General features: G+C 66.6%; 41 protein-coding genes, 2 tRNA genes and 1 pseudogene. 33 read left to right on the top strand and 11 right to left on the bottom strand.

What is annotated here, in order from left to right; genetic code table 11:
* The 7 genes and pseudogenes from L5876_RS14110 to L5876_RS14080 form a co-directional block, all read left to right on the top strand.
* Positions 1–570: pseudogene (locus L5876_RS14110) on the top strand (hypothetical protein); the annotation flags it as partial.
* A gap of 4 nt (positions 571–574) precedes the next feature.
* Positions 575–2,083, top strand: a complete 1,509-nt coding sequence (locus L5876_RS14105; protein ID WP_236956998.1) for a heme biosynthesis protein HemY — start codon at positions 575–577, stop codon at positions 2,081–2,083.
* Positions 2,080–2,733: a uridine kinase gene (gene udk, locus L5876_RS14100; RefSeq protein ID WP_236956997.1), complete on the top strand. Its 654-nt coding sequence runs from the start codon at positions 2,080–2,082 to the stop codon at positions 2,731–2,733. The genes L5876_RS14105 and udk overlap by 4 nt, the downstream gene beginning before the upstream one ends.
* Before the next feature lie 67 nt (positions 2,734–2,800).
* Positions 2,801–2,876, top strand: a tRNA-Thr gene (locus L5876_RS14095).
* Positions 2,877–2,983: 107 nt separating this feature from the next.
* A complete protein-coding gene (locus L5876_RS14090) occupies positions 2,984–7,660 on the top strand; it encodes a S8 family serine peptidase (RefSeq protein WP_236956996.1) in 4,677 nt (1,558 codons plus the stop codon).
* A gap of 118 nt (positions 7,661–7,778) precedes the next feature.
* A complete protein-coding gene (locus L5876_RS14085) occupies positions 7,779–9,368 on the top strand; it encodes an AbgT family transporter (protein ID WP_236956995.1) in 1,590 nt (529 codons plus the stop codon).
* 186 nt (positions 9,369–9,554) lie between these two features.
* The gene (locus L5876_RS14080; RefSeq protein WP_236956994.1) at positions 9,555–10,460 is read left to right on the top strand and encodes a hypothetical protein; all 906 of its coding nucleotides are present in this window, start codon (positions 9,555–9,557) and stop codon (positions 10,458–10,460) included.
* A 50-nt stretch (positions 10,461–10,510) separates the two neighbouring features.
* Here L5876_RS14080 and L5876_RS14075 read toward each other — a convergent pair whose 3' ends face one another.
* Complete coding sequence (locus tag L5876_RS14075) at positions 10,511–11,854, bottom strand: bifunctional 2-polyprenyl-6-hydroxyphenol methylase/3-demethylubiquinol 3-O-methyltransferase UbiG (RefSeq protein WP_236956993.1); 1,344 nt, start codon at positions 11,852–11,854, stop codon at positions 10,511–10,513.
* 341 nt (positions 11,855–12,195) lie between these two features.
* Between L5876_RS14075 and L5876_RS14070 the strand changes: the two genes are divergently transcribed.
* The 14 genes from L5876_RS14070 to L5876_RS14005 all read left to right on the top strand — a co-directional run bounded on the left by L5876_RS14070 (position 12,196) and on the right by L5876_RS14005 (position 24,163).
* Positions 12,196–12,768 (top strand): hypothetical protein, encoded by a 573-nt coding sequence (locus L5876_RS14070; RefSeq protein ID WP_236956992.1) that lies wholly within the window; start codon positions 12,196–12,198, stop codon positions 12,766–12,768.
* A 5-nt stretch (positions 12,769–12,773) separates the two neighbouring features.
* The gene (locus L5876_RS14065) at positions 12,774–13,271 is read left to right on the top strand and encodes a hypothetical protein (RefSeq protein WP_236956991.1); all 498 of its coding nucleotides are present in this window, start codon (positions 12,774–12,776) and stop codon (positions 13,269–13,271) included.
* Between the two features lie 46 nt (positions 13,272–13,317).
* Positions 13,318–13,806, top strand: coding sequence for an N-acetyltransferase (locus L5876_RS14060; protein ID WP_236956990.1), 489 nt, complete (start codon positions 13,318–13,320; stop codon positions 13,804–13,806).
* Positions 13,803–15,302: a RimK family protein gene (locus L5876_RS14055; protein ID WP_236956989.1), complete on the top strand. Its 1,500-nt coding sequence runs from the start codon at positions 13,803–13,805 to the stop codon at positions 15,300–15,302. The genes L5876_RS14060 and L5876_RS14055 overlap by 4 nt, the downstream gene beginning before the upstream one ends.
* 57 nt (positions 15,303–15,359) lie before the next feature.
* The gene (locus L5876_RS14050; RefSeq protein WP_236956988.1) at positions 15,360–16,079 is read left to right on the top strand and encodes a hypothetical protein; all 720 of its coding nucleotides are present in this window, start codon (positions 15,360–15,362) and stop codon (positions 16,077–16,079) included.
* A gap of 52 nt (positions 16,080–16,131) precedes the next feature.
* The gene (locus tag L5876_RS14045) at positions 16,132–17,400 is read left to right on the top strand and encodes a hypothetical protein (protein WP_236956987.1); all 1,269 of its coding nucleotides are present in this window, start codon (positions 16,132–16,134) and stop codon (positions 17,398–17,400) included.
* A 34-nt stretch (positions 17,401–17,434) separates the two neighbouring features.
* Positions 17,435–18,049 carry a ribonuclease D gene (locus L5876_RS14040; protein ID WP_236956986.1) on the top strand — a complete coding sequence of 205 codons (615 nt, stop codon included), beginning with the start codon at positions 17,435–17,437 and terminating at the stop codon, positions 18,047–18,049.
* A 67-nt stretch (positions 18,050–18,116) separates the two neighbouring features.
* Positions 18,117–18,818: an LPS export ABC transporter periplasmic protein LptC gene (gene lptC, locus L5876_RS14035; RefSeq protein ID WP_236956985.1), complete on the top strand. Its 702-nt coding sequence runs from the start codon at positions 18,117–18,119 to the stop codon at positions 18,816–18,818.
* A gap of 3 nt (positions 18,819–18,821) precedes the next feature.
* Positions 18,822–19,373, top strand: coding sequence for an LptA/OstA family protein (locus tag L5876_RS14030; protein WP_236956984.1), 552 nt, complete (start codon positions 18,822–18,824; stop codon positions 19,371–19,373).
* Positions 19,370–20,131 carry an LPS export ABC transporter ATP-binding protein gene (gene lptB / locus L5876_RS14025; protein WP_236956983.1) on the top strand — a complete coding sequence of 254 codons (762 nt, stop codon included), beginning with the start codon at positions 19,370–19,372 and terminating at the stop codon, positions 20,129–20,131. The genes L5876_RS14030 and lptB overlap by 4 nt, the downstream gene beginning before the upstream one ends.
* A gap of 40 nt (positions 20,132–20,171) precedes the next feature.
* A complete protein-coding gene (gene rpoN / locus L5876_RS14020; RefSeq protein ID WP_236956982.1) occupies positions 20,172–21,662 on the top strand; it encodes an RNA polymerase factor sigma-54 in 1,491 nt (496 codons plus the stop codon).
* A 129-nt stretch (positions 21,663–21,791) separates the two neighbouring features.
* A complete protein-coding gene (hpf, locus tag L5876_RS14015; protein ID WP_236956981.1) occupies positions 21,792–22,409 on the top strand; it encodes a ribosome hibernation-promoting factor, HPF/YfiA family in 618 nt (205 codons plus the stop codon).
* A 53-nt stretch (positions 22,410–22,462) separates the two neighbouring features.
* Complete coding sequence (gene ptsN / locus L5876_RS14010; protein WP_039712615.1) at positions 22,463–22,927, top strand: PTS IIA-like nitrogen regulatory protein PtsN; 465 nt, start codon at positions 22,463–22,465, stop codon at positions 22,925–22,927.
* Positions 22,928–23,014: 87 nt separating this feature from the next.
* Entirely contained in the window at positions 23,015–24,163 is a 1,149-nt protein-coding gene (locus L5876_RS14005) for a tetratricopeptide repeat protein (RefSeq protein WP_236956979.1), read from the top strand.
* 7 nt (positions 24,164–24,170) lie between these two features.
* On the opposite strand, the gene L5876_RS14000 is transcribed toward L5876_RS14005, so the two are convergent.
* The 3 genes from L5876_RS14000 to L5876_RS13990 form a co-directional block, all read right to left on the bottom strand.
* Positions 24,171–24,419 carry a GIY-YIG nuclease family protein gene (locus L5876_RS14000; protein ID WP_236956978.1) on the bottom strand — a complete coding sequence of 83 codons (249 nt, stop codon included), beginning with the start codon at positions 24,417–24,419 and terminating at the stop codon, positions 24,171–24,173.
* Between the two features lie 147 nt (positions 24,420–24,566).
* A tRNA-Ala gene (locus L5876_RS13995) sits at positions 24,567–24,642 on the bottom strand.
* A 124-nt stretch (positions 24,643–24,766) separates the two neighbouring features.
* Positions 24,767–25,264, bottom strand: a complete 498-nt coding sequence (locus L5876_RS13990) for a TIGR02300 family protein (RefSeq protein ID WP_236956977.1) — start codon at positions 25,262–25,264, stop codon at positions 24,767–24,769.
* A gap of 132 nt (positions 25,265–25,396) precedes the next feature.
* On the opposite strand from L5876_RS13990, the gene aroA reads away from it, so the two are divergent.
* The 11 genes from aroA (at position 25,397) to L5876_RS13935 (ending at position 35,957) form a co-directional block, all read left to right on the top strand.
* Complete coding sequence (gene aroA, locus L5876_RS13985; RefSeq protein WP_236956976.1) at positions 25,397–26,710, top strand: 3-phosphoshikimate 1-carboxyvinyltransferase; 1,314 nt, start codon at positions 25,397–25,399, stop codon at positions 26,708–26,710.
* Positions 26,707–27,345, top strand: coding sequence for a (d)CMP kinase (cmk, locus tag L5876_RS13980; protein ID WP_236956975.1), 639 nt, complete (start codon positions 26,707–26,709; stop codon positions 27,343–27,345). The genes aroA and cmk overlap by 4 nt, the downstream gene beginning before the upstream one ends.
* A 211-nt stretch (positions 27,346–27,556) precedes the next feature.
* Positions 27,557–29,431, top strand: a complete 1,875-nt coding sequence (gene rpsA / locus L5876_RS13975) for a 30S ribosomal protein S1 (protein WP_236956974.1) — start codon at positions 27,557–27,559, stop codon at positions 29,429–29,431.
* Positions 29,432–29,578: 147 nt separating this feature from the next.
* Positions 29,579–29,863: an integration host factor subunit beta gene (locus tag L5876_RS13970; RefSeq protein WP_236956973.1), complete on the top strand. Its 285-nt coding sequence runs from the start codon at positions 29,579–29,581 to the stop codon at positions 29,861–29,863.
* A 73-nt stretch (positions 29,864–29,936) separates the two neighbouring features.
* Positions 29,937–30,356: a large conductance mechanosensitive channel protein MscL gene (gene mscL / locus L5876_RS13965; protein WP_236956972.1), complete on the top strand. Its 420-nt coding sequence runs from the start codon at positions 29,937–29,939 to the stop codon at positions 30,354–30,356.
* 68 nt (positions 30,357–30,424) lie between these two features.
* Positions 30,425–31,063 carry a phosphoribosylanthranilate isomerase gene (locus L5876_RS13960; protein ID WP_236956971.1) on the top strand — a complete coding sequence of 213 codons (639 nt, stop codon included), beginning with the start codon at positions 30,425–30,427 and terminating at the stop codon, positions 31,061–31,063.
* Positions 31,064–31,175: 112 nt separating this feature from the next.
* Positions 31,176–32,390, top strand: coding sequence for a tryptophan synthase subunit beta (trpB, locus tag L5876_RS13955; RefSeq protein WP_236956970.1), 1,215 nt, complete (start codon positions 31,176–31,178; stop codon positions 32,388–32,390).
* Positions 32,391–32,455: 65 nt separating this feature from the next.
* Positions 32,456–32,929 carry a hypothetical protein gene (locus L5876_RS13950; protein ID WP_236956969.1) on the top strand — a complete coding sequence of 158 codons (474 nt, stop codon included), beginning with the start codon at positions 32,456–32,458 and terminating at the stop codon, positions 32,927–32,929.
* Complete coding sequence (gene trpA / locus L5876_RS13945; RefSeq protein ID WP_236956968.1) at positions 32,926–33,723, top strand: tryptophan synthase subunit alpha; 798 nt, start codon at positions 32,926–32,928, stop codon at positions 33,721–33,723. Before L5876_RS13950 ends, trpA begins: the two co-directional genes overlap by 4 nt.
* On the top strand, positions 33,720–34,628 hold the full coding sequence (accD, locus tag L5876_RS13940) for an acetyl-CoA carboxylase, carboxyltransferase subunit beta (RefSeq protein ID WP_236956967.1): 909 nt from the start codon (positions 33,720–33,722) through the stop codon (positions 34,626–34,628). Before trpA ends, accD begins: the two co-directional genes overlap by 4 nt.
* Before the next feature lie 6 nt (positions 34,629–34,634).
* The gene (locus tag L5876_RS13935; RefSeq protein ID WP_236956966.1) at positions 34,635–35,957 is read left to right on the top strand and encodes a folylpolyglutamate synthase/dihydrofolate synthase family protein; all 1,323 of its coding nucleotides are present in this window, start codon (positions 34,635–34,637) and stop codon (positions 35,955–35,957) included.
* A gap of 56 nt (positions 35,958–36,013) precedes the next feature.
* Here L5876_RS13935 and trxA read toward each other — a convergent pair whose 3' ends face one another.
* The 6 genes from trxA to tsaE all read right to left on the bottom strand — a co-directional run bounded on the left by trxA (position 36,014) and on the right by tsaE (position 45,239).
* Positions 36,014–36,349, bottom strand: coding sequence for a thioredoxin TrxA (trxA, locus tag L5876_RS13930; protein ID WP_236956965.1), 336 nt, complete (start codon positions 36,347–36,349; stop codon positions 36,014–36,016).
* 90 nt (positions 36,350–36,439) lie between these two features.
* A complete protein-coding gene (addA, locus tag L5876_RS13925; protein WP_236956964.1) occupies positions 36,440–39,949 on the bottom strand; it encodes a double-strand break repair helicase AddA in 3,510 nt (1,169 codons plus the stop codon).
* Entirely contained in the window at positions 39,946–42,981 is a 3,036-nt protein-coding gene (addB, locus tag L5876_RS13920) for a double-strand break repair protein AddB (RefSeq protein WP_236956963.1), read from the bottom strand. The genes addA and addB overlap by 4 nt, the downstream gene beginning before the upstream one ends.
* On the bottom strand, positions 42,978–43,700 hold the full coding sequence (locus L5876_RS13915; protein ID WP_236956962.1) for a nucleotidyltransferase family protein: 723 nt from the start codon (positions 43,698–43,700) through the stop codon (positions 42,978–42,980). Before L5876_RS13915 ends, addB begins: the two co-directional genes overlap by 4 nt.
* Positions 43,697–44,791, bottom strand: coding sequence for an aminoglycoside phosphotransferase family protein (locus L5876_RS13910; protein ID WP_236956961.1), 1,095 nt, complete (start codon positions 44,789–44,791; stop codon positions 43,697–43,699). The genes L5876_RS13915 and L5876_RS13910 overlap by 4 nt, the downstream gene beginning before the upstream one ends.
* Positions 44,769–45,239: a tRNA (adenosine(37)-N6)-threonylcarbamoyltransferase complex ATPase subunit type 1 TsaE gene (gene tsaE / locus L5876_RS13905; protein WP_236956960.1), complete on the bottom strand. Its 471-nt coding sequence runs from the start codon at positions 45,237–45,239 to the stop codon at positions 44,769–44,771. The genes L5876_RS13910 and tsaE overlap by 23 nt, the downstream gene beginning before the upstream one ends.
* A gap of 115 nt (positions 45,240–45,354) precedes the next feature.
* Between tsaE and L5876_RS13900 the strand changes: the two genes are divergently transcribed.
* Entirely contained in the window at positions 45,355–45,675 is a 321-nt protein-coding gene (locus tag L5876_RS13900; protein ID WP_236956959.1) for a 2Fe-2S iron-sulfur cluster-binding protein, read from the top strand.
* An 87-nt stretch (positions 45,676–45,762) separates the two neighbouring features.
* Here L5876_RS13900 and L5876_RS13895 read toward each other — a convergent pair whose 3' ends face one another.
* Positions 45,763–48,252 carry a PAS domain-containing sensor histidine kinase gene (locus L5876_RS13895; RefSeq protein ID WP_236956958.1) on the bottom strand — a complete coding sequence of 830 codons (2,490 nt, stop codon included), beginning with the start codon at positions 48,250–48,252 and terminating at the stop codon, positions 45,763–45,765.
* Positions 48,253–48,524 lie beyond the last annotated feature (272 nt).

Below are 48,524 nucleotides of genomic sequence, written 5' to 3'. Positions count from 1 at the left end.
CGCATCGCCGCGCTGGAAACCCGCCTCGCCGCCGCCGAACAGGCCGCCACGGCCGCCGGCAGCGCCACCGACGAAACCGCATCCGCCCGCTCACTGGCGGCCCGGACACTGGCGCTGATCGCGCTGGCCGAGATTGCGGAAACCGAAGACAGTTTCGAGGCCGAGCGCGCATCGCTTGCCCGGCTCTGGCCCGGCCGCGAGGAATTGGCCGCCCTGCGCCCGCTCGCCCGGGCCGGCGTGCCGACCCGGGCCATTCTTGCCGAGACCTTCCCGGCGGACGCGATCCGGAACGCGGCCGGCCGCCAGACCGTCTTTTTCGGCCTGATCGAGGTCCAGCGCACCGGCGAAGCCGCCGGGGGCGACAGCCCGCAGGCGCTCACCCGCCTCGCCGAGGCGCGTCTGGCGCGCGGCGATCTCGAAGGCGCGGTCGCCGCCGTCACCCGTCTCGAGGGCGAAGCGGCCGAAGCCGCGCAAAGCTGGCTCCTCGGCGCGGAAGCGCGGCTCACCGTTGAAGACAGCCTCGACGCCTTGCGGGCGGCCCTTGCCCGCCAGGCCGGACTGGAGGAATGACGCCATGATCCGCCTCATCCTCGTCATCGCCGCCATCGTCTTCGCCTGCGTCATCACGGCGATCGTCACGCTCAATCCCGGCACCGCCTCGTTCGAATTCTTCGGCCTTGCCGTCGAAACCAGCTTCGCGCTCGCCTTCGGCGTCTTCCTCCTCTTCACCTTCCTGATGCTGGTCTTCTGGTGGCTGGTCTACATCGCGTGGACCGCACCGGAGAAACTCCGCCGCTTCTCGCTCAGGCGCCGCCGCGAACGCGGTTTCAACGCGCTCGAACGCGCGCTGATCGCTTCCGCCGCGGGGGAGGGCGAGGTCGCCGTCAGGCAGGCGGCGCGCGCCGACGCCCTGCTCGACCGGCCGGCCCTGTCGCGCCTTCTGGCGGCCCGCGCCGCGGAAGCTGCCGGAAACCTGCCCGGCGCGGAAGCGCATTACGAGGCCATGCTGGAAGACCCCAAGACGCGGCTCGTCGCCCGAAGGGGGCTCGCCCAGATCGCGCATGAGCGCGGCGAACACAGCGCCACCGCCGAGCATGCCCAGATCGCTTTCGCCGAATCGAAGACCGCCCGCTGGGCCTTCGCCGCCCTGTTCGACGCCCAGGTGGCGCAGGGCGATTGGGAAGCGGCGATGGCGACCCTCGCCGAGGGCGAGAAGCGCCGTCAGATCGAGCCCGACCGGTCGAAACGCCGCCGCGCCGTTCTCCTCACTGCCGCTGCGCTGGGCCGGGAAGATACCGACCGGGCGAAGGCGACGACCCTGGCCGAACTCGCCGCCCAGACCGCGCCGGGCTTTGCCCCCGCCGCCGTACTCGCCGCCCGGCTTCTGGGGCCGGCGCGCAAGCACAAGAAGGCGGAAACGCTTCTGAAGGCCGCCTGGTCCGCTGCGCCTCACCCGGCCATTGCCCGCGCGCTTGCCGACCTCCGCAAGTCGGACACCCGGGCCAAGCGCGCCGAGCGCCTGCGCGAGCTGGCCGCCCTGCGCCCCGAGCACCGGGAAAGCCGGATCCTCCTGATCGAGGCGGCGATGGAGGACGGCGAAACCGGCCTCGCCCGCGCCATTCTCGACCCGCTGCTGGAAATGGGCACGCCGACCGCCCGCCTCTCGGCGCTCGCCTCGCGCCTCGCCCAGATCGAGGGTGACGAACGCGAGGCCCGCCGCTGGATGACCCGCGCCAGCCACGCGCCGGGCGAAGCCGACTGGTCCGACATCGACGCCGAGGGCCGTGCCTTTCCCTATTCGCCTGATGACTGGAAGCGGATGGTCTACACATTCGGCGACGAGGGCCGCCTCCTGCACCCGCGTCACGAGCGCTATGAGATCGCCGCCGGCGCCGTGCCGGAAACCGCCCTGCTCGAAGCGCCGAAACCGGCCCGTGCGAAGCGCGAAAGCGGGGACAAGTCCGCCTACACCGCGCCGCGCATGCCCGATGATCCCGGCGTAGATGACGAAGATGCCTCCGCAGACGGCGATGATGACGGCGATGATGATCTCGATCGCATCGCCGGACGGGGCACGCGGTGAAGACGATTCTCGTTGCGGTTTCAGGGGGTTCGGCGTCCGGCAAGACGACTTTGGCCGAAGCGGTGCGGCGCGGGCTCGAACCGGTCGAGGCGCGGCTTATCCGCGAGGACGAATACTATGTCGACAGCAGCACCGTGCCCGGTTTCGACCCGCTGCGCTTCAATTTCGACGATGTCAGCGCCCATGACCACGCCCTCCTGGCGCGGCACTTGTCCGCGCTGAAAAAGGGCAAGGCGATCGACGCCCCGCTCTATGATTTCGTCACCCATTCGAGAGCCAAGACGACCCGCCACATATCCCCGGCAGACGTCATCCTCGTGGAAGGCATCCACGTCCTGTCCGACCCGGACCTGATGTCGCTCTACGACCTCACCGTCTATGTCGACGCGCCGTCCGACGTCCGCCTCGCCCGGCGCATTCTGCGCGACGTCCGCGAGCGGGGGCGGAGTGTGGAATCGGTGGTCATTCAATACCTTCGCACCGTCCGCCCGATGCATCTCAAATACACCGAACCGGCGAAGGCGATCGCCGACATCGTGGTCAACAATGACGCTGCCGCGGCCGACCCGGAACTCGAAGCCCTGCGCCCCTCTTTCGACATGCTGGCGCAGCCGGTGATCGAACGTATCCGCGCCCTGCGCGCCGAGTGATAAACTGCGGAAAAGGCGTATTGCGCGCGCGCGGCTTCGCCGCTAGGTTCCGCGCCCGCAAGTCGGGGCCGCTTTAGCTCAGCTGGTAGAGCACATCATTCGTAATGATGGGGTCACGTGTTCGAGTCACGTAAGCGGCACCACTTCCTCCCTGACATTTTGGTCCGACAGGCGCACCACGACTTTTCGTTGTGACGCAGGCGTACGCCGTTTAAGCTTCGCCGGTCAGTCAGGCCGGGTTCAGTTCGATATGCGTCTATTACAAGCCTTCGTAATTGCGGGCCTTCTTGGCCTGGGGGTCATCGCTCCGGCCGCGGCTCAGGACAGCGGCTCCGTCGACCTCGATGCCTTGCGAAATGGCGGAACCGGCCGCGTCCTCGTCACCTTGCGCGCGCCTGACGAAGGCAGTGCGATCACGCCGGAAACGATCCGCCGGACCGTGCTGGACCGCCACTTCCAAGGTGCGATGGCCGAGATCGGCGAGCCGGACGAGATTGCCATCACCCACCTCTACGACGACCCGTTGCGCTTCGCCGCCGATGTCGACTTCCGTGCGCTGAACGCGCTGCGCAACGACCCGAATGTTGACGCGGTCGAGCCCGACCGCTGGATGCGGCCGGCCATGCTGGAGATTGGCGAGGCCGTGCGCGCGCCGATTCTGCACGCGGAGGGGATCGACGGCAGCGGCGTCGTGATCGTCCAGTTCGACACCGGCGTTGACACTGACCATCCCTTCATCGCGGCCAATCTCGAAGACGGGCTGTGCTTCTCCACCCCGCGTGAGGGCGGGACGAGCCTGTGTCCCGGCGGCGCGGCGTCGGCGGAAGGCCCCGGCGCGGCCGAAGCCTGCACCGACCTGCCCGAATGCGCCCACGGCACACAGACCGCCGGCATCATGGTGGGGTCGGGTGGCGAGATGCGCGGCGTTGCTCCCGGCGCACGCCTGCTTCCCATTCAGGTCTTCACACGAATGGAGGGGAGCGATTTTTGTCCCGACGACAATCCCTGCCTCGTCGCCTGGCATTCCGATCTCGTGGCCGCGCTCAACACAATCCACGTGCGTTACAGGGATAATCGCGGCGAAGTCGGCGCCTTCTTCTTCGGCTTCTCCGACATGCCGCACCAGGCTGCCGACTGGCCGAGTGATGATCCCGAAACTCTTTGTAACGCTTCAATATACGACAATCAGCTGCAGTCTTCCTGGACCTACCCGTACGTAATCCCGACAGGGAATGAGGGTACGACCCATTATCACGTGGGACCGCCCTGTACGTGGCGGGAATTTTATTTGCTGACACAATCCGAGACGGGCGATGGCCAGATATCGTCGTTCTCGAACACCTGGCTGCACGATCTAGGTGACGATGTCAGCATCAGAAATGTGTTCGGCACGCCGGCCTTTGCCGCTCCCGGCGAAAACATTCCCACATCGACGATCGGGAGCACCGGCTATGCCGAGGTGACCGGCACGTCAGCCGCCGCCGCACAGATGGCGGGTGTCGTGGCGCTCCTTCGCAGCGTCTATCCCTATCCGCAACGGACAATCTGGAACGCTGTACGCCACAGCGGACGCTGGATCAACGATCCGCGCATGAATTACGACGTGACGCTGGTGCGTGCCGACGCCGCGCTCGACTGGCTGGACAGATCGACCCTCGGAGACTTCCGGATCGGCGGCAGCATCTTCGAATCGCACCGCTGGCTGGATGTCGGTATGGGGACGGACATGGTGTTTGTCGGTCCCGCAGGCGGTCCCTTCAGGGTCGAGGGCGACTATAGCCAGTTGGGCGACCGATACGAAGTTCATCTCGATTCAGGGCGCAACGGCGTCAATGAGGGCCTGCCCATTTCGACGGCCGCCAGCGTTCCGTGGCTGAGCATTGACGCGCCCTCCGAGACGCCTCAGCGGCATACTCGAATTTATACAGGACCGAATTCCGCCGCGACGGCGCTTGCGCCCGGCCTGCACCGCGCCGAAGTCAGCTTCACGATCGGCGATTTCCGTCCTATGCGCCGCAACGTCTTTATTGCCGTCGGGTCACCCAACACAACGCTCGACCAGGCCTACACGCTCAGCGGCGAGTCGGATTATTCCTTCGGCTATTATCTCGATGCTGCGGTCGACCCCGATAGCGCGGCGCTGGGACTCGACCACCGCTTTCCGGTGATCTGGTGGCAATGGACGGCACCCCGCGACGGCGAGTTCCTGGTCCGCGCCCGCGAACTCGACCCGCTTTCCGGCGACAAATACCATGTCAGGGTTTTCGAGGGCGCCAGCAGCGAGGCACTCGCTCCCGTCGAAGTCGCCGAGCGGTGCATCTCACGCTGGCGGAACAACACGAACGGCACATACCGGCGCTTCACTGCCGAGGCCGGAACGACCTACAGCTTCGCGGTGCAGGCAACGCTGATCAATGCCAACTTCCCGGTGGCATCGATTCAGGTCTTTCCCGCCCAAGTCACGGGTTACGAGACGCAAGAAACGGCGCGCCCGATTTCAGGGTCCGACATCAACATGCTGCTGGCACTGCACGGGACCGATGCCCGCTGCGATATCCGTCCATTCGGCGCAGAATTGGCTCACTATGCCGGAAACGGCGATGCCTGGCTGATGTGGACGCCCGACGAGACCGGGCGCCATGCCTTCCGGATCAATGTCCGCAACCAGCTGGAGGGAAACGCCTACCTTCCGCGCGACGGCTTTGTCAGCATCTATGACGAGACCGGCGCAACCCTGCTCGCTCGCCATGAGAGCAGCTACGAGATGCGCCAGGACGATTATTTCGACTCCTTCGTCAACGTGGTCGCTGGCGAGCGATACCTGATCCATGTTGACGCGTCGGGCGTGTTTGGCACGGTGCTCGAAATCCGTCCGCCTGACGAGAGCGCACCTCCCCAGAATGACGATTTCGCAAATGCAACAGAGGTCGTCCTGCCGATGTCGTCCTATAGCGGCGAGAACCGGTTCGCGACCCGCGAGGAGGCCGCCGCCGACACAGAGGGGGCGGGACGAAGCCTTTGGTGGCGTTTTACACCCGATGTGGACGGCAGCGCTTATGTCACCACCGTCGGAACGATTACCGGCGTCAACCTGTCCGAACTCCTTGATCTCAATATCTGGATCTACCGCGGAGCCTCTCCGCAGTCGCTTCAGCCCGTTGTCACGGGCACGCAGCTGGCGGCCCTCCGACATTGGAGCGTTGATCACAACGAAGCCTATTTTCCAATCGAGGCAGGAGAGGTCTATCACGTCAGGCTCGACAATCTGCCTCGCGGTGTTCCGGCCGCTGAGCCCTTTCCCTACCGACTGACGATTTCGGCTGGATCGCCGCCTGCGAACGACAATTTCGCGGACGCGATCGAGATTGGTTTCGATGAATGGATCGAGGGGGAGAACCGCTTCGCCACCCAAGAGCCCGGTGAGCCGGTCCCGGACGGAGCTTCCGACATCATGGCGGTGCGCGAGGAATTGGGGGTCTGGTATCACTGGATAGCGCCGGCAACCGGCCGCTACCGGATGAATGCCTATTCCTCATTCATCAACCCGCAGATCTGGATCTATACCGGCGACGCGCTCGAGACGCTGACGCTGGCCGCGGGAAATTCCCATTCCGGCGGTCCGCCGCCTGCTCTTTCGCCCTTCCGCTACGATTTCGACGCTGTCGGCGGCACCCGCTATGCCATCCGGGTTTCGAGCTATCAGCGGCAGATGGGCGATTTCCGTTTCCGGATCACTCCGGGTGGCCCGCTCAATGATCATCAGGATCGGGCGATCAGTATCGGTCCTTTTCAGGAGGAGCCCGGTTCGCCTTATACGCCGTTCACGCACACCGTCGACAACACCTATGCGACCAACGTCCCCGAGACGAGCGGAACGGCCGCAGCCGATCCCAATACCTCGGTCTGGTACAGTTCGGGCATCTATGCCTGGATGGACCCTTACGTCGTCAGCACCTCGGGCAGCGCGGTCGACACGCATATCCGCGTCATGGATCTCAATGGCGACGAGGTCGTCAGCAATGACGACCTGGCGGCCGGGTTGACCTCCTCCGAAGTAGTCATCCAGAACCTTACCTACAACGGCGTGAGGATCGAGATCACGACACCCGACGACCAGCGCGGCCCGATCCGGGTCAATGCCGGGTGGAATGACCAGACCCATCCCCGCCTGCGCGGTGCGACCCTGCCCTATGCGCGCTCCGGCGTTGTGGGGCAGCCGATCACCGGTTTCGCGACGCTGTTGAACAATGGCTATCGCGCCGGGCTCGACTGCGGTCTGGCGCTCGCCGACCCCTCCCAGCCCTTCGATTTCGAATTCCGGCCGACAGATCCGTCGACCAATGCGATTGACGGCGCTGCGGGTGAAACCCGGCCCGCCGACGTCCTGCGCCCGGTAACCTATCTCTTCGCCCTGACCCCGCGAGAGCCGGTCGCGGCGCGGGAGGTTGCGCTGACCTATGCCTGTTCCAATGCCGACAATGCCCCCTCGGTCGCCGGCGTGAACACCGTGCTGATCTCGGCCGACACCACGCAGCAACCCGACATCCTCTCGATCGGCACCACTGCCTCCAATGACGGGGTGATCCGCATCCCCTCGACTTCCGGGGTCGGCTTTCTTTCCACCGCCGCGCTCAACCTTGGCAGCACCGGCGAGATCACCTTCTCCGCCGATGTGACCGGAACGGACATTCCGGTGACGATCGAGGTCTGCGAGACCGATCTGTCGAACGGAGGCGCCTGTCGCACCCCCCGCGCCGCGCAGACCACGGTCAGCTTCGGCGCCGGTGAGGTGAAGACCTTCGCCGTCTTCGTGCGGGCCAATGGCGCCGTGGCCTTCGATCCGGCCGGTGTCCGGGTCTTCGCCCGGTGGCGCGATGAGGGCGGCGTGGTGCGCGGCGCGACCAGCGCAGCCGTCCGCACACCCTAGGGGAAACGCCAAGGCGCGCGCCCGCCCGGTCAATTCCGGCACTCCGGTTATGGTTGATTTCCCCGCCGGATGGTTTCTGATGCCGTCCCGTCTCCAATTCACCAGCGGATTCCGGATCATGACAGAACAACCGCCTGCCGCGCGGGCCCGGCGCAACGCCTTTTCGCGCTTTCTCGACACGGTCGAATGGCTCGGAAACCTGTTGCCGCATCCGGTCACGCTGTTTGCGCTGCTGGCCGTGGCGATCGTCGTCCTGTCGGGCGTGTTCGGCTGGATGGGGCTGGCGGTCGAGGACCCGCGCCCGGCCGGTGCCCCGGGTGTCGCCGGGGACGGCATGATCAGGGCGGTGAGCCTGCTCAATGCCGATGGCCTGCGCCGCATCTTCACCGGTCTGGTCGACAATTTCACCGGCTTTGCCCCGCTGGGCGTGGTGCTCGTGGCGATGCTGGGCGTGGGTGTCGCGGAACGCTCCGGCCTGCTCTCCGCAGCCGTCCGGGCCATGGTGCTCGGCGCGCCGAAACATCTCGTCACCGTGGCGCTGGTCTTTGCCGGCGTGATCTCGAACACGGCCTCGGAAGTGGGCTATGTCGTGCTGGTCCCGCTCGGCGGCGCGATCTTCTACGCGCTCGGGCGCCACCCTCTGGCGGGCATGGCGGCGGCCTTCGCCGGAGTCTCCGGCGGTTACAGCGCCAATCTGCTGATCGGCACGATCGACCCGCTGCTCGCCGGCATCACCGAGGAAGCCGCCCAGCTGATCGACCCGGAATACACCGTCGTGGCGACGGCGAACTGGTATTTCATGGTCGCCTCGACCTTCCTGATCACCTTTGCCGGCTCGCTCGTCTCGATCTTCATTGTCGAGCCGCGCCTCGGCCCTTACGACGCCTCGCGCGCCGACAAGGCGATTCTCGACGATTCCATGATGCAGCCGCTCTCCAGGGACGAGCGCAAGGGTCTCCTCTGGTCCGGCGCGGCGTTGATCGGCGTGCTCGGCCTGATGGTGCTGACGCTGGCACCCGACTGGGGCGTGCTGCGCGATCCCGACACCGGCGACCGCATCGATTCACCCTTCTTCGACGGCTTCGTGGTCTGGATCCTCATCTTCTTCGTGGTGCTCGGCTATGTCTATGGCCGGGCCGTCGGCACGATGAAGACGGACCGGGACGTGATCAACGCCATGGCCCACGCCTTGTCGACGCTCGGTCTCTACATCGTCCTCGTCTTCTTCGCCGCGCAATTCGTCGCCTTCTTCGGCTGGACCAATCTCGGCGCGATCACCGCGGTCTCCGGCGCGAACTTCCTGCAGAGCAGTGGCCTGACCGGCCCGCTCCTCTTCTTCCTCTTCATCCTGATGTGCGCGGTGATCAATCTCTCGCTGGGGTCGGCCTCGGCGCAATGGGCGGTGACCGCGCCGATCTTCGTGCCGATGCTGATGCTGATCGGCTATTCGCCCGAAGCGATCCAGGCCGCCTACCGGATCGGCGACAGCTCGACCAACATCATCACCCCTATGATGAGCTATTTCGGTCTCATCCTCGCCTGGGCCACGCGCTATGACCGCAATCTCGGCGTCGGTACGATGATCGCGCTGATGCTGCCCTATTCGATCGTCTTCCTGCTCGTCTGGTCGAGCTTCTTCTATCTCTGGACCTTCGTGTTCGGCCTGCCGGTCGGCCCGGGCTCTCCGACCTTCTACCCGCCGGTCTAGGCCTGCCTTCGTGAACGACGGGGTGTGAACGCACGGGCTCGGCAACTTCGCCGCGCAAAATGCCGGAATCCGGTGGTCTGCGTCGATTTGGCACCAGGGATTCCGCGCGCAGGTGCTAAGCTGCTTTCGTCGCGCTGGCGCGAGACATCGGTGACGTCAGCGCTCCGTCTCGGGGAGGAGACGATCATGAACACGCACACCCTCTTGAAAGCAGCATTCTGTGCCGGGGCGGTCGCCGTGCTGGCGGGTCCCGCAGCCCACGCTCAGGACTGGACACTGAACCCGACTTACGGCTCGGTCAGCCTCAATAGTGGCTTCACGCCGGACCCCTACCGCGTCAATCTCAGTTCCGGCGGTCCGATCAATGTCTCGAATTCGATCGGGGGCAGTTGCCGCGGCTATGTCGCCAATGCGCCGGACTTCCGGCTGAACTATTCGGCGGGCAGCTGGCCGCTTATCATCACGGTCAATTCCAGCGCCGACACGACGCTCGTCATCAATGGTCCGGACGGCCGTTGGTATTGTGACGATGATGGCGGTGAAGGCTTGAATCCGCGGCTGGAGTGGGGCAGCCCGCCCTCGGGTCAGTATGACATCTATGTCGGCACCTACGGCAGCGCGACGCTGCAGCCGTCCACGCTGATCATCACCGAGCTCGGCTCCACACAAGTCCCGTCGCAGAGCGGCCCGGACTGGTCCATGGCACCGACCTATGGCTCGGTGACTCTGCGCGCGGGCTTCACACCGGACCCCTATAATGTCTCGCTGCGCTCGGGTGGCCCCTACAATGCCTCGACGGCGATCAGTTCGTCCTGCCGGGGGTATATTGCCCAGGCCCCCGATTTCCGGCTGACCTATACCGCTGGCAGCTGGCCCCTCATCCTGTCCGTGAATTCGAGTTCCGACACGACCCTCGTCGTGAACGGGCCGGATGGCCTGTGGTATTGCGACGATGACGGTGGAGAGGGCCTTAACCCCTCGCTGCGCTGGAATGCGCCGCCCTCGGGCCAGTACGACATCTATGTTGGCACCTATGGCAGCACGACGACCCAGCCCGCCACGCTGTCGATCTCCGAAGTGACCAGCAACTAGCGTTGATGCCATGAATGCCGGGAAGCGGGCGGTCTTCGGGCCGCCCGTTTTCATGTCGGAGTGCGGCAACGCGCCAGCAGGGCGTCGATCACGGCGTGATGCGAGCCGTCCGCCGCCGCGCGAACGGCCGCCAGAACCCGTTCGGCCTCCGGCTTTCGCCGCGCCTGCAGCAGGGCCGAACCGAGCTGGATGCGGGCCTGGATCAGCAAGTCCGGATCCCGCCGCCCATGGGCGGCAAGCGAACCGCGGGGGGCATCACCAGAAAGCAGTTTCTCGAAACTGCCGATCGCCGAATTCGCGTCGCGCGCCATCAGGCGGGCCAAGCCGTGACTGAACAGCGCCGGGGCCCAGAGATGAGCGATCTCGGCCCGCCAGAGCGGATCGCCCCCATGGAGGCGTTCGCAGATCTTCACCTGCGCGGCGAAATGCTCCGCTGCCGCTGTCAGGTCCCGGCATCCCTCCGAGAGGGCGAGGGAACCCGAAAGATAGGGTGTGAGCGGCGCGAAATAGGGCCAGGTCTCGTGAAAAGCCTCCGCCCCGAGCGCCTCGGCGGCCTCGGCCATGTCGCTGGAATGCGTGATGTCCGGCCCGCCCGCCCGGGTGAGCGCGACGCGCAGCCGGCCGAGGGCTTCGAGGGCGGCGTCGGTCCGGCCCCGGCCGATCGCGTCGCGGAACAGGCGAAAGCAAAGGCCCTGATGAAGCGCATCGGGCAGGCCGTCATCCGTCCGCGCCTCGAGATGGGCCTCGACCAGCCCGGTCCCGGACGGATTGAGACCGAAGGCCTTGCGTGAAGCAAAGGCGACAAGCCGTTCCCGCTCGACAATCACCTCGACGGCGCAGAGTCCGGCCCTTTCGATCGCGGCCTTGAGCCCCTCGGCAGTATAGAGTGCGTGATGGATTCCCGGCCACACGAGACCCAGATTGTCGAGCGCCGCGGTTTCAGGCGAGACGAAGTCTGCATTCGGCGTGGTCAGGACGAGCACGCCGTCCGGGGCCAGGTGATCGGTCAGGACTTGCAGGAAGCCGGCGGGGTCGGAGACGTGTTCGACCACCTCGCTGGAATAGACGATGTCGAAGGACTGTCCGTCGGCGCTCGACCCGCCGCCCAGAAGGGCGTTCTCGACCGGAACCCCGAGCCATTCGCCGCCCTGCCGGGCATAGCGGGACGGGTCGATGCAGACGGCGTCGAGTTTCAGCTGGCGCCGGGCGAAATCCGCCGCGAAAGGCACGCCCGACCCGACATCGATCATGGTGCGCATTTCCTTGCGGAACGCGCGCGCCAGCGGATCAAGCATCGATACAAGCCCGGCGCCGGCTTCGGCGTAATAACGCAGATAGTCGGGAAAGCCGTAATCCTCGCCATAGTCGGGCCACTCAAAGGGGTGGGCGAACAAGCCATCGCAGCTTCGGCAACGAAAAAACGCCGCTTCGGCGCACGGGCTCGCCGGTGAGTAAACATTCACATCATGGGCGTGCGGCCCGGTCTCCCGGCACATCGGACAGGGTTGCGTCACGTCCCGCCCATCCTCCCAGTCAAACCGGATCTCGTATCCCGCCACGCCCCCACCACCCGCCTTGCCTGCCTGACCGTGTCCCCCGTCATATCAGCGCGCCTGGAGGAGGTCAGCTACGCGCGGCGGGGAACCGGCGGCGTTGGCGGCACGTTGTTTCCGCGCAACCGAAAGGGAGGCAGATGATGAAAACGCTCCTCATTGGAACATCCGCTGCAATTCTCATGTCCGCGTCCGCATACACCCAGGTCGGCGATCTGACGGGTCAGGTCGAAGGCCAGGTCGGCGGGGCGCTCGATCCGCAAATCCAGGACACGCTCGACCTCGAGACGGATCTCGACGTGAACGCCGATGCCCGCATGGACACACGGTCCGGCCTGCGCGTCGACACGCGGCTCGTGAACGCGCTCGACTCGAATCTGCGGGCCTATGACCGCGCCGACGCGGACGCGCGCCTGACGACGGAACTGGTGGCCAACGCCTCGGCCTACACCCCGGCGCCGCGAACCCCGAGCGTGTCGGGACGCTCCACGTGGTCCGGCACGACGATGACGCAATCGCGCATGGATACGGACTATGCCGAAATCCGGGTCTACAGCCGCGACGGCTACTACATCGGCAATGTCGAGCGCTTCAGCGCCCGAAGCGATGGCGCAATCTGGGTCGATCCGCTTGATGCCTCGGCCTCGCAGCGCTTCGCGCTGAACCCGGGCCAGGCGTGGTTCGACAGCGATGCGAACGCGGTGATTGCCGACATGACCCGGGCAGAGTTCAACACTGCCGCCGTGGCGGGGTAGGGCGCGTGAACCCCTCACAGATCCGCCCCCTCATCCACTCAGCCGGCGCGGCCGCCTTCGTGGCGGCCGTTTCCGCCTGCAGTCCGGTCGAAGACGCCCCGAGTGAAGCCTATAACGGAGCCATGACGGTCGAGGCGCTGACCGAGGCCGACCTGACCGGCCAGACGCTGGACGGCGAGCTGGGTTGCAGCTTCACGGTCGACGATGTCGGCGCGGTCTTCCTTGCCATGGGCTATGTCGCCGATGAGGGTCCGGCCATGGGCCTCGTCAGGGCCGGTGGCACGGTTCACCGCGTATCCACCCGGTCGGGCGGCTATGACGAGATGATCGACGGGGCCGAATTCGAAGGCCCGGACTCCGGCAGCGATGTCGAGGTCGACATCGATCGTACCTCCGACGAACCGTTGTCCGGGGGCGAATCGCCCGCCTATCCGGGCCGCATCACCATCGGATGGCGGGACGAGGAGGTGACCGCCGCGGGGCGCTGGACGTGCGGGCCGTAGAAGCTCGCTCTTGCGTCAGTCCGGCGTTCGTGGCTCTGCTCGGGTGATGCCCTCGCCCCCTGTCTCCCTGGTCCGCCAAGCCACGCGCACTGACCTCGACGCGATCGACGCGCTCGAGACAGCCAGCTTTGATGCCGATCGCTTCCCCCGGCGCAATCTGAGGCGGATGCTGACGGGCGGACGGACGATCTTCCTCATCGCGGAGACTGGCGGTAAAACGGCGGGATATCTCGCGCTCAGCTTCCGCAAAGGCGCGCGCGTTTCCCGGCTCTATTCGCTGGCCATCGCGCCCAGTGCGCGCGGCAAGGGTGTCGGGACAGCCTTGATCGCCTGCGCCATGGCCGAAACGGCGGACCGCGGTCTGCGGGCGATCCGGCTGGAAGTCCGGGAATCCAATATCGCCGCAAGGACGCTTTACGAGCGTTGCGGATTCACCTTGCGTGGACGCCGCGAAAGCTATTACGGGGATGGCGAAGCGGCCTGCCTTTACGAGGCGCAAGCCGACCCCGGCGCAAAGGAAGGCGCACCACTTTGAGCGACTGGCTCATTCTCGTCGAAGCCGCCGGCGATCTCGCCCAGCACGAGACGCCGCACAAGGTGATGCGGCTGCGCGATTACATCGCCAACCCGAAGCTTTTTACCGGCCGGCGGCCCAACGTCGTCAACCTGGCGCGCAGCTATGGCTATCAGTCGGAGGGCTATTACGCCTCGCTTCTGGCCGAGGCGCGGGGTCACCGGGTGATGCCGACTGTCCAGTCGATTACCGAGCTGTCGCGCAAGACGCTTTACGCGCAGGCCCTGCCCGAGCTGAACGCCGCCCTGTTGAAGGACCTCGAAGGCCAGCGGCCGGACGCCGCGGCACAGGTCTTTGCCCTCGGCCGGTCGACGAACCCCAGGCTGGCCAAATTCGCCAAACTCCTGTTCGACTGGTTCCGCGTACCGGTGCTCGAAGTCACGCTCGCGCCGCAGAAATTCGAAATCGAGCGCATCCGGTCGCTGCCGATCCACACGCTGAAAGGGGAGGCGCGCGCCTTCTTCCTCGAAAGCCTCGAAACCTATACCCGCCGCGCCTGGACGGCCCCGAAGGAAAAGGCGCAGGCGCGCTGGTCGCTGGCCGTTCTGCTCGACCCGGAGGAGAAGACGCCGCCCTCGAGCCAGGCCTCGATGAAGCGCCTCGCCTCGGTCGCGGCGAAGATGGGCGTCGAAGTCGAACCCATCGGTCCGGGGGATCTTGCGAGCCTGGCGGAATACGACGCGCTCTTCATCCGCTCCACGACGGCGATCGACAACTACACCTATCGCTTTGCCCGCCGCGCTGAGCAGGAAGGCATGCCCGTCATCGACGACACGGTGTCGATGCTGCGCTGTACCAACAAGGTCTATCTCAAGGAATTGCTCGAACTGGCCGGCGTGCCCGGCCCACGCACCGAGGTGATCGCCGAGAAGGCCTCACTCGACGGCCTGCTCGACCGGCTCGGCACGCCTGTCGTGCTGAAAGCGCCCGACGGCAGCTTCTCGCGCTCCGTGTTCAAGGTCTCGACCGAGGCGGAGCTGAAAGAACGCGCCAAGCAGCTTTTCGAGGATACTGCGCTGATCATCGCGCAGGAATACATGCCGACGACCTATGACTGGCGGGTCGGCGTGCTTGGGGGCCAGGCGTTGTTCGCGTGCAAGTACAAGATGGCCCGCGGCCACTGGCAGATCATCAAGCATGGCGAGGGCGGCCGCATCACCGAGGGCGGGTCGGAAACCTTGCCCGTCGATCAGGCGCCCTCGGCGGTGATCGAGACGGCGCTGAAGGCCGCCCGCCTGATCGGCGACGGGCTCTACGGCATCGATCTGAAGGAAAACGATCGCGGTGTCTTCGTGATCGAGATAAACGACAATCCGAACCTCGACAGCGATGTGGAGGGTGCGGTTCTGAAGGACGCGCTCTGGACCGCTTTGATCGACTGGTTCTCCCAGCGGCTCGAGCGCCGCATGGGCGCGCCGGTTTCCCGGAAAGGGCGAAACGGCTCACCCGCGAGTTGATTGGATTTCCGTTTACCTTGATTTCGGCTAGTCTCTCCCCGACAGGGGAGATGCAGTATGCGCCGCCGGACAAGGGAAATCCTGACGGCCGGAATGATCGCGATCTCTGGGATTGCTTTCGGACTTGTCGGGCCAGCAAGCCCGATCGAGCGCTGGGATTCCGTCGCCGCCGTCATGGCCGGGATGGAGTCGCAGCCTTCCCCGGCCCTGTCCGATGAGACACGCCGCAGCCTCGCCGGTCTGACCACGCGGCGCTCGACGGCGGTCGCCACAACAATGACATTCACCGTGCCCGGCTTGCCCGAGGGCACGGGTCTGGTCGTCGAACAGCAGCGCATTTCCGATCCGGACGGCGGACACAATGCGATCCGGGTCGCCGCCCCGCTGACCACGACCGTTCCGCCAGACGATCTGGAACTCGCCTTCACCCCGCATGCGGTGATCGAACCGACTCCGGAGGGCACACAGGCGCGTTTCGGCGCCGATTTCACGCTCGGCGACGGGTCGATGCCGGAACAGGGCTGGTTCGTCTTTGCCGCCGCCGAGCGGCACGCCCTCTTCCTCGAACCGGGCCGGATCCGCGAACCGGTCAGCGCGCTCGACCTGCAGCCCTACGCGCCGATCGGGTCGGCGCAGGCGGGTATCGCCTACCGCCTTGCGCCCGACATGGATCTCGCCCTGGCCTGGGTAGAGCGGGACTGGGCCTATCGCTACGGCCAGTCGAAATGGGAAGCCGACGAGGAATATATCGCCGCCAGCTTCGTGATGACCTGGTAGGCCTGAACGCGGTCGTGACATCGTTTCGCGATTGCGCCAGTCTCCGCGCGCCATGCGCCGTTACGCCCTGACATTCGGTATCGTTCTCGCCGCGCTCCTGTCCGGATTCGCCGGCTTCAACAGCCTTGTCGACCCGTTCGACATCACGGGCGCGCCGGACATGGCCGGGGTGAATGAGCGCCGCTCGCGCATCTATGGCGATGGCGGGCGGGTCCACTCCGCCGATTTGATGGCACGCGGCGCGGCCTCTTCCGTCCTCCTCGGCTCCTCGCGTACGGTCGACGGTTTCCCGCGCGAACCGGAGGGCTGGCCCGGCGGCATCGCCAATGCCGGCATGCGCGGCACGAATATCTTCGAACTGTCGCAGGCCATGCTGCTGGCGGCGCGCGATCCCGATCTGCGCTGCATCGTCATCGGTCTCGACCTCGACGAGTTCGGCACCCATTCCAAGGCCAAGGCGACCTACTGGCTCTCCGCCCTCGCCGACGGGCGGCGCAGCTGGGCCTTCGCCCGGGTCGCCCTGTCGCCCAACACCTTTGCTGCCTCGGTGCAGACCATTGCCGACAATCTGACCGGGGGGAGCCCGCGCGTCCCCTGGCAGGACGCCTACGAGCCGGGGGTTCAGCGCACGCGCTACGAAAACGGCGCGCGCGGCATCTACCGCTTCTATCTCGGATACAATCCCGACCCGGACCGTCTCGCCTATTTCGAGGACGCTCTCGATGCGGTGACGCAAGCCGGCGTTCAGGTCACCGGCTTCATTCATCCGCTGCATGCCTGGCGCGAGGAAGCCCTCTTCCGGTCCGGCCGCGAAGATGCCTATTTCGAACTCCGCCGCGATCTGACCGCCCTGTTCGACCGCTATTCCGGCCGCGACGCGGCCGAGCCGTGCACGCAGGGCGGAGCGGCCGTGCTCTGGGACTTCTCAGGCTATCAGGATTTCGCCGTCCAGCCCGCCCCGGACCCGGATGCGACCGAGGCGCACGCGCTCTTCTACGAGCCCTCCCACTATTTGCCGCATGTCGGCCAGGCCATGCTGGACCGGATGCGGGGACATACGGGCGAAGGCCTGTTCGAGGGCGAGGTGTTCGGTGTCCGCCTGACGCCGGAAACGCTCGGTCGGACCGAGGACGCGATCCATACGCGCCGTCAGGCCTGGCTGGCCACACCCGCCGGGCAGGAGGCCGCGGCCTTCATCACGGAGGTCGAGGCCGCAGGCCCGGCTCCGGAGGCCGCTCCGCCCGCCTATCTCAATCGCGACGACTGGAACGATCTGCGCCGTGCGGCGGCGCGCTTGCCGCGCCGGGCGGACGCGGGCTAAACCCGTTCCCGGCATTGAAAGGACAATCCGCGACATGACCGTGCATCTGCACAAAGGCGATCTGCCGGACGATCTCGACCTCGGCCCGGTTGTGGCCGTCGATTCCGAAACGCTCGGCCTGTCGCTGGTGCGCGATGCGCTCTGCGTGGTGCAATTGTCGGCCGGCGATGGCGACGCGCATGTCGTCCAGCTCGACCGCAAGACCTATGACTGTCCCAATCTCAAGGCGCTGCTGGCCAATGAGAAGATCGAGAAGGTCTTCCATTTCGGCCGCTTCGACATCGCCATGTTCCAGCGCGATCTCGGCGTGACCACGCGGCCGGTCTTCTGCACCAAGATCGCGTCGAAGCTCGTCCGCACCTATACCGACCGCCATGGCCTGAAGGACGTGACGCGCGAACTCGTCGGCATCGACCTGTCGAAGCAGCAGCAATCAAGCGACTGGGGGGCGGACGAGCTTTCTCCGGCACAGCTCGACTACGCCGCCTCCGACGTGCTTCACCTGCACGAACTGAAGAACAAGCTGACCGACATGCTGATCCGCGAAGGACGGCTGGAACTGGCCGAAGCCTGTTTCGATTTCCTGCCGTGGCGCGCCAGGCTCGATCTCGCCGGCTGGGACGAGACCGACATTTTTGCGCATTCATGAGGCGCGCGGCCATTTTCTGGCCGCTTGACGCGGCTAGAGACGGCCCGCTCCGGAGACAGACCCTCAAGTGACCACCGCGACCGACAGCTTCAACGCCCCCCTCCCGCGCCCGTCGCGCTGGGAGCCGAAGCGTGCGACGACGCTGGGCGAGGCGCGCCGGCGGACGGCCTTCGTCCGCATCTTGCGGTTCGCGCTGATCGCGCTCGCCGCGGCGCTGGGATTGCTGGTGACGGTCCAGCTGCTCCTGAACAATTCGAACACCGCTCCGGAAGCCGTGGAAACGGTCGGCGAAAATGCGCGCATGATCAATCCGCGCTTCACCGGCCGCGACGAGGGCGGTGCCCCCTTCACCGTCACGGCCGACACGGCCATCCGCCGCCGAGGCGAGGCGATCAATCTGACCGAGCTGGAGAATCCCCGGATCGATTTCGAGATGCTCGAGGCGATCGACCAGAGTGCGGATGGCGTTCTCGCCGAAACCGGGCTCTACGATTCCGAGGCCCGCACGCTCGATCTCGACACCGATGTCCGCTTCCGCACCCGCTCCGGCTATCTCTTCCGGTCCGAGGATGCGCGCATCTATCTCGGTGAGGACCGGGTGGTCGGCGACAGCGCTGTTGAAGGGATCGGTCCGATGGGCCGGATAAGGGCCGACCGTTACGAGGTACTGGACGGCGGCGATCATGTAGTGTTCACAGGGAATGTGGTTGCCCGTATCGAGACGGACAACGCCAGCGCGACCCCCGCGCCGGAGACGGAGGACGACTAGGCCATGATGCGCATCATTCAGTTTGCACTGGGCCTCGCCGCCATTCTGGCGCTCGCCCCGCTGGCCGAGGCGCAGATCGGCCGCTCCGGCGGACCGCTCGACGTGCAGGCCCAGAACATGGACGTGTTCGACGCCGAGGGCCGTATCCTTCTGCGCGGCGAAGTCGATGTCATCCAGGGCGACACGCGCCTCGCGGCCGACCAGATCGAGATTTTCTATACGCCCGGCGGCAATGCCTCGACCACGGGCGGCTTCGGCGACATCAACCGCATCGTCGCGACCGGCAATGTCTTCTACGTCACCCCGCTGGAACGCGCCCGCGGCAGCAATGGCGTCTACGAAGCCGCCAGCGACACGGTGACCCTGACCGGGGATGTCGTGCTGACGCGCGGCGAGAATGTCATCACGACCACCCGTTTCGTCACCAATCTCACGACCGGCAATTCCTCCTTCGATGGCGGCGAATCCGGGGAGCGCGTGCGTTCGGTTCTCTTCCCCGGCAGCGAGAATGCCGGCGGCAGCGGCGAAGATCGCGGCGAAGATACGGGCGAGTGAGCGCGCCAAACGATATCGAGGTCTCCGGCGACAGCGCGGAGACCGGTCTGGTCGTTGAAACGATCGGCAAGACCTACCGCAAGCGGCCGGTGGTGAAGGGCGTATCCCTGCGCATCGACCGGGGCGAGGTCGCGGGTCTGCTGGGGCCGAACGGCGCGGGCAAGACTACCTGCTTCTACATGATCACCGGCCTCATCGAGGCCGATTATGGCCGCATCCTCCTCGACGGCGAGGATATCACCCGCCTGCCGATGTATCAGCGCGCCCGGCTCGGCATCGGCTATCTGCCGCAGGAAGCCTCGATCTTCCGCGGTCTCAGCGTGGAAGAGAATATCCGCGCCGTTGCCGAGATCACCGAGAAGAACCCCAAGGCCCGCAACGAGATCGTCGACCAGCTGCTGGAAGAATTGCGCATCGCCCATCTGCGCGACGCCCCGGCCCTGTCGCTGTCGGGCGGCGAGCGCCGCCGCGTGGAAATCGCCCGTGCACTGGCGACGCGCCCGTCCTTCATGCTGCTGGACGAACCCTTCGCCGGCATCGACCCGTTGGCCATCGCCGACATCCGGGACCTGATCCGCTTCCTGAAGAATCGCGGCATCGGCATCCTCATTACCGACCACAATGTCCGCGAGACGCTGGAGATCACCGACCGCGCGACCATCATCCACGAGGGTGAGGTCCTGTTCGAGGGCTCGCCGGCCGAAATCCGCGCCGACCCCGACGTCCGCCGCGTTTATCTCGGTGAAAGCTTTGGCTGATTAACTCTGCCCCGAAACCGGACGGTTCGGGGGCAAGGCCTTGGCGGGACTGACACAAAAACTCGATATGCGGCAGGGCCAGTCCCTGGTCATGACGCCGCAATTGCAGCAGGCGATCAAGCTGCTGCAACTGTCGAATATCGAGCTGTGCGCCTTCGTCGAGGAGGAGCTGGAGCGCAATCCGCTTCTCGAACGCGACGAGCGCGACGCGGACGGCGAGACCGCGACCGCCGAGCGCGAGGAATCTTCCGACCTGCAGGAATTGTCGCTCGACCGGGCCTCCCGCGAGGCCGATGACGCCGTCGATGCCGACGCCGACGTGGTCAATTCCCACGTTTCGAAATCCGACCTCGCCGGTGCCCCGGGCGGGACGACCGACTGGTCGAAAGCCGGGTCGGGCAAGTCATTCGACGGCGAATACGACGCCGCCGCGAATGCCAGCCGCGAAGTCTCGCTGGCCGAGCATCTCCACGACCAGCTGAGCGTTGCCGGGGCCGAACCGGTTACCCGCATGATCGCCGCGTGGCTGATCGACCAGGCCGACGACGACGGCTATCTGCGCGCCGATCTCGGCGAGATGGCGCAGCAGCTGGGTGTCGAGCAGGCCGCGGTCGAAGCCGCCCTGTCTCTCGTCCAGACATTCGAGCCCGCCGGCGTGATGGCGCGCGACCTCAAGGAATGCCTGGCGCTGCAACTCGCGGACCGCGACCGCCTCGACCCGGCCATGGCCGCGCTTCTCGACAATCTCGACCGCCTCGCCAGGCACGATTACGATGCGCTGCAATCCATTTGCGGCGTCGATGCCGAAGACCTCGATGAAATGGTCGCGGAAATCCGTTCGCTGACGCCGAAGCCCGGTCTCGGCTTTGGCGGCGATTCGGCCCGCGCGGTCGAACCCGATGTGATGATCCGCGAGAATCCGGACGGCAGCTGGCGTGTGGAACTGAATTCCGACACGCTGCCGCGCGTCCTGGTGAACCAGCAATATGCCGCCGAGATCGGCCGCGTCGCGCGCACCGAGGAAGACAAGACCTTCATCTCCGAATGCTCGGCCAATGCCAGCTGGCTGGTGAAATCGCTCGACCAGCGCGCCCGGACGATCCTCAAGGTCGCCAGCGAGATCGTGCGCCAGCAGGATCTCTTCCTGGCCAAGGGCGTCGCCTATCTGCGTCCGCTCAACCTGAAGACCGTCGCTGACGCCATCGGCATGCACGAATCGACCGTCAGCCGCGTCACCTCGAACAAATATGTCGCCACGCCGCGCGGCCTGTTCGAGCTGAAATATTTCTTCACCTCGTCCATCGCCTCATCCGCTGGCGGCGAGGCCCATTCCGCCGAGGCCGTGCGCTATCGCATCAAGGCCCTGATCGAGGCGGAAACCCTGGATGACGTCCTCTCCGACGACACGCTCGTGGAGCGTTTGCGGCAGGACGGAATCGACATTGCACGGCGCACCGTCGCGAAATATCGCGAGGCGATGAACATCCCGTCCTCGGTGCAACGGCGCAGGCTTCTGAAGCGTGCCGGGTGAAGACGCTTGATAAGCGGCCCCAGACACGATTGACTCCCAGACTCTCCGACAATAGGTTCCGCCCGCTTTCCGGGGAGGGGTGGTATGGGTGGCACCTCATCGGCCGCGAAAACGCGGCAGGAAGGACACATGCAAATCCAGGTCGTCAGCAAGGGAATCGACGTTTCCGAAGCGCTCCGCGAGGAGATTCTCGGCCGCGTCGAGGAAGGCGTAACCAAGTATTTCAACCGCGAGGGCGAAGCCCATGTGGCGATTTCGCGCGAGGGCGCCGGCTTCCGGGTCGACTGCTCGCTGCACCTGCCGTCGGGGATTCTCCTGAATGCGCAGGGCGAGGCGGAAGACGCCTACAAGGCCGCGGAGATGGCCATTCAGCGTCTTGAGAAGCGCCTGCGCCGCTACAAGCGCAAGCTGAAGAACCACCACAACGACAACAAGTCGCCCCTGCCGGCGGAAACCACGCCAATCGTGGTCCTGCAGGGCAGTGGTCAAGACTGGGACGACGAGTCCGACGAGGATGAAGACGACACGTCCGGCGGCAGCGATGCCAGCGAACCGGTCGTCGTCGCCGAACGTCTCGGCGAATTGCGCACCCTGTCCGCCGGCATGGCGGTCCGCGAGCTTGAAGCGGCCGGCGCGCCCTTTTTCATCTTCCGAAATGCGGCCCATGACGGCATCAATGTCGTCTATCGCCGTCCCGACGGGCATATCGGCTGGATCGATCCCGGCCGTGCCACGAAGACGTCGTAAAACGGCGTTATTGCACCGGCCGGTCCACGGTCGCCTCCCCGATTGAAAGCATGATGGCTCTTTCCGACCTCCTCCCCCCCGACGGTGTGATCACCGGCCTCTCGGCCTCGAGCCGCAAGCAGGTGGTTCAATCCCTCGCCGAGATCGCAGCGCGCTTCTGCAATGCGAAACCGCGCGACATCGTCGATGCGGTGCTCGAACGCGAGCGCCTCGGCTCGACCGGCGTGGGGGACGGGGTCGCCATCCCGCATGCCCGCGTCGCGGGCGTGGACCGGGTGTTCGGCGTGTTCGCGCGCCTGCGCACCCCGGTCGATTTCGATTCGATCGACGGCCGCCCGGCCGATCTCATCGTCATGCTGCTGGCGCCGGAAGATTCCACCGCCGAGCACCTCAAGGCGCTCGCCCGGGTCTCCCGCGTCCTGCGGCGTGAGGACATGCGCGAACTGCTGCGCGGGGCAAGTGATGCCGATGCGATGAACGCCATCCTCGGCGGCGAGATCGCGTCCGACGCGGCCTGACACCGCGTATCGCATACAGCTTTTCGTTGAACGGGTCCGGGATTCCGGCAAGGCTGCCTTCCTGATCTCAGGGGGAGGCCGCCGGTCATGTTCATATCCATTTTTCTGGCTCTGGCGCTCATCCAGACCGATCCGGCCGTGCTGGCCGAGGCCAGCGATGCCGAACTCCTGTCCCTTGCAGAGAGCGGCGACAGCGGCGCCCAGGTCGAATGGGCGATCCGTCTGCAGAACCAGTGGCTGATCACCAGCCAGGACCCGGCTGACGCCGGAGCCGCAGCGTTGATCGAGGAAGCGCGCTACTGGACCGGCCAGGCCGCCGAGGCCGGCAATCCGGTCGCGCTCAACCTTCTCGGTATCCAGGCCAGCAATGGCTTCGGACGGCCTGTCGACCGGGCCGAGGCGATCGGTCATTTCCGCCGCGCCCGCGAGGCTGGCGACGAGGCCGCGACGCTCAACCTCGCCTCACACCTCCTGAATTTCGGCGAAGACACGGATGCGCCCGAGGCGGTCGCCCTGCTGGAAGCCTATCTCGCCGGTGAGCACGACCCGGCGCTCGAAGCCTCCGCCCAGGGCACGCTGGGACAGGCGCTGAGCTATGGGGCCGGCGGTGTGCCGCAGGATTTCGAACGCGCCTTCGCCTTGCTGCAAGCGGCCCATGCCGCCGGCGATACCGATCCCCAGACGGCCTTCATGCTGGCCCGCTATCACGAAAGCGGGGCCGGGGGCGCCCAGCAGGATCCCGCCATCGCACTGGATTATTTCCAGCAGGCCGGATCGCGCGGGCATGGCTTTGCGGCCTGGCGTGCGGGCATGATGCACCTCGATGGAGAAGGCACGCCCGCCAGCGAGACCGAAGCGCTGCGCTGGGTCCGGACCTCGGCCGAAACCGGCCACCCTCAGGGCATGATCTCGCTCGGCGTCATGTATGCGCTGGGGCAGGGCACCGACATCGATTACGCGCAGGCCCGATACTGGTACGAACAGGCCGCCGTCCTCGGCAGCGCCCATGCGATGCGGGCCCTCGGCGGCATGGAGGCCTTCGGACAGGGCGGGCCGGACAATCCGGTTCGCGGCATCGCCCTGCTCGAACTGGCACGCGACGCCGGGGATGCGATGGCCGGTCAGATGCTGAACCAGGCCAGTCCGGAAATTTCAGCGGACATGCGGACCGAGATCGAGGCCGCGAAAGAGGCCTGGCTCGCCGAGCACGGCCTGACCCGCAACGATCTGTTTTGAGGGGAAATCAATCCGGCCAGAGGCGCTTGTTTGCAAAGGCGTGTCCCGATCCGGACTTGAGATAGGCTTCGAAGGCTTTGGCCTGTTCGGCCTGGCTGACGGCGAGATACGTTCGGACCGACCAGGGTCTGAACTTCGAGGTATGCGGGGACTTTCCGGCATTGTGTTCGTTGAGCCGGGCGCGAAGATCGCCTGTCACACCCGTGTAGCGCTGGCCAGGACAGCTCAGACTTTCAATCAGATAGACGTAATGCATCGCTTCCACCCCATCGTATGAGGAGGAATTTGCAACCCAGAATTTCAGGGGATCAAATCAGTCCCGCTTCGCTGAAGCTTCGCAGGACACCTCTTCGCCTTAGCCGTCTTCGGATTGGCGAAGCCACCCGAAGTCGGAGGCGAAGGGTGGTGGAGCCAGGCGGAATCGAACCGCCGACCTCTTGAATGCCATTCAAGCGCTCTCCCAACTGAGCTATGGCCCCTTGAAACCCGTGCCGCCGCATTGGGGTGCAGCGTGGAAGGCGCGGAACCTAGTCAAAGGCGCGGCGGCGATCAAGCCGCTTGTGCGCACCCTTGAGCAGCGCGGGTTCCGCGCCCCGATTCCGGTCAGATATCGTCGTCCTCGTCGGCGTCATCCTCGAGGTCGAATTCGTCGTCATCCTCATCATCGAGCAGGATGTCGTCGTCTTCATCCTCATCATCGAGGTCATCTTCGTCATCTGAATCGGAGAAACCCTCGGGCACGTCACCCTTGGTCTTCACCGCATCTTCGTCGTCTTCGTCATCTTCGAGGATGGGCGCGTCTTCCTCGAGATCAAGCTCGTCCTCATCGGACTCCTCGTCCTCGTCGTCGTCCTCATTCTCGTCTTCGATGTCCTCGTCCTCTTCGGACTCGTCAACCTCGTCCTCGACGTCCTTCGGCTTTTTCTTGTCGTCAGCCGGCTTCGCCGTCTTGCGAGTCGTCTCCGCCACCACTTCCTCGAAATAGGACCGCGGATACTCCTTCCCGGTGAACGGCGAAACGATCGGATCCTTGTTCAGATCGTAGAATTTCTTGCCGGTTTCCGGGCAGATGCGTTTTTCGCCAAGGTCAGCTTTGGCCACAGGAACCCCCATGAACATTCATCAGTCGGCGCGTCCGTTGCCACGGCAGCGCGGCGCTGTCAAAACCTGATGCAGACCCTGTTGTTTTTCTCCCCGCCGGAAGCCCCGACCTTGACCCCTCAAACGCATGAAATGCCTGCGAAATCGCTTCCGGGCCACGCCCTGTCGGGAAGCATCGCCGCACCCGGCGACAAGTCGGTCTCCCATCGGGCTCTGATCCTGGCGGCGCTGGCCTCGGGCGAAAGCCGGATCACCGGCCTTCTGGAAAGCGCCGACGTGCTCGCCACGGCGCGCGCCGTCGCGGCGCTGGGAGCCGGAGTGCACCGCGACGGCGAGGGCTGGCGCGTGGTCGGCACGAACGGGCGATTCCGTTCGCCGGACCGGGCGCTCGACCTTGGAAACTCGGGGACCGGCGTCCGCCTGCTGATGGGCGCGGTCGCCGGGACGGGCGCAACCGCGGACTTCACCGGTGATGCCAGCCTCTCCTCCCGGCCGATGGCGCGGGTGCTGGACCCGCTGACGGCGATGGGGGCGGACTGCACCTCCACCGGCGGGCGTCTGCCCGTTCGGATCACGGGTGGTCCCCTTCGTCCCGTCGACTGGTCGCCGGAGATCGCTTCCGCGCAGGTGAAGTCCGCCATCCTGCTCGCCGCGCTGGGCGCGCAGGGCGAAACCATCGTGCGCGAACCCGCCCCGACCCGGGACCATACCGAACGCATGCTGCCGCTGTTCGGCGGGCGGGTGGAAACCGACGGCCTTGCCGTCCGCCTGTCCGGACCGCAGGCGCTGATCGGCACACGGATCGACGTGCCCGGCGACCCGTCCTCGGCGGCCTTCGCGCTGGTGGCCGGGCTGATTGTGCCCGGTTCGGCGGTGACGCTGACCGGCGTCATCGCCAACCCCGCCCGCGACGGGCTTTACCGCGTGCTGGAGCGGATGGGCGCGAAACTGACCCGGACCCCGGGCCGCGCCATGGCGGGGGAGGAGACGGTCGATCTGTCGGTGGAGACGAGCGCGCTCAGGGGCGTCGACCTTGAGGCGGACATCGCCCCCTCCATGATCGACGAATATCCCATCCTCGCCGTCGCCGCGGCCTTCGCCGGCGGGCAGAGCCGCTTCCGCGGCCTGGCCGAGCTGCGCGCCAAGGAAAGCGACCGCCTCGCCGGAACCGCCGCCCTTCTCGCCGCCAATGGCGTGGCGGCACGGATCGAGGGCGACGACCTGATCGTCAGTGGCCTTGGACCGGCCGGCGTGCCCGGCGGTGGCAAGGTCGTCACCCATGGCGACCACCGCCTCGCCATGGCGGGCCTCGTCATGGGCTGCGCGGCGCGCGAGGCGGTGCGGATTGATGATGCGGCGATGATCGCGACCAGCTATCCCGGCTTCATCGACGACATGCGCGCGCTGGGCGCCCAAATCGAATGCGAAAATCGGGAGACGGCATGATCATCGCGGTGGACGGCACGCTGGCCTCGGGGAAGGGCACGATCGCGAAGGCACTCGCGAAGGCCTTTGGCCTGGCCCATCTCGACACCGGCGCGCTCTACCGCGCGACGGGCGTCGCCGTCATTGAAGCCGGCGGCGATCCGGCCGATCCCGAGGCCGCCGAGCGGGCCGCCCGCACTCTTGATGTCGAGGCGATCGACGAGGCGAAGATCCGCACCGCCGAAGCGGGCCTGAACGCCTCCGTGGTCGCGGCCCAGCCGCGCGTGCGCCAGGCCCTGTTCGACTTGCAGCGCAGCTTCGCGGCCCGTCCCGGCGGCGCGGTGCTGGACGGGCGCGATATCGGCACGGTGATCTGCCCCGACGCGGACGTGAAACTCTATGTCGATGCCGACCCTTCGGTGCGCGCCGAACGCCGCTGGAAGGAATTGACCGCAAAGGGCGAGACCGTCGCCCTCGCCACGATCGCGAAACAGCTGGCCGAGCGCGACGCCCGCGATTCGGGGCGCGCGGACGCGCCGATGCGTGCCGCGGACGACGCCGTCTTGCTGGATACGAGCCAATTGAGTATAGACGCGGCCGTCAGCGCCGCGATCCGGATCGTCACAGACAAGACGGGTCGGCAGCCTGGCGCTTAAGCCGGACGACGCTTCGGACCCGTCCGCGCCGGGGAGACATCCTCCCGGCGGCGGTCCGTTTCGCCGTTCACCTGTTGAACCCGAGCCCGGGCACGTCCGATCGAGGATATGTTCCGGTTCATTGAAGTGAGAGTGCGCCCCGGCGGCCAATGATCCGCCCCGGCCCATCTGTAGCGACGGCCCCCGCGACCTCTCAGGAACTCCTAACTCCATGTCCAACAACGAAACCCTTACCCCCTCGCGTGACGATTTCGCCGCCATGCTGGAAGCCAGCCTGGCCGGCCGCGACCTCGCCGAGGGCTCCGTCGTCGAAGGCCGCGTGACCGCGGTCGAGAATGATTTCGTGGTGGTTGACGTCGGTCTGAAGACCGAAGGCCGCATCCCGCTGCGCGAATTCACCGGTCCGGGCTCGAAGGTCCCGGCGGTCGGCGACACGGTCGAAGTTTTCCTCGAGCGCATCGAGAATGCGATGGGCGAGGCGGTCATCTCGCGCGACAAGGCACGCCGCGAAGAAAGCTGGGATCGCCTCGAAAAGGCCTTCACCAAGAAGGACCCGGTCAACGGCGCCATCGTCGGCCGCGTCAAGGGCGGCTTCACCGTCGACCTCGGCGGCGCGTCGGCCTTCCTTCCCGGCTCGCAGGTCGATATCCGCCCGGTGCGCGATGTCGGCCCGCTGATGGGAATGGAACAGCCCTTCGCCATCCTCAAAATGGACCGTCCGCGCGGCAATATCGTCGTGTCGCGCCGGGCCGTTCTCGAAGAGAGCCGCGCCGAACAGCGCGCCGAGCTCGTCGGCCAGCTGGCCGAGGGCGAGACCCGCGAAGGCGTGGTCAAGAACATCACCGATTACGGTGCGTTCGTTGATCTCGGCGGCATCGACGGCCTCCTGCACGTCACCGACATGAGCTGGAGCCGCGTCGGCCACCCGAGCGAAGTCGTGGAAGTCGGCCAGACGCTGAAAGTCCAGATCATCAAGATCAATCCGGAGACCCAGCGCATTTCGCTCGGCCTGAAACAGCTGATGAGCGATCCGTGGGAAGGCGTGAAGGCCAAGTATCCGGTCAACGCCACCTTCAAGGGCCGCGTCACCAACATCGCCGAATACGGTGCCTTCGTGGAACTGGAACCGGGCGTCGAAGGCCTGGTCCACGTCTCCGAAATGTCCTGGACCAAGAAGAACGTCCATCCGGGCAAGATCGTCTCCACCTCGGAAGAGGTCGAGGTCATGGTCCTGGACGTCGACGAGGACAAGCGCCGCATCTCGCTCGGCATCAAGCAGACCCAGCGCAATCCGTGGGACGTGCTGGCCGAGAAGCACCCGATCGGTTCGACCGTGAAGGGCGAGATCAAGAACATCACCGAATTCGGTCTCTTCGTCGGTATCGACGATGAAATCGACGGCATGATCCACCTCTCCGACCTCGACTGGAACCGTTCCGGCGACGAGGCCGTGAAGGACTACAACAAGGGTGATGTCGTCGAGGCCAAGGTGCTGGACATCGACGTCGAGAAGGAGCGCGTCTCCCTCGGCATCAAGCAGCTGGCCAACGACCCGATGGACTCCACCGGTGCCCGCCGCGGCGACACCGTCACCGCCACCGTCACGGAAGTGACCACGGGCGGTATCGAGGTGGCGTTCGGCGATGCCGGCATGAAGGCCTTCATCCGCAAGTCGGACCTGGCCCGCGATCGCGGCGAACAGCGCCCCGAGCGTTTCGCCGTTGGCGACAAGCTCGATGCGCGTATCACCAACATCGACAAGGGCTCGCGCCGTGTCTCCCTCTCCATCAAGGCGCTGGAAATCGCCGAGGAAGAGGAAGCCGTGCGCGAATACGGTTCGTCGGATTCGGGCGCTTCGCTGGGTGACATCCTCGGCGCAGCCCTGAAGGAACGCGGCGACGCCCCGGCCGAAAAGGCTCCGGCCAAGAAGGCCGAGACCAAGACGGCGGACAAGGGCGGCGACACGCCGGACTTCGACGCCATGACCAAGGCCGAACTGGTCGAGTATGCCGAAGCCAACGGCATCGAGATCAAGAAGAGCGCCAAGGTCGACGAAGTGCGCGAGGCGGTGAAGGCGGGCGCCTGATCCGACTGGCATTCACTGACGTGATGGACAGCCGGAGGGGCAACCCTCCGGCTGTTCACTTTTTGCGGCAAGTGCGCGGTCTTCATTGACGCAACCTGCTGATGAAGGCAGGCTTCCGGTCCTGATAACCGCCCGAGGATGCATGGCATGATCAAGTCGGAACTGATCGCCCGTCTGGCCGAGGCGTATCCCAATCTCTTCCACAAGGATGTGGAGCGGATCGTCAACACCGTGTTCGACGAGATCGCCGAAGCCCTGTCACGCGGCGACCGGGTCGAACTGCGCGGTTTCGGGGCGTTCTCCGTGCGCCACCGCCCGGCCCGCGACGGACGCAATCCGCGCACCGGCACCCCCGTCTCGGTGAAGGAAAAATACGTGCCCTTCTTCAAGACGGGCAAGGAACTCCGCGAGCGGGTCGACGCCTCGCGCTGAGGCTTTTCGCTTTCCCTTCCGGGATTTGCGGTTCAATCTTTCCCCGGACACGAATCCGGGGAGGGATTGAATCATGTTCAACGAATTCAAGAAATTCGCCATGCGCGGCAATGTCGTCGACCTCGCGGTCGGCTTCATTCTGGGCGGGGCGTTCTCCACCATCGTCCGTTCCTTCGTGGACGACATTCTGATGCCGCCGCTGGGCCTGCTTCTGGGCGGGGTGGACTTCACCAACCTCTTCATCGTGCTGGGCGATGCCCAGTATGAGAGCCTTGCCGCCGCGCAGGAGGCCGGGGCCGCGACGATCAATTACGGCCTCTTCATCAACAACATCATTTCCTTCCTGATCCTGGCCTTCGCCCTTTTCCTGATGATCAAGGGCATGAACAGGATGCAGGAGAAGAAGGCCGACGACGTGCCGGAACAGCCGCCGGCCAAGCCGCGCAACGAAGAACTGCTGGAAGAGATCCGCGACCTTCTCAAGAAGGGCTGAGCGGACTATCTGACATTCGGGACGGGCGGGGCCTTCAAGCCCCGCCCTTTTCGTTTCGGGGACAAGCCATGCCGGTCGATGCCAAGATTTGCGGTCTGACGACGCCGGACGCGGTCGATACCGCGCTCGCAGGCGGGGCGCGCTTTCTGGGCTTCGTCGTCTTCCCGCCCAGCCCGCGCCATGTCGTACCAGCGAACGCCGCCCCTCTGGCGGACCGGGCGCGCGGAAAGGCGGACATTGTCGCCGTCACCGTCAATGCCGATGACACCCTGCTGGCCGACATAAGGGACAGGCTGAAACCCGATTGGATACAGCTGCACGGGTCGGAAAGCCCGGACCGCGTAAGCGCGGCGAAGGCCTATGCCGGAAAGGGCGTCATCAAGGCGCTGCCGATCCGCGAGGCGGAAGACCTTGCCGCTGTCACTGCCTTCGCCGACGCCGCCGACATGCTCCTGTTCGATGCCAAACCGCCGAAACACGCCAGTCGTCCGGGCGGCTGGGGCGAGGCCTTCGACTGGACGCTCCTCAAAGGCGCTGCGATTTCCCGTCCCTGGCTCTTGTCCGGCGGGCTGACCCCCGCCAATGTCCGCGCCGCCGTTTCGGCCTCCGGGGCCGGGGCGGTGGATGTCTCCTCGGGCGTGGAATCCGCGCCGGGGGTGAAGGACAACGCCCTCATGGCCCGCTTTCTCGAAGAGTGCCGAAAATGACGTGTTTTGCCGTGTGCACCCCACCCCGACCCTCCCCTCAAGGGGAGGGAGTCGCGCCGGCGTTTCATTCCCTCCCCCCACGGGGGAGGGACAGGGTGGGGGGAGACAAGAAATGAACTCACGCCCCAACGCCTTTTCGCAATGGCCCGACGCGCAAGGCCGCTTCGGCGATTATGGCGGCCGTTTCGTCGCCGAAACGCTGATGCCCAACATATTACGGCTCGAGAAAGCCTATGAAGCGGCGAAGAGTGACCCGGAGTTCAAGGCGGAGCTCGATGAATTCGCGCGCGATTTCGTCGGCCGTCCGAGCCCGCTCTATTTCGCCGAGCGCCTGACGGAAGAATTCGGCGGCGCTGACATCTGGTTCAAGCGCGACGAGCTCAACCACACCGGCGCGCACAAGATCAACAATTGCCTGGGTCAGGTGTTGCTGGCCAAGCGAATGGGCGCGACCCGCATCATCGCGGAGACCGGCGCGGGCCAGCACGGCGTCGCCACCGCCACGGTCGCGGCGCGCTTCGGCCTGCCCTGCATCGTTTACATGGGCGCGACCGATATCGAGCGGCAAAAGCCCAACGTCTTCCGCATGAAGCTGCTCGGCGCCGAAGTCGTGCCCGTCACCTCCGGCACCGGCACGCTGAAGGACGCCATGAACGAGGCGCTGCGCGACTGGGTCACGCATGTGAAGGACACCTTCTACGTTATCGGCACGGTCGCCGGCCCGCACCCCTATCCGGCCATGGTCCGCGACTTCCAGTCGGTGATCGGCCGCGAGGCGCGCGCCCAGATGCTGGACCGGATCGGGAAACTGCCCGACGCGGCGGTCGCCTGCATCGGTGGCGGCTCGAACGCCATGGGCCTCTTCCACCCCTTCCTCGAGGACGAGAGCGTCCGCCTGATCGGCGTCGAGGCCGCGGGCAAGGGGATCGAGACCGGCGAACACGCGGCCAGCCTCAATGGCGGCGAGCCGGGCATCCTGCACGGCAACCGCACCTATCTCCTGCAGGACGCGGACGGCCAGATCATCGACGCCCACTCCATCTCCGCCGGGCTCGACTATCCGGGCATCGGGCCGGAACACGCCTTCCTGCACGATGCCGGGCGCGCGGAATATCTCTCCGCTACCGATGAAGAGGCGCTGGAAATGTTCCAGCTTTGCGCGAAGCTGGAAGGCATCATCCCGGCGCTCGAACCCGCCCACGCGCTCGCGCGGGTGCGCGACCTCGCGAGCGAGCTCGGGAAGGGCAAGACCATCCTGATGAATATGTGCGGCCGCGGCGACAAGGACGTCTTCGCGGTGGCGGAGCATCTGGGGGTGGGGCTGTGAGGGCTCCCCCCTCCGCCTCGCATGCGCTCGGCACCTCCCCCGTAAACGGGGGAGGAAAACCGGTGGTGCCCTTCTCTTTCCTCCCCCGCCTGCGGGGGAGGTGGTCCGAAGGACCGGAGGGGGGATGGATCACTGCCATTATCGCAGTCTTTGCTGCGATGCTCTTCTCTAGTGCTGCCGCAGCGATCCCGAACATCAGCAACCCGACTGGTAGCTGGCGCGACGAAGGCGGTGTCCTTTTCGTTGTGACGCATTTCGAAACCATCTACTACCCGGATGCGCCGCGCAGTCGTGACCCGCGCCCGGACGAGGAAGAGGGCGAAGCCCGCGTGCTTTTGGTCAATCGGACGCTAGAGACCCGCAGTGGAACCCTCCGTTGTGCGCTGTTCCACGATAGCGATATGGCGCTTTGGCAAACTGATCCCGTCGCATTCTCGCTTGAGCCTCTCGAAGTTCGTGAGGTCGATCTGACTAGTCCCTATCTACAAAGTGCCAGCTCTATGAGTTGCGGCGTTGAATTGACCGAGTCGACCGAATGACCTCCCGCTTCACAACCACCTTCGCCCGCCTGCGCGCGGAGAACCGCGCCGGCTTCGTCGCCTATGTCATGGCCGGGGACGGCGACACGGAAGCCTTGCTGGATGCCCTGCCGGGCGCCGGGGCGGACGTGATCGAGCTCGGCCTGCCCTTCACCGACCCGATGGCTGATGGCGCCGCCATCCAGGAGGCCGGACAGCGCGCACTGAAAGGCGGGATGAATACGAAGAAGGCGCTGCAGCTGGCCCGCGCCTTCCGCGCGAAGCATGCCGATACGCCCCTCGTCCTGATGGGCTATGCCAACCCGATCCACCATTATGGCTGGGCGGATTTCGCGACCGACGCGGCGGCGGCCGGCGTTGACGGCATCATCTGCGTCGACCTGCCCCCCGAGGAGGACAAACCGCTGCGCGACGCGCTGGCCGCACACGGCCTCTCCGTCATCCGCCTCGCCACGCCGACGACCGATGACGAACGCCTCAAGACCGTCGCGGAAGGTTCGGGCGGCTTCGTCTACTACGTCTCCACGACGGGAGTCACCGGGGCGGGGATCGGCGCAGCCACCGATGTCAGCGCCGCCGTCGCGCTGGTACGCAAGGCGACCGGCCTGCCCGTCGTCGTCGGCTTCGGCGTGCGCACCGAGGAGGCGGCCGCCGAGATCGCCAAGGGATCGGACGCCGTGGTCGTCGGGTCGGCGATTGTCAGCGCCAACCATGACGGCGGCACACAAGCTGCTATAGACTTGGTCAAACGCCTGTCGGCCGCCGTGCGCGGTGCAATGCGGGACGCTTCATGAGCTGGCTTGAAAAACTCACGCCTCCGGGCGTGCAGAAAATGTTCTCCAAGCGGGACACGCCGGAGAATCTCTGGGTGAAATGCCCGGTCTCCGGCGAGATGGTCTTCCACAAGGATCTGGAAGCCGGCCTCTATGTGACGCCCGCCGGGCATCACATGCGCATCGGCCCCGATCTGCGCTTCAAATTCACCTTCGACGGCGTCTGGCGGGAAATCCCGATCCCGGACGTCCCGAAGGACCCGCTGAAATTCAAGGACGACAAGCCCTACACCTCGCGCCTGTCCGCGGCCCGCAAGAAGACTGGCCGCGAGGACGCGATGGCGATCGGCGTCGGGAATATCGGCGGCGTGGAGACCACCGTCCTGGTTCAGGACTTCGCCTTCATGGGCGGGTCGCTGGGCATGGCGGCGGGCGAGGGCTTCATCAAGGCCGCGCACACGGCGGTCGAGCACCGCACCCCCATGGTCGTCTTCACCGCCGCGGGCGGCGCGCGCATGCAGGAAGGTTGCCTCTCCCTGATGCAGATGCCCCGCACCACGCTGGCGGTCGAGGAGCTGCGCGAGGCGGGCCTGCCCTACATCGTCGTCCTCACCGATCCGACCACGGGCGGCGTGACGGCGAGCTACGCCATGCTGGGCGATGTCCACATCGCCGAGCCGGGCGCGCTGATCGGCTTTGCCGGCCCGCGCGTGATCGAGCAGACCATCCGCGAGAAACTGCCGCCGGGCTTCCAGCGCGCCGAATACCTGCTCGACAAGGGCATGGTGGACAAGGTCGTGCACCGCCGCGATCTGCGCGGCGTGCTGTCGCGCATCCTTCGCACGCTGATGAAGCGCACCGGACCGAACCCGGCCGCGACCAGCGACAGCCGCGCCGTCGCCTTGCCGGACGCCAGCGAAGGCTGACCGGACATGACCGCCGAGACCACCGGCGAGGTGCTGAAACGCCTCGCCGGACTGCATCCGCGCTCGATCGACCTGTCTCTGGACCGGATCGAACGGCTTCTGGCCGCGCTCGGCAATCCGCATGAAAAGCTGCCGCCCGTCGTCCATGTCGCCGGCACGAACGGCAAGGGCTCGGTCTGCGCCTTCCTGAAGGCCATGTGCGAGGCATCGGGCGAGCGCGTCCACCTCTACACCTCGCCGCACCTCGTCCGCTTCAACGAGCGGATCGAGCTGCGCGGCCAGCCGGTCGACGATGCCCGCCTGATCGATGCCCTCAAACGCGTCGAAGCGGCCAATGACGGCCGGTCGATCACCTTTTTCGAAGCGACGACGGCCGCCGCCCTCCTCCTCTTTGCCGAAACCCCGGCCGACCGGGTCATCCTCGAAGTGGGCCTCGGCGGGCGCTGGGATGCGACGAATGTCATTGCCAGGCCGGAACTGACCGTCATCACCCCGGTCAGCCTCGACCATCAGGATTATCTCGGCGATTCGCTGGGCGGCATTGCCGGAGAGAAGGCGGGCATCCTGAAATCCGGCATCCCCGCCATCATCGGCCCGCAAGAGGATGAGGCGCTGCGCGTCATCGAGCGCGAGGCGTTTCAAAAGTCCGCACCGATCACCCTGCATGACCGCGACTGGCGCTGCTGGAGCGAGCAGGGCCGGATCGTGTTCGAGGAGGAGAACCTCGTCTGGGACCTGCCCGCCCCGGGTCTGACCGGCGGCCACCAGATCGACAATGCCGGGATCGCCATCGCCGCGGCGCGCGCGCTCGGCCTCGGCGAGGAAGCGGTCCGCGCCGGGCTTGGAACGGTGCAATGGCCGGCCCGGCTGCAGCACCTGACACGGGGGCAGATCGTCGAACTGGTTGAAGGCGGCGGCGGCGAGCTCTGGATCGATGGCGGGCACAACCCGTCCGCCGGCGAGGCGCTGGCCCGCGCCATGGCCGATCTCGAAGCGCGCCGCTCCATGCCGCTCGTCCTCGTCTGCGGCTTTTCCGCCTCGAAGGACGCGCTCGCCTATCTGAAGCACTTCACCGATCTGGCGCGCTGGGTCGTCGCGGTGGAGTTCGACACCGGCCGCGAGCCGTCCAAGACCCTCGCCGAGGTCAAGGCCGCCGGGCGGGCCGCCGACATCATGTGCGACAGCGGCAGTACGCTGATCGGCGCGATCGGCCGGGCGCTGACGCTCACCCGCCCTGCGCCGCGCATCCTCGTGTGCGGCTCGCTCTATCTCGCCGGGCAATTGCTCGCCGAGATCGAAGGCGTCACGCCGCAGAAGACACCGGGATAGAAAAAGGGCGCGGACCGAAGTCCGCGCCCTTCTCGAAACGCTCCGTTCGAAAAAGATCAGGCAGCGACGCTGGCCAGCGTGTCCTTGATCCATTCCTCGATCTTGCCCTTGGCCATCGCGCCCATCTTGGTCGACACGACCTGACCGTTCTTGAAGATCATCAGGGTCGGGATGCCGCGCACGCCATATTTCGCCGGCGTCATCGGGTTGTCGTCGATATTCACCTTCGCGACGGTGATGCTTGATCCCATCTCGCTGGCGATCTCGTCGAGGGCCGGGGCGATCTGTTTGCACGGTCCGCACCATTCCGCCCAGAAGTCCACGAGAACGGGACCCTGCGCGTTGAGAACGTCGGCTTCGAATGCATCATCGCTGACGGCTTTGGTCGCCATGACCGGCTCCTTTGCTGAGATTGCGACTCACTCCGGCGGCTGCCGGAAACTGGCCCTCACCTAGGAAGCGGTGGGGGTATCGTCAAGTTTTCACGCCTGTGCGGAAAAGCCCTTCGCGAGTGCAGCATCAAGGGATTCGCCGGGCAATTCCATCAGGCGCGGCCCGTCCGTCCAGAGAAGCGCGCACCGCACCGTCTTGCCCGGGTGGATCGCCTGCAGGAGCGCGCGGTAGGCGGCCATCTGCATCCAGTAGATATCCGCCACGCCGGAGAGATCGCCGGGCGGCGGCCGGTTGGTCTTGTAGTCGATGATCTGGACTTCGTCCGCCGTCACGACGAGCCGGTCGATCTGGCCGCTCAAGGTCACATTTTCGGGAAGGCCCGGCGCATGCCCGCCGATCGACACTTCCGCCCGGCTGCCAGGCCCGAAGATCGGTCCGAAGTCGGGATGGCCGAGGACGCGCAGCGTCTCGGCCGCGATCTCCGCACGTTCGGAGTCCGGCAAGTCCGGTTGCCGCGACAGATAGCGCTCGGCCGCGCCCGCGCGCCGCTCTTCCGGCAGGTCGGGCAGGGTCTGCAAGAGCTTGTGGACCAGATTGCCGCGCCGGAAGCGGTGCGCCTGGCTGCCCGATAGCGGCGACAGCATGGCCGGTTCGGCCACCGCGGCCAGCTGCGACGGCGCCATCGACCGGCGCGGCGCGTGCTCGGCCGGGGCGGGCGAAACCGCCCATTCGGGGATCGCGTCTTCCCCGGTCTCACGCCTTGCGGCCCCGAGCGCCCTCGGCACATCGCCGAGGCGGCGGCCGGGAGCCGTCGCACCGGGCACCGGGCTGTCGAACTCCGCCCAGCTTTCCCCGGCCCACAGCGTATTCAGCCGCTCATACCAGCTGCGTTCGGCGAGACCCTCCTTGCGATTGCCCAGTGCCGCGCCGCACACGATCAGCCGGCTTTCCGCGCGCGTCAGCGCGACATAGAGCAGGCGCCAGCTCTCGCCTTCGGCGTTCTCGGCCTCGGCGGCCCGCAGGGTGGCGGGCAGTTCCGGTTCGGCATCGGTCTTCAGCCCCCAGACCCAGCCGAACTCGGGCGAGCGGAAAAGGGAGGATTTCGACCCCGGCGAGGGCGGCGACACCGTGTCGGGCAGGAAGACGATCGGCGCCTCAAGGCCCTTCGAGGCGTGAACCGTCATCACCCGGACCTCGCCACGCCCGGCCTCCATCTCGCGCTTGATGTCGCCGGTCTCCCGGTCCATTGCGCCGACGAAGCGGGTCAGCGACGGCGTCTCCTCGCGTTCGAAGGCGAGCGCCCGGGCGAGGAATTCCTCGATCGCGTCGCGCTGTTCCTCGCCCAGCCGGGCGAAGAAACGCTTCAGCCGCGTCTCTCCGGTCGGCGTCACCTCGCCCAGGAAGCGCGCGAAGACGACATGAACCCCGGTCGTCCGCGCCGAGTTCAGAACCCGTTCCAGCGCCGCCTTCGCCTCGGCGAAGCGCGGATCGGCGCTTTCGCGCAGCACCTGCCACAGCGTCTTGCGGCCGCGATCATAGGCGAGGTGGTAGAGCGCGGCATCGTCCAGCACAAAAGGCCCGCCCGCCGCATGGAAGGCCGGAGACTTCAGCACTTCGGCAAGCGAGAGATCGTCATCCGGATTGAGCGCGAAACGTGCGAGCGAGAGCAGATCCTGCACCGCGACCTGCTCGGTCAGCACCATGCGGTCCGCCCCCGCGACCGGCACATTGCGGATTTTCAGCTGACGGATGACCTCGGTGAAGAAGCCGTCGCGCTTGCGCACGAGGATCATGATGTCCTGCGGCCGCACGGCGCGCACCCCGCCCTCATGGGCATGATCGGGGACGGCCTCGCCGGCCTTCAGCATGCGGTCGATCTCGCCGGCGATGGCACTGGCGAGCTGCATCTTCGGACTGCCCGGCGTGTCCAGATCGACCGGGCTGAACGGGTCGATGTCTTCCGGCTTCTCCGGCTTCGGCACCAGCGGCCAGATCTCGATCGTGCCGGGCTTGTCGAAGGCGGGCAGGTGCGACTGGTAGCGCGTGAAGGCGGTCTCGCTGCGCGCGTAGCGTGTCTCCTCGGTGACGAGATATTTCACCTCCGGCGCGCCGCCTTCCGGGCCGAAGGCGAGATCGACGGCGGCAAGGACAAGGCCGGACGACCGGAAGGAGGCGTTGAGGCCCGGCCGCTCGAACTTCCTCTCCGCCATCGTCGCCTGTCCGGCCAGCCGCTCTCCCCAGGAGATGAAACCCTTCGGGTCCGCTCCCTGGAAGGAATAGATCGACTGCTTCTCGTCACCGACGCAGAAGACGGTCTCCTCCGTCTCCCGCCCGCCGGCGAAGAATTCGTCGGCAATCGCCTGGATCAGCGACCATTGCTCCGGTGCGGTATCCTGTGCCTCGTCGACGAGGATGTGGCTGATGCCGCCATCCATCCGGTAGCGCACCCAGTCCGCGGCTTCCGAACGCTTGAGCAGGCGCGCGGCGGCATGGACGAGATCGGAGAAGTCGAGCTTTCGGGCCGCCGTCAGCGCGTCGCCGTATGCGGACAGAAACACCGACGCGATCCGCAGCGCCGCCGCCGTATCGCCCGCGACCTGCGCGGCGCGCACGCGGTCACGCGCGTCGGTCATGCGCTTCAACTCGTCGTCGAAAAGCGCGGCGATGGCCGGGAAGCTCTCGGCGAACCCCTTGGTCAGCAGTTTCGCAAACGGCGTCTTCTCGCCATTCCCGGTGAAGAAGGCGGCGCAATACGCATCGAAGGCGGCGGCATTGTCCGGGGCGGACAGGGCAAGGGCCAGCGCTTCCCCCTTCGCCGAATCCTGCTTGCCACCGGTTAGAAGCTGGTCGCGCGCCGAAGCCAGCGCGTCATGCGGTGCGGCCTCCCAGCCTTCGGTCCGGGCCGCGTCGGCGGTCAGGACTTCGGGCACGCCGAGTGCATCGTGCAGCTGCGCGATCAGGCCGTCCGTTCCCGGATCGTCGAACAAATCGCCGAGACGCTGTCGGTCGAAAACCGCTTCGGTCAGGACGGAATCGAGCGCTTCGCTCGACCGGGCCGCGAGGGTTTCGAGCGCCGCGCGCATCACCGGGTCGCGTCCGGCGGCCCGCATCACCTCTGTGCGGGCGATCCGGCGGAAGCGGTCGGCATGCGCCTCGTCGACCACATCGAAACCGGGCGGAACCCCGGCCTCCAGCGGAAAGCGTTTGAGGAGGCTTTCGCAGAAGGCGTGGATGGTCTGGATCTTCAGGCCGCCGGGCGTCTCGAGCGCGCGGGCAAACAGGCGGCGTGCGCGGGTCAGGTCGTCGCGCGACGGCTCGCCGATCAGCCGCTCCAACTCGTCCTTGAGCGGTTCGTCGGCCAGCACTGACCAGCCGCCCAGCCGGTCGAACAGCCGCGTCTTCATCTCCCCCGCGGCCGCCTTGGTATAGGTCAGGCAGAGAATGGTGTCCGGCGCGACCCCGTTGAGAAGGAGGCGCGTCACCCGGTCGACGAGCACCCGTGTCTTACCCGACCCGGCATTCGCCTCGACGAAGATGTTGTAGGCGGGATCGGCGGCCCGGGCCTGCGCGGCGCTGGCGAGATCGATGACGGAGGTCATGACGTCTCCCCCTGGCCCTCGCCCGCAGCGCTGTCAGCCCACTCGCCGCGGCGGGCAAGCTGGTCGAAGTCGCCATAATCGTCTGTATACTGCGCGCGCGGTTGCGACAGATAGGGCGTCGCCGGGTCGGCATACTCGGCGATCAGCTTGCGCAATATGTCCAGATACTGGTCGCGCAACTCCGCCGAGGGGTCGTCCTTGTCGACCCGCACCTCCTCGCCCGGCTTCGCGCTACCGGAGATGCGCACATAGATCAGCCCGCCCGGATCGCCCGCGGCCACGCCTTCGAACCCGCCCTCACTGCCGATCAACGCGGTCAGCGGCAATTGCGGTTCGAAGCCGGCCTTCGTCGCTTTCTTGTTGGGCGGCACGCCGGTCTTGTAGTCGATCAGGTCGAGCAACCCGTCCGGCGTCAGATCGATCCGGTCGGCCCGGCCATGCAGCGTGAATTCGGTCTCGGGGTCACTCCAGCTGCCCTTCACCTCGATCCCGGCGGGTTTCAGGCCCAGCGCCAGCCTCGCCCGGTGCCAGTCGAGGAAGTACCGCGCGGCGCGGGCAAAGCGGATCTCTTCCTGCGCCCTCCGGCTGTCGTCAAACCCGGCCAGCGCGATGGCTTCGCCGCCGCGCTCCGCCAGCCAGTCGACGGCATCGCCCGGAACCTGGTCGCCGAATTCACGGACGAAATCCTCGAACACGCCATGCCAGGCCGAGCCGCGCTCGCGGTGCTCTGGCTCGAGATCGGCGGCGTCGAGCTTTTTCAGGCCAAGGACATAACCGGCATAGATCGCATACGGATCGCGGATCCATTTCCGGATCGCGGTGACGGACAGCTTCGTCGGCCGGGCTTCGACCGGCGGGGCAGGCTTTGGCGGTGGGGCGGGGGTGACCGCAACCGGCCGATCCAGCGCGGCGGCGAGGCTCAGCCAGTCGCGCTTGGGAGTGAGCAGTTCGGCCCCGGCATCGGTACCGCGCGCCAGCATTTCCAGCCGCCAGACCCAGCGCGAGGCGACCGCCGGAGCGCCATCGACCTTCACCGAGCGCGTCAGTATGGCTTCCGGCGCGGCGGCGGCCTGCGCGAAATCATGCGCCGACAGGCCGATCCGGCGCTCAGGCGCGCCGAGCCCCGCTTCGAGCCGCATGCCGCGCGACATCCACGGATCGGCGCCTAGCCCGGCCGGCCAGACGCCTTCATTGAGGCCCGCGAGGATCACAAGGTCGGCGCTCAGCCCGCGCGCTTCCAGCGGGCCAAGAAGTTTCAGGCGCGGATGCAGATCCCCTTGCGGCCGGACGCGTCTTGCCCCCGCCATTTCCCGCCACGCCGCCGCATAGTCGGCAAGCGTGAGATCGGGCAGCATGTCGGCTTCTTCGAGGAAGGATCGGACCAGCAATGCCGCTGCCTCGCCGCCCTCACTGCCCCACAGCCGCTCCGTACCCGGACGGTCGGACTCGGCCACCGCCTCGGCGATCTGCGCATGTGCCCGCGCCCAGTCGGCGGCGGGCTTTGCACCCCCGTCGAGAAGCGGGTCGAACAGGGCGGCCAGCTGGTCGATCAGGGCCAGCGCGGATTCCGGTTCACGCGGTCTTGCGCGGTTCCCGGTATCGGTCAGGCGGCGTTTCAGCGCGTCGAAATTCCGGCCCGGGCGCGGGCCGCGCAGGCCGATATCGATCGCGCGAATAAGCGCCAGACGGCTCTCGCGCGCCTGCCCGATGGCGAAAAGCGGCGAGGCCGTCAGCGCGGTGAACGCAAGCGCCGATCCCGGTTCGAGCGCGAGGTCGAGCACGAGCTGCAGGAAGCCGCCCGCGCCGGTTTCGGCCAGCGAAAGACCGGCGGAATCGTCGAGCCGGATTCCGAAACGCTGGAGATGCGCCGAGACGCGCCGCGCCAGCGCCCGGTCGGGCGTCACGACCATCGCGGTCTTGCCCGCCGTCTCCAGCGTCTCGCGAAGCATCAGAGCGATGGCGAGCGCCTCGGCTTCGGGGCCGGGGGCTTCGACCAGCGACAATCCCTCGAACCCGCGTTTGAGATAGTCCGCCCCCTGACCTTCGCCGATCCGGTCGATCCGTTTCAGCCAGTCAGCCGTCTCCTCGGCCGGGCGGAGGGCTTCGGCGATGACGCGCTGGCGCGCGCGCATGGCGGGCGTCTCGCCCTCGCTCGGCAGGAGTTTCACATCGCCGCGCTTCACGCCCATCCGGTCGAGGAAGGCCTTGAGCGGCCATTGCGGGTGCTGCGAGTCCGACACGTCGATCGCATCCCAGGCGGCATCATCCGCCTCGGTGTCGAGCCCGGGCAGGATCACGCACCCCTTTTCCAGCATCGCCGCGGCGGCCATCAGATCGGCAGCGGCGGGGATCGAGCCGGTCGATCCGGCGATGAAGACCGGCCCGCGCGGAGGCGTCTCGCGCCAGCGTTCGGCCAGTGCACGCAACAGGACGGAGCGCCGCTGCGCCGGGTCGCTCATCCCCAGTTCTGCCAGCCGCAGTGGCCAAGCCTTCATGACGATAGACAGGAAGTCCACCGATTCTTGGAGATGGGCCGGCAACACGCTGGCGATCCGCTCGCCGAGTGCGGCGAAATCGCCCGTCTCCTCGGTCCAGTAATCGTCGATCAGCACCGCTAGCGGTTCGGCCAGCGCCATCGCCGCGCCGAGCGTCATCGTGCGTCCGGCCGATGTCTCCTTCGCGAGGATCAGGCGGGTCAGTTCGAAATGCCGCCGCGCCGGGTCGATGGCGGGCGGGGCCGCGTCGGCCAGTTCGCCCGGCTCGAAGGGTGGCTCGTCGGCGTCGACATCCCCGATCGGCCGGATCATCGGCAGGATCGCGGCGCCCGTTCCGCCCCGTTCGGCGGCGAAGGCCTCGATCAGCGCGCGTCCCGCGCGGCGGGTCGGGGTCAGGATGGTGATGTCGGCGAGGCTTTCCGGGCCCGTGGCCTCGGTCTCGGCGAGCACCTGCCGGGCCACGGCGCGCAGGAAGTCGCTGCCCGGCGGCAGGGTGAAAAGGCGTGGGCTGGGACGGTCGAATACGCTGGCGGTCACATCATCCCCGAGGCGAGGCGCGCTTCCGCCTCGTCGCGGGCACGCGGATCGCCAACATGCATCCAGAACGCCTCCATCGGAAGGCCGTGCAGGCGGCCTTCGGTGGATAAACGCTTCCAGATCCCGGTCAGCGAGAAGCGGCGGGTGGTCTCGCCGGCGAAGACGCGCGGATGCACGATATGCGCGCCTGCAAAGGCATAGGGCGCGCTCGCGCGATCGCCGCGCCAGTCGAGCCGGCCGTCGGGTTCGAGGAAGAAATCCCCCGCCCCGTCGAAACCGAGCGTGTTCTCCATCGGCGCGAGCAGCAGCAGCACGTCCATCCGCGCAGGGTCCCAGGCCTCCATCAGCCGCACGAGTTCCGGTGCGCCGCGATCGACCCAGACCGCGTCGATATTGCTGACCAGCACCGGGTCCTCGCCCAGCAGCGGCAGCGCCTTCACCATGCCCCCGCCGGTTTCAAGGAGTTCGCCCGTCTCGTCGGAGATGACGAGGTCCGGCTGGCCCGTGCGGGCCTCGATATGCGCCCGCATCTTCTCGGCGAAGTGGTGGATGTTGACGACGGCCCGGTCGACGCCCGCCGCCGCGAAGCGGTCAAGCGCATGGTCGAGCAGGACTTTCCCGCCGACCTCGACCAGCGCCTTTGGCCGGTCATTCGTCAGCGGGCGCATCCGCGTGCCGAGCCCCGCGGCCAGTGCCATGCCGGTCGTGATCCGGGTCATCGTTTCGCTTCCTCGAACACGGCCGGGGCGTGGATCTCGGTCCAGCGTTTCAGCGGCGCGAGCGCGGGATGGGCAAGGTCATTCACGAAATGCCGGGCGACGCGCGGCAGGAAGTCGAGATATTTCGGCTTCCCGTCCCGCTCCGACAGGCGGATGAAAATGCCGAGGATTTTCGCATTCCGCTGCGCGCCGAGCACCGCATAGGCGGTGTCGAACGCCTCCGCACCCGAAAGCGCGGCCTTGTCCATGAAGCGGCGCTTCAGCGGTGCGGCGAGCGCCGGGTCCACGTCGCGGCGCGCATCCTCGATCAGCGAGACGAGGTCATAGGCCGGGTGGGCAAAGAGCGCGTCCTGGAAGTCGAGGAGGCCGACCTTCGCCGGCCCGTCGCGTTCGGGCAGCCAGAGAAGGTTTTCGGCGTGATAGTCGCGCAGCGCCGGACCGGAGGCATGGATGTCGAGCGCGCCGAACAGATCACTCCAGATCGCGTCCCACTCGGCGCGGGCTGCGTTGCTGACTTCCCCGGCGCGATGCTTCGCATACCAATCGAGGAAAAGCCCCGTCTCGGCCCCGAGCGCCGGCGCGTCATAGTCAAGGAGCGGCCATTCGGCCCCGGAATAGCTCAGGCGATCGGGAAAGCTCGACCGGTAGATCGCCGCCAGCGTGTCGATCGCATGCTCGTAGAGCGCCTGTTCGTTCTCGCCCTCGGCAATGGCATGCACGAACAAGCGGTCGCCGAGATCCTCCAGCAGCAGGAAGCCGCGCCCCATGTCGGCGGCGAGGATGCGCGGCGCGGAAAATCCGCGCGCGGTCAGCTCGCTGGCGAGGCCGGTAAAGGCGGTCAGATTGGGTCCGGCCAGCCGCGCGAGCGCATTGTAGCCGAGCTTCACCCGTTCTTCCGGCGTCGCGTCCGGCGGGCAGGCGGCGCTTTCCGCCTTTGCCGGCGCATCCATCAGGATCGCGGTCTCGCCATCCCGTGTGAGGCGGAAATATCGCCTTGTCGACGCATCGCCCGGAAAGGGCTGAACCTGCGCATCGTCCCAGCCCGCTTCGGCGATGAATTCCGTGCGTTCAGCCGCGCGGGTCGAATCCATCGAGCCTGTCCTTCCATTCCGTCCCGCCCGAGATATGCGCCATGCGCCCCTCCGGCGCGAGGCTCAGCTTCAGCGTCAATGCGCCTTCCGGCATGCGACGCCCCATCCGGTCCGGCCATTCGATCAGGACAATGGAGTCCTCGAACGCGTCCTCGAGGCCCAGCTCGTCCAGCTCGCTCTCGTCCTCGATCCGGTAGAGATCGGCATGCAGCAGCGGCGTCCCGTCATGGGTCTCATAGGCCTGGACCAGCGTGTAGGTGGGGCTCGGCGCATCCTCGACGCCCGCGAGCGCCGCGATCATGCCGCGCGCGAACGTCGTCTTGCCGGCGCCCAGATCGCCGACCAGCTGGATCGTGTCACCCGCTCTCAGGCGCGCGCCGAGCGCCGCGCCGAAACGCGCGGTGGCCGCGGCGTCCGTCAGGGGGAAATCGAGCGAATAACCGGTCATGCCCTCGCGCTTAGCGAAGCGCGGCGATGCGGGCAAGCGGGCTCAAGCTTGACTTCGCGCGCCTCGCCCGCCAATTGCCTGCGCTGAACCGCACCAGCCTCAAGACGAAAGCGACATGGCGAAGATCACCTATATCGAGCACAACGGGACCAGGCACGAAATCGATGTGCCGGACGGCCTGTCCGTCATGGAAGGCGCGATCCGCAACATGGTGCCGGGCATCGACGCCGACTGCGGCGGCGCCTGCGCCTGCGCGACCTGCCACGTCTATGTCGACGAGGCCTGGCAGGCCAAGGCCGGCGAACGTTCCTCGATGGAAGACTCCATGCTCGACTTCGCGTCCGAGGTGGAGCCCAATTCCCGCCTGTCCTGCCAGATCAAGGTCACGCCGGAACTCGACGGCCTGATCGTGCGCCTGCCCGAATTTCAGGGATAGGATTCACAATTCCGTCACTCCCGCGCAGGCGGGAGTCCAGTCTTTCGGTTGCTCTGGATTCCCGCCTTCGCGGGAATGACGGTGGGCCTAAACCGCCTTCGCCTCGCCCTTGATCCGGCCTTTGAGGTCCAGTTCCGGGGCGGCATGGGTTTCGGCGGCTTCCTCCGGCAGGTGCACGACCACGGTGGTGCCGCGTTCGGGTTCGGATTCGAGATCCACCCAGCCGCCGTGCAGCTCGACGATCTCCTTGACCAGTGCCAGGCCGAGCCCGGCCCCGCCGCGCACGCCGCGCTCGAAGCGTTCGAAGACGCGCGCCAGGCGTTCAGGATCGATCCCCTCGCCCTCGTCCTTCACCGCGATGCTGGCCGTGCCGTCCTTGTGGGCAAGCGCGATCGTCACCGTGCCGCCCTTGGGCGTGTGGCGGATCGCGTTCGACAGGAGGTTCAGGACGACCTGTTTCAGCCGGCGTGCATCGGCGCGGATCAGCCGGTCGTCGCCGGTCTGGTCGTCGAGCACGATCTTCACACCGGAATGTTCGGCCTTGGCCGCGAAGAAGGCGGCGCTGTCCTCGGCGATCGCGCCGAGATCGGCATCGCCCAGTTCCAGCTCGAGCTGGCCGGCATCGATCGCGGCGACGTCGAGCACGTTGTCGATCAGCTTGGCGAGTTCTTCCGAGGCTTCCTTGATCGCCGTCATCGGGCCCTGCTGGCGGTCGGACAATTCGCCGGCGAAGCCCTGCATGATCATGTCGGTATAGCCGGAGATCGTGGTGAGCGGCGTGCGCAGCTGATAGCTGACATGCTCCACGAATTCGCTCTTGATCCGGTCGGAGGCCTCGAGCGCCTCGGCCCGGTCGCGCAGCGCCTCCTCGATCCGGCGGGAGTCGGTGACATCGTCCCAGGCGATCAGCGTCGCTCCGTCCGGCAGCGGACGTGACAGATAGGTCAGCACCTTGTCGTCGGAGCGCACCCATTCGCCGGTGACGTGCTTGCGCGCCTGCGGCGAAGGGTCGGTGACGCGCGCCTTCATTTCTGCCCAGGCTTCGGCGTCGGGGTGCAGGCCTTCGCAGCGCTTTACGATCTTCTCGAATTCCGGCTGGCCTTCGAGATCGGCGGCCGACAGCTTCCACAGGCTTTCGAACGCGGTGTTGTGCAGGCGCAGCCGGCCGTCCGAGCCAAACACCGCGACCGCCTCGTGCAGCTTGTCGAGCGTCGCGCGCTGGACGTTGATCAGCGTGTTGTAGCGGGCGCGAAGGGCCAGCTCGTCCGTCTTGTCCTCGAAGATCAGCATCAGCCCGCCCAGCGGGTGGCGCTGGCGCGCGACGCGCAGCGTCCGCCCGTCGGGCAGCGGCCACAGCTCGTCGGGACTTTCCTCGCCCGGCGCGGCGTCATAGCGGGCCAGCTCGCCCTTCTTCCACGCCGTGTAGTCGGCCTGTTCGGGCAGCAGGCGCTTTTCGCGCAGCCGGTCGAGCAATTCGCCATGGCTCGGCCGGTCGTTCAGCCAGGACTGGTCGAGCGAATAAAGATGTTCGAACGCCGTGTTGTGGAAGACGAGGCGCTGACCGCGGTCGAACACGGCGACCGCCTCGGCCATGTGGTTGAGCGTGTCGTCATGCGCGCGGCGGAAGCGTTTGAGCGCGGCCTTGGACTCTTCCGCCTCGGTCACGTCGAGCGCGAACCCGGCCGCGCCCCCCGAGACCGGGAAGGTGACGAGGTCGAGCGCGCGGCGCTTACCGCCGATCACGACTGGCCGAGTCCTGGCGATGGCTTCGCCGGCCTTCACCGCCTCGCCCGCCTGGCCCTTGAGGCCCGGATCGAGCGCGATCTGGCGCGAGACCGCATCGGCGGCGTCATTCGCATCGACTGCGCTGGCATAGGCGGCATTGGCCCATTCGAGGCGCCCGGAGGCATTCATCCGCCAGGCCGGGAAGGGCGCGCGTTCCAGCGTGTCGAGGAAGGCGGCCGGGTCGGCCTCGACGATCCGGCTTCTTTCCTCGATCCGGCCGCGCGCGCCGGAAATCTCCATGCCGCGAATGGTCGCGTCGGACAGGAAAAGCGCGATCTGCAGGCCGGCGGCGCGGCCGTCGGCCTCGAGGAAGCGGCCCTCGGGCCCGAGGATGGTCAGCGACAGCGGCTTTCCTTCGGTCACCAGCTGGGCGAAGCGGCGGCGAAGCGTGGTTTCCTCGCCGTCGGCGGCGCGGGCCTCGTAATCGGCGACGCCTTCCAGCAGCAAACTGCCCGGATCGGGTCCGTCGGCGGCTTCGGCGAATTTCAGGAGGCTGGCCAGCGCGGACGGCGAGCCGAAAATGCGCGGCTTGGCCCAGTCCTCGACCGCGCCGCCGGCGAGATCGGGCGGCGTGTCCCACACGAGGACGAGGCCGGGATAGGCGCCGAAGGTGGAATCGGCGCGGGTCAGCTTGTCTTCGAGATCGGTGACGCGGCGCTTCCAGATCGCCTGCGCGGCGCGGGCACCCGTGGTGACGCGCATCGCCCAGACGCTCGCGGCGACGGCGAACATCACCGCTCCGGCGGTCACGACAAGGGTCGCGATCTGGATGCTTTCAGCGCCTGTGGACATGCCCCGTTTCCGTTGGCCCCCTCGATTGGACGCGCGCCCATGATTCGCCCGAATCGGGACTTTAGCGTTAACGCGCCGCTGCGGCGAACGCTAAGGCAGTCTGAACGTCATTCCGGCGAAGGCCGGAATCCAGACCAGCAGACAATCTGGACCCCGGCTTTCGTGTTGTGTCCCGTGAGATTGTTGAGGCGCTGAGCGGGGCTTTCGTAATCGAGACATCGCAGGCGGGTCTGGTTGTAGTTTCGGACGAAGTCGAGGATGTAGCGGTTTCG

Source organism: Hyphobacterium sp. SN044, assembly GCF_021864465.1.
Taxonomy (GTDB): domain Bacteria; phylum Pseudomonadota; class Alphaproteobacteria; order Caulobacterales; family Maricaulaceae; genus Hyphobacterium.
This window is presented reverse-complemented; position numbering and strand designations above follow the sequence as displayed.

Excerpts from the sequence above, each read along its gene's own strand:
- L5876_RS14105 (WP_236956998.1), top strand. The coding sequence starts at position 575 with ATGATCCGCCTCATCCTCGTCATCGCCGCCATCGTCTTCGCCTGCGTC.
- L5876_RS14090 (WP_236956996.1), top strand. The coding sequence starts at position 2,984 with ATGCGTCTATTACAAGCCTTCGTAATTGCGGGCCTTCTTGGCCTGGGG.
- L5876_RS14085 (WP_236956995.1), top strand. The coding sequence starts at position 7,779 with ATGACAGAACAACCGCCTGCCGCGCGGGCCCGGCGCAACGCCTTTTCG.
- L5876_RS14080 (WP_236956994.1), top strand. The coding sequence starts at position 9,555 with ATGAACACGCACACCCTCTTGAAAGCAGCATTCTGTGCCGGGGCGGTC.
- L5876_RS14070 (WP_236956992.1), top strand. The coding sequence starts at position 12,196 with ATGTCCGCGTCCGCATACACCCAGGTCGGCGATCTGACGGGTCAGGTC.
- L5876_RS14060 (WP_236956990.1), top strand. The coding sequence starts at position 13,318 with ATGCCCTCGCCCCCTGTCTCCCTGGTCCGCCAAGCCACGCGCACTGAC.
- L5876_RS14050 (WP_236956988.1), top strand. The coding sequence starts at position 15,360 with ATGCGCCGCCGGACAAGGGAAATCCTGACGGCCGGAATGATCGCGATC.
- L5876_RS14045 (WP_236956987.1), top strand. The coding sequence starts at position 16,132 with ATGCGCCGTTACGCCCTGACATTCGGTATCGTTCTCGCCGCGCTCCTG.
- L5876_RS14040 (WP_236956986.1), top strand. The coding sequence starts at position 17,435 with ATGACCGTGCATCTGCACAAAGGCGATCTGCCGGACGATCTCGACCTC.
- L5876_RS14030 (WP_236956984.1), top strand. The coding sequence starts at position 18,822 with ATGATGCGCATCATTCAGTTTGCACTGGGCCTCGCCGCCATTCTGGCG.
- hpf (WP_236956981.1), top strand. The coding sequence starts at position 21,792 with ATGCAAATCCAGGTCGTCAGCAAGGGAATCGACGTTTCCGAAGCGCTC.
- ptsN (WP_039712615.1), top strand. The coding sequence starts at position 22,463 with ATGGCTCTTTCCGACCTCCTCCCCCCCGACGGTGTGATCACCGGCCTC.
- L5876_RS14005 (WP_236956979.1), top strand. The coding sequence starts at position 23,015 with ATGTTCATATCCATTTTTCTGGCTCTGGCGCTCATCCAGACCGATCCG.
- L5876_RS14000 (WP_236956978.1), bottom strand. The coding sequence starts at position 24,419 with ATGCATTACGTCTATCTGATTGAAAGTCTGAGCTGTCCTGGCCAGCGC.
- aroA (WP_236956976.1), top strand. The coding sequence starts at position 25,397 with ATGCCTGCGAAATCGCTTCCGGGCCACGCCCTGTCGGGAAGCATCGCC.
- cmk (WP_236956975.1), top strand. The coding sequence starts at position 26,707 with ATGATCATCGCGGTGGACGGCACGCTGGCCTCGGGGAAGGGCACGATC.
- rpsA (WP_236956974.1), top strand. The coding sequence starts at position 27,557 with ATGTCCAACAACGAAACCCTTACCCCCTCGCGTGACGATTTCGCCGCC.
- L5876_RS13970 (WP_236956973.1), top strand. The coding sequence starts at position 29,579 with ATGATCAAGTCGGAACTGATCGCCCGTCTGGCCGAGGCGTATCCCAAT.
- mscL (WP_236956972.1), top strand. The coding sequence starts at position 29,937 with ATGTTCAACGAATTCAAGAAATTCGCCATGCGCGGCAATGTCGTCGAC.
- L5876_RS13960 (WP_236956971.1), top strand. The coding sequence starts at position 30,425 with ATGCCGGTCGATGCCAAGATTTGCGGTCTGACGACGCCGGACGCGGTC.
- trpB (WP_236956970.1), top strand. The coding sequence starts at position 31,176 with ATGAACTCACGCCCCAACGCCTTTTCGCAATGGCCCGACGCGCAAGGC.
- trpA (WP_236956968.1), top strand. The coding sequence starts at position 32,926 with ATGACCTCCCGCTTCACAACCACCTTCGCCCGCCTGCGCGCGGAGAAC.
- accD (WP_236956967.1), top strand. The coding sequence starts at position 33,720 with ATGAGCTGGCTTGAAAAACTCACGCCTCCGGGCGTGCAGAAAATGTTC.
- L5876_RS13935 (WP_236956966.1), top strand. The coding sequence starts at position 34,635 with ATGACCGCCGAGACCACCGGCGAGGTGCTGAAACGCCTCGCCGGACTG.
- trxA (WP_236956965.1), bottom strand. The coding sequence starts at position 36,349 with ATGGCGACCAAAGCCGTCAGCGATGATGCATTCGAAGCCGACGTTCTC.
- addA (WP_236956964.1), bottom strand. The coding sequence starts at position 39,949 with ATGACCTCCGTCATCGATCTCGCCAGCGCCGCGCAGGCCCGGGCCGCC.
- L5876_RS13915 (WP_236956962.1), bottom strand. The coding sequence starts at position 43,700 with ATGACCCGGATCACGACCGGCATGGCACTGGCCGCGGGGCTCGGCACG.
- L5876_RS13910 (WP_236956961.1), bottom strand. The coding sequence starts at position 44,791 with ATGGATTCGACCCGCGCGGCTGAACGCACGGAATTCATCGCCGAAGCG.
- tsaE (WP_236956960.1), bottom strand. The coding sequence starts at position 45,239 with ATGACCGGTTATTCGCTCGATTTCCCCCTGACGGACGCCGCGGCCACC.
- L5876_RS13900 (WP_236956959.1), top strand. The coding sequence starts at position 45,355 with ATGGCGAAGATCACCTATATCGAGCACAACGGGACCAGGCACGAAATC.
- L5876_RS13895 (WP_236956958.1), bottom strand. The coding sequence starts at position 48,252 with ATGTCCACAGGCGCTGAAAGCATCCAGATCGCGACCCTTGTCGTGACC.